The sequence below is a fragment of the Pseudomonas salomonii genome, assembly GCF_900107155.1.
In the GTDB taxonomy this organism is placed as follows: domain Bacteria; phylum Pseudomonadota; class Gammaproteobacteria; order Pseudomonadales; family Pseudomonadaceae; genus Aquipseudomonas; species Aquipseudomonas salomonii.
Map to the genome: position 1 here is coordinate 56894 of NZ_FNOX01000017.1, position 56333 is coordinate 113226.

The window sequence follows — 56333 nt, forward strand, 5'->3', positions numbered from 1 at the left end:
TTGATGAGCTGTATCAGCCGTATTGGATCGAAGGCGCGATGCAGGTCAAGCCGTCGTCCAGTGAGCTGGCCGATGCCGGTTACCAGATGGATGCCGAGAAGATTTACGTCTACGAACTGCAGGAATAACGCCTTCCCAGGAACACCCACAGTTTTGATCAGTGGTGCAAGTGATTGATCGAGCTTTCATTGAGCTGAATCAAAAGATCGAACGGAACGATCTTTACCATTGGACGTACAACTTTTAACGTCCTTTTGGAGCTCCCATGAACAAGTCTCTGCTCGGCGCGTCCCTCTTCGCGCTTGCCCTCGCCGCCCCTGTCGCACACGCTCACGAAGCGGGTGACATTCTGATTCGCGCCGGTGCAATCACCGTGAACCCGAAAGCAGACAGCGGCCATGTGAAGGTTGACCAGGGGCCATTGGCCGGCACCAACCTGGGCGGCAAGGCGACCATGAGCAGCGACACCCAACTGGGCCTCAACTTCGCCTACATGATCACCAACCATATCGGTATCGAACTGCTGGCCGCCACGCCGTTCGAGCATGACGTGAAGATCAAGAACACCGCCCTGGGCGCCGCCAACGGCAAGCTCGGTACGCTCAAGCACCTGCCGCCGACCTTGAGCGTCGTGTACTACCCGCTGGACAACAAGTCCGCGTTCCAACCGTATGTGGGCGCCGGTATCAACTACACCTGGATCTACGACGAGCACGTCGGCAGCCGCGCCGAACAAGCCGGTTTCAGCAACTTCAAGGCCGAGAACTCCTGGGGCTGGGCCGCACAGATCGGCGCCGACTACATGATCAACGACAAGTGGATGATCAACGCCCAGGCGCGTTACATCGACATCAGCACCAAGGCGACTGTGGATAACAATGCGCTGGGCCAAGGCACACGTGCCAAGGTCAATGTGGATGTTGATCCGATGGTTTACATGGTGGGTATTGGTTACAAGTTCTAATCCCGGCTCAAGCACCACTGCATAACCCATGTGGGAGCGGGCTTGCTCGCGAAAGCGGTCATTCAGTCAACATATCAGTCGACTGAACCTCCGCTTTTGCGAGCAAGCCCGCTCCCACATTTTGGTTTTGCAGGGTGTCAGCTATGCCGGTAGAACCGATCCAGCAACGCCGGCAACCCCGCCCGCCACGCCCGTGGCTTGATGCCGAAGGTGTGGAGGATTTTCTTGCAGGCCAGCACCGCGTGCTGCGGTTCGTCCGCCGCATCCGGCCGGGCCGCGTGGGCCTGGGCGGTGGGTGATTCGATCGCCAGCGGATGGAAATTGCGCGCTTCGGTAAGGATCGCCTGGCCCAGCGCCAACGGCGTGGTCGCTTCGTGGCCGGCGTAGTGATAGGTGCCCCACAGCGGCGCCGCGCAATCGAGTTGCTTGAGCACCGAAATGATCACCCGCGCCGCGTCGTCCACCGGCGTCGGGTTGCCGCGCCGGTCATCGGCCATCAGCAATTCATCGGGATTCTCGGCACGGGCCAGGAAGCGCCCGAGGGTGCCATCCACACTGTCATCCAGCAGCCAGCCAAAGCGCAGCAGCACATGTTGCGGGCAGGTGGCGCGCACGCTCTGCTCAATGCGCCACAGCGCCTGGCCGCGCAGGCCCAGGGGCACCGGCTCGTCTTTTTCGCTGTAGGCGGTGGCGCGGGAGCCATCGAACACGCGGTAGCTGGACGGTTGCAGCAAGGTGATGTTGTGGTGCTGGCACAGTTCGGCCAGGCGTTCGATGGCGAACTCCTGCGCAGCCAAACGTGTTTCGCTGACCGCTTCGGCCTGGAACCAGTCGAAATAGTAGGCGAGGTTGATCAGCGCATCGGGACGGGTGTCGTCGAGCAATTGGGTGAGGCTCGCGGCATCCCAGCCGTCTTGGGGCGGTTTAGGTGCGAGGAAACCGATGTCTTCCTCTGCACCGAGGCGAATCAGCGCCTGCCCGAGGGCATTCCCGCCGCCCAGTAACATAAGGCGCATTCGCATAGATTGAGCAGGCCCGGTCTGTTTGGAACGATGGTTATTATCGGCAGGCGTGTGCGCCTTGCCGTAGGTTGTTGCCAGAATCGTTGCATTTTGCGGGTTTGTAGCGCAACCGTCACGGACAAAGTACCTGATTGCAACTTGTTGGAATGGGCAGTATCAATCACTAGATGAACGTTCGCGAATCAACCGACACGGTATTGGACGGCTTCCACCCCGCCGTCAGTACCTGGTTTGGCAATACCTTTCCCTCGGTGACCGGCGCCCAGGCCCAGGCGTGGCCGCTGATCCGCCAACGCCGCTCAACCTTGATCGCCGCGCCCACAGGCTCCGGCAAAACCCTGACCGCGTTCCTGGCGGTGCTCGATGACCTGGTGCGTCAAGGCTTGGCCAATGGCGGGCAACTGCCGGACGAAACGCTGGTGGTGTACGTGTCGCCGCTCAAGGCGCTGTCCAACGATATCCAGATCAACCTGCAAAACCCACTGGCCGGCATCACCGCGCAATTACAGGCGCAGGGCTTGCCGCCGCTGACTATCCGCACCGCCGTACGCACCGGTGACACCCCGCAAAAAGACCGCGCACACATGCGCAAACGGCCGCCGCATATCCTCGTCACCACGCCGGAATCACTCTACGTACTGCTCGGCTCGGACTCCGGTCGGCAAATGCTGTCCAGCACGCGCACGGTGATCGTCGACGAGATCCACGCCCTCGCCGCCGGCAAACGCGGCAGCCACCTGGCCCTGAGCCTGGAGCGCCTGCAAGGTTTATGCAGCGAGCCGTTGACCCGCATCGGCCTGTCGGCCACGCAAAAGCCTATCGAGGCGGTGTCACGCTTTTTGGCCGGCAGCGGGCGTGAGTGCGCCATCGTCGATATCGGCCACGCGCGCCCCCGCGACCTGGATATCGAAGTACCGCCGGTGCCGCTCTCGGCGGTGATGGCCAACGACGTGTGGGAATTGGTCTACGACCGCCTTGCCACACTGGCTCGCGAACACCGCACGACGCTGGTGTTCGTCAACACTCGGCGCCTGGCCGAACGCCTGGCCCGGCACTTGAGCGAGCGTTTGGGCAAGACCGCCGTGGCCGCGCACCACGGCAGCCTGGCCAAAGAGCTGCGCCTGGACGCCGAGCAACGGCTCAAGGCCGGCGGGCTGCAAGTGCTGATCGCCACCGCGTCGCTGGAGTTGGGGATTGATATCGGTGAAGTCGACCTGGTCTGCCAGATCGGTTCACCCGGTTCCATCAACGGTTTTCTGCAAAGGGTCGGGCGCTCCGGCCACCAGGTCGGCGGCACGCCCAAGGGGCGTCTGTTCGCCACCACCCGCGATGACCTGATCGAATGCGCCGCCCTGCTCGACTGCGTGCGGCGCGGCGAACTGGACACCCTGCACATCCCCATCGCCCCGCTGGACGTGCTGGCCCAGCAGATCATCGCCGAAGTCAGCGCCCGCGAATGGCCGGAACAGGCGTTGCTGGACCTCATCCGCCGCGCCTCACCCTACGCCGCACTCGATGAGCGCCACTATCAGGCACTGCTGCACATGCTCGCCGACGGCTACAACGGCCGCCAGGGCATCCGCAGCGCCTACCTGCACCGCGACGCCGTGAGCCACACCCTGCGCGCCCGCCGTGGCGCCAAACTCACCGCCGTGACCAGCGGCGGCACCATCCCCGACAACGCCGACTACAGCGTATTGCTGGAGCCTCAAAACCTGAACATCGGCAGCGTCAACGAAGACTTCGCGGTGGAAAGCATCGCCGGGGATATCTTCCAGCTCGGTAATACGTCCTACAGAATCCTGCGGGTAGAAAGCGGCAAAGTGCGCGTCGAAGATGCCCACGGCCAGCCGCCGACCATCCCCTTCTGGCTGGGTGAAGCGCCGGGGCGCAGCAACGAGTTGTCGGCGGCCGTCGCGCGCTTTCAGGGGCAGTTGGACGCCCTGCTCGCCACCACACCCGGTGACCTGCAACCCGCGCAAGACTGGCTCACCGCCAGCCTTGGCCTGAACAGCGCCAGCGCCGAGCAGATCCTTGATTACCTGGCCCGTGCGCGCCTGGCGCTGAGCGCGTTACCGTCCCAGGACACCTTGATCATGGAGCGGTTTTTCGATGAGTCCGGCGGCACTCAACTGATCATCCACACGCCGTTCGGCAGCCGCATCAACCGCGCGTGGGGCCTGGCACTGCGCAAGCGTTTTTGCCGCACGTTCAACTTTGAATTGCAGGCGGCCGCCAGTGAGAATGCAATCGTGCTGTCGCTGTCCACCAGCCACAGTTTTGAGCTGGATGAGGTGTGGCGCTATGTGAACAGCAGCAGCGCCGAGCACCTGCTGATCCAGGCCGTGCTGGATGCGCCGCTGTTTGGCGTACGCTGGCGCTGGAATGCCGGTGTGGCCCTGGCGTTGCCGCGTTATACCGGCGGGCGCAAGGTGGCGCCGCAGATCCAGCGCATGAAAAGCGAAGACCTGATCGCCAGCGTGTTTCCCGACCAGATTGCCTGCCTGGAAAACCTTGCCGGCGAGCGCGAAGTGCCCGAACACCCGCTGGTGGAGCAAACCCTCGACGACTGCCTGCACGAAGCCATGGACAGCGAAGGTTGGCTGAAGCTGTTGCGGCGCATGGAGCGCGGCGAAGTGCGCCTGATCAGCCGCGACCTGCCTGCGCCCTCACCCATGGCCGCCGAAATTCTCAGCGCGCGGCCCTACACCTTTCTCGACGACGCGCCATTGGAAGAGCGCCGTACCCAGGCCGTGCTCAACCGTCGCTGGAGCGACCCGCAGAGTACCGACGACCTCGGCGCGCTGGACGCCGAAGCCATTGCCGGCGTGCGTGAAGAAGCCTGGCCCGCGCCCAATGGCCTGGATGAAATGCATGAAGCGCTGATGAGCCTGGCCTGTATCGCCAGCAACGAAGTCACGCCGCAATGGGCCGAGTGGTTGCACGCATTGGCCAAGGGCGGGCGCGCCTATCAACTGGACAATGGCCTGTGGGTGGCAGTGGAACGCCTGAGTTGCCTGCAAGCGATCTATCCGAATGACTTGCCGTTGTTGCCGGGCTTCGATGAACCGTGGGTCTTTGATGATGCGCTGGCTGAAGTGTTGCGCGCGCGCCTCGGCGGTTTCGGCCCATTGAGTCTGGTCGAGATCGCCACGCCGTTGGCGCTGCCGGTCGCGGATATCAGCCAGGCACTCGCGCGTCTGGAGCGGGAAGGCTACGTGCTGCGCGGCCATTTCAGCCCCGGCGCCAGCCAGGAACAATGGTGCGAGCGGCATTTGCTCGCGCGTATCCATCGCTACACCGTCAAGCGCCTGCGCCGGGAAATCGAGCCGGTGGCGCTGCAGGACTTCATGCGCTTTCTGTTCGATTGGCAGCACCTGTCCGACGGCACTCGCGGCCAGGGCAGCGCAATGTTGCCGCAGATTGTCGGGCAGTTCGAAGGCTACGCCGCCGCCACCTCGGCCTGGGACAGCGACTTGCTCAGTGCGCGGCTCAAGGACTATTCCCCCACCTGGCTCGACGAGCTGTGCCGCAGCGGCAAACTGGTGTGGACGCGCCTGAGCAACAAGGCCGGCGCCCTGGCACTGCGCAGTACGCCGGTGGTGTTGTTACCGCGCAGCCAGGTGCCGTTGTGGAGCGGGCTGACCGAACCGACCGACAGCGCCACGTTGTCGCCCAAGGCGCAAAAGGTCCACCTGGCGCTGCGTGAACACGGCGCGCTGTTTTTCGACGAACTGGTGCACGAAGCCCATCTGCTGCGCAGCGAACTGGAAACCGCCTTGCAGGAACTGGTGGGCGCAGGGTTGGTGAATGCCGACAGTTTCGCCGGGCTGCGGGCCTTGACCACGCCCGCCAGCAAACGCCAGGCGCGCAGCAGCCGGCGGGGGCGCGGGGCCTTTATCGGCGGCATGGATGACGCCGGGCGCTGGGCCCTGGTACGCCGCGCCCCCACCGCCGCCGGCCCGCATTCGGCCGAGACCCTGGAGCATGTGGCCATGACCCTGCTGCGCCGTTATGGCGTGGTGTTCTGGCGGTTGCTGGAACGGGAAGCCGACTGGCTGCCAAGCTGGCGCGAATTGCTGCGCACCTTCCATCGCCTGGAGGCGCGGGGCGAGATTCGCGGCGGGCGGTTTGTGAGTGGTTTGGCGGGGGAACAGTTTGCGTTGCCGGAGGCGATTCCGTTGCTGCGTGAGGTAAGACGCCGGCCGCATGACGGCAGCTTGATCGCGGTGTGCGGGGCTGACCCGTTGAACCTGGTAGGCACCTTGCTGCCGGGCAGCAAAGTGCCGGCGGTGAGCGGCAATCGAATTGTGTATCGCGATGGCTTGCCGGCGGCGGTGATGGTTGCGGGTAAGCAGCAGGTGTTGCTGGAGGAGGATTTTCAGGCGGTGCAGGAGAAGTTGATCAGGCGCTGAAAGGGATGGTGACTTTAACGGCCTATTCGCGAGCAAGCCCGCTCCCACATGTTGATCTATGAACACAATCAAATGTGGGAGCGGGCTTGCTCGCGAAGGCGTCAGCCCAGACAACATCAATCACTGGGTACGCGGCTGCTCGGTCAACACCACAGGTCCCGGCACTTCTTCACTCGCCTCATCCACATGCGCCGAACGCTTGGGCAGCCAAACCTGCTGTGGATAAGTTTGCGCGAAGTGCACCTCATCACAGTTATCCACAAGCTTTTTCAGGCGCTGGTTAAATGCCCGGCTCACCGCATATTGCCCGCCCGACACGGTTCGGAACTGCGCCGTCAGCACCACGCCGTTGAGGTCCATCTTGTCGACCCCGAACACTTCCAGCGGGCCTTGCAGGTTGTACTTGAGGAATACATCGTCGCGGATCGACTGCCCGGCCTCACGAATCAGTTCCACCGCCTTGTCCACATCGGTGTCGTAAGTGAACTGCACCGAGAAGAACGCATAGGCAAACTGCCGCGACTGGTTAGTGACCGCCTTGATCTGCCCGAATGGCACCGAGTGCACAAAACCCTTGCCGTCACGCAGGCGCAGGGTGCGGATGGTCAAGCCTTCCACGGTGCCGGCATGGCCGGAGTCGAGCACTACCCAATCGCCGATTGACAGCGTGTCTTCAATGATGATGAACAGGCCGGTGATCACGTCCTGCACCAACTGCTGGGAGCCAAAACCGATGGCCAGGCCGACCACACCGGCACCGGCCAGCAGTGGCGCGACATTGATGCCCAGGTTGGCCATGGTGGTGATCGCGCAGATCACCACCAGCACGATTTTCACCGCATTGCGCAGCAACGGCAGGATGGTTTTGACCCGTGTGCTGGGCTGGCGGCTGGAGCGTTTATTCACCGGCGGTTTCAACGCCTCCTGGATTGCCGTGTCGAGCACCACCCAGAACAGCCAGGTCACCAGCAGGATCAGGCCGATGCTGCTGAGGGAATCGCTGATCGCCCGGCCCACCGAGTTACGCTGGGCAAATTCGAACAGCGACACACCCCAGATACGCCCGAGGACTTCGATAAACGCGATGGCCATGGCGATGCGCAATATTGCGTGCAGCAGGCTGAGGAAGCGCTCCTTGTAGGCGCTGCTGCGCTGGATCGCCACCTGGCTGCGGGACTTGAACAGGTGTTGCAACACCGTGCTGAGAAACACCGTGCCGATCAACAGAATCGTGGTGAACAGCGCGCAACGCAGGGCCTTCTGGTTGTCATCGCCAGCGCCGATCAGGTTGATCGCCGAGACCAGCACCATCAACAGAATCGGCCAATACCAGAGCCCGGAGAATACCCGCAGCGATTGCTGCAGCGCCGGGTGTTTGAGGCGCTGGGCCAACGGCCGGTTGCGGATCAAATGCGCGACCGGACGACGCAGGCGCACCACCAGCACGCCGAAAATCACCGCTGCGAACAGGCCGGTAAACACCGCGATGCTGCTGGTGATATTGCCGCCCAACTGGCGCGCGATTTGCGGGCTGGTCAGGGCATCGCTGAGGGCGGCGAGAAAGCCGATCAGGAACAGCGGCTTGGGGCAATAGTTGCGAATAATCTGCACGGCCGGGCGTTTATGACCGACGTTGAACATGACGATGACGCACAACAGCATCGACGTGGAGAAGATGCCGCTGCTGGTGGCATAGGCAAAACACAGCGCCAGCGCACGGCCTACGGAACTGGGTAAAAAGTGGCTGACATACAGCGTCAGCGGCAGGCAGATCAGGGCCGGGATCGTGTAGGGCACCACGTAGCCCAGTACGCCTTGCAGACGCTCTCGCGGTGCAACGAAACGCCGCCGACCGAGGCGCTGCACGCTAAAGCGCCCCAGCAGTGTGAGTGCCGCAAAGGCGCCGACCCACACCCCGGACAGCAACAGGAAGTCCCCGGCCACGCTCCACGGCGAACGTTGCGCGGTTTGATCGACCAGCCGCCCGACTTCATCCGCCGCTCGGTCGGCGCGCAAGCGCCAGGCGTCGATGAGGTTCTGGTTAAGGTCGAGCTTATCTTGCACATCATCAATGCTGGAGCTGATGGCGCCGAGCAAGCCACCTTCGACCAGCAACTCCGGCTTGGCGGGAGCCTCAGCGGCCGCAGGCGCCGCGGCCGCGGCTTGCAGCGCGCCATTGCCACACACCAACAGCGCGACCAGCAGTAATGCAGTCTTTAGATTCAGCAAAACACCGGGCTCCTTCAGCAGGGTCTGTAAGGAACTGACGGGTTTGAGCGCTGATCGTTCCCACGCTCTGCGTGGGAATGCATCTACGGACGCTCTGCGTCCAAGGGGCGCGGAGCGTCCCGGGCTGCGTTACCACGCGGAGCGTGGGAACGATCGGTTAACCGCACCGCCTGTAGGTCACTCGAAACTTTCACCCAACCGCCGCAGTCAGCCAATAACACAGGCCTGACCCTTTACTTATCCACAGGAGCGATCATGGCTGCGATTGCCGACTGGGTGCCCGTTACGCCCAGCACCGCCATCACCCGCTTCACCGTGCTGACGGTGAATATCCATAAGGGTTTCACCGCGTTGAACCGACGTTTCATCCTGCCCGAGTTGCGTGAGGCGGTGCGCAGCGTGGGCGCGGACATGGTGTTCCTGCAGGAAATCCACGGCACCCATGAGCGGCACCCACAGCGCTACAGCGACTGGCCGAAGATGCCGCAGTATGAATTCCTTGCCGACAGCATCTGGCCGCAGTTCGCCTACGGCCGCAACGCGGTCTACCCCCATGGCGACCACGGCAACGCGTTGCTGTCCAAATTCCAGATCATCCGCTACGATAACCTCGACATTTCCCAGAGCGGCCATGAAAGCCGGGGCCTGCTGCATTGCGTGCTGCGCTTGCCTGGCAGCGGCCAAGAGTTGCACGCGATCTGCATGCACCTGGGCCTGCGCGAAGTGCATCGCCAGCAGCAATTGCGGTTACTGGAGCAGCGCATCGCCGAGATTCCGGCTGACGCGGCGCTGATCGTCGCCGGTGATTTCAATGACTGGCGCCAGAAGGCCGACCTGAGCCAAAGCGGGCTCAGGGAGGTGTTTATCGAAGCCCATGGCAAACCGGCGCGCACCTTTCCGGCGCGCCTGCCCTTGCTGCCCTTGGATCGTATCTATGTGCGTAACCTCAAGGTTCATAACCCCAGGGCGCTGACGACGCGGCCGTGGTCTCACCTGTCAGACCACGTGCCGTTGTCGGTGGAGATTGAGCTATGAATGTCGCCGTGGAACACATCGCCACCGACCAGCCGCCGGATGATGCCAAGGCCCGCGACCTGGATTACGGCTGGCAGCCGGGCAACCGCATTGAGCTGCTGGAGAACGGCGAGGCGTACTTTCCCGCCGTCTTCGAGGCCATGCGCCAGGCGCAGCGGGAGATCCTGCTGGAAACCTTTATTCTGTTCGAAGACAAGGTTGGGCATGAACTGCAAGGCATCCTGATCGAGGCGGCGCAGCGCGGCGTGAAGGTGATCGTCAGCCTCGACGGCTTTGGCTGCGGCGAACTGAGCCCAGCCTTTCTCAGTGAGCTGGCCGAGGCCGGGGTGGCGGTGCAAATGTTTGACCCGGCAGCGAAGCTGGTGGGCATTCGCACCAACTGGTTCCGTCGCCTGCACCGCAAGATCGTGGTGGTGGACGCCGCCGTGGCGTTTATCGGCGGAATCAATTTTTCCGCCGACCACCTGAGTGATTTCGGCCCCGAAGCCAAGCAGGATTATGCCGTGCAGGTGAGCGGCCCGGCCGTGGCGGACCTGCATCATTTCGCCCTCGCCCAAAGCGGCCGCCAGGTGCGCACGCGACGCGGCTGGCGACGGCGCCAGCAACGGCCATCGCCATGGCCGACGCACACCGACGACGGCCTGGTGCGCCTGATTTACCGCGATAACCTGCAACACCGCGATGACATCGAAGAGGCCTATATCCATGCCTTGAGCAAGGCACAAAAACGCGCGGTGATTGCCAACGCCTACTTCTTCCCCGGCTACCGCCTGCTGCGTGAAATCCGCAATGCCGCGCGGCGTGGCGTGCAGGTGCAACTGATCATGCAGGGCCAGCCCGATGTGCTGCTGGCCAAGCTTGCGGCGCGCATGCTGTATGACTATCTGCTCAAGGATGGCGTGGTGATTCACGAGTATTGCCAACGCCCGTTGCACGGCAAGGTGGCTTTGGTGGATGACGACTGGAGCACCGTGGGTTCGAGCAACCTGGACCCCTTGAGCCTGTCGCTGAACCTCGAAGCCAATGTGCTGATTCGTGACCGCGCGTTCAATCATCAGCTGTACGAAAGCCTGGAAACACTGGCGCGCAATCATTGCCAGACCATGCCGGAAAAGCGCAAGCCGCGCCTGTGGTTATGGCGATTGACCGTGGGCTTTTTGGTGTTCCACGTCATGCGGCACTTCCCCGCCCTGACGGGTTGGCTGCCGGCACACAAACCGCGCCTCAAGCCATTCGAGAGCCAGGCCCATGACCACTGAAAGCGGCGGATCGCGGTTCAAGCGCTGGAAGAAACCGCTGACGATCGCGTTCTTTGTACTGCTGATTGTGCTGTTCACCCTGCTCGCGCGGCGCATCGACTGGAGCGAAGTGCTGCAGACGCTGGCGGACTTCAAGCTGCGCACGCTGTTGATCGCCGGTGGGCTGACGCTTTGCAGCTTCCTCGTCTACGCCAGCTTCGACCTGATCGGCCGCACCTACATTCGCCAGGATTTGCGCTGGAAGCAGATCCTGCCGGTGGGGATCATCAGCTATGCCTTCAACCTGAACCTGAGCGCATGGGTGGGCGGCATTGCCATGCGCTATCGGCTGTATTCGCGGCTCGGGGTCAGTACCAGCAATATCGCCAAGATTCTTGGGCTGAGCCTGGCTACCAACTGGTTTGGCTATATGGCCGTGGCCGGCGTGGTGTTCAGCAGTGGGTTGATGACCATGCCGCCGGGCTGGAAGGTCAGCAGCGGCGCGTTGCAAGGCATTGGCGTGCTGTTGGTGCTGGCCAGCCTGGGCTACCTGGCGACGTGCCGGTTTGCCAGGAAACGCGCGTGGTCGGTCAAGGGCATCGAGATCAACTTGCCGTCGTTGCGCATGGCCTGTTTGCAGCTGGCGCTGGGTGCGTTGAACTGGTCGTTAATGGCGGCGGTGATCTTTACGTTGCTGCCCGCCAAGCTGGACTACCCGCTGGTATTGGGCGTGCTGCTGATCAGCGCGATTGCCGGGGTGATCACCCATATCCCCGCCGGGCTCGGTGTGCTGGAGGCAGTGTTTATCGCGCTGATGCAGCATGAGGCATCGCGGGGCAGCTTGCTCGCAGGGCTGATTGCCTACCGGGCGATCTACTTTATTTTGCCGCTGCTGGTGGCGTTGGTGATGTACCTGGCGGTGGAGGCCAAGGCCAAGGCGTTGCGGGTGAAGAAGACACCGGCTTGAAGATGGGGTGATTGTTCTGGCGCCTTCGCGAGCAAGCCCGCTCCCACAGGTGGCCCTATTTCAAGGATGTACTCAATCGAATGTGGGAGCGGGCTTGCTCGCGAAAGCGGCCTAAAGTGCACTGCATCAGCGTGATTGAATAATGCTCAACCGCTCCCCCACCACCATCTCGGTTATCCAGTCCACCAGGATCGAGGTGTAGGCCTGCTGCGACACCGGGTCGCTCAGCGAGTGGTCGGCACCATCGATGATCCGATGGGTCAGCGAATGGGTGTGCTGGCACGCCGCGCGGTAGCTCATGATGGTGGCATGGGGCACGTGGTCGTCGGTTTCCGACTCGACGATCAACACATCACCACTGAACTTGGCGCAGGCATGCAGGGCGCGATTGGTCTCGGCGTGCACCAGGGTGCTGCGATAATCCATCAGGTCGGCCTTATCCAGGTCGCGCTTGGGCTTGAGCCACTCCTGGTCGCGGTACAGCGCCGGCACGCGCAGCGCCAACCAGCGTACCGGGCGCAATGAAGTGAGAATCGCCGCCAGATAGCCGCCATAACTGGTGCCCACCACGGCCACGGCCGAGGTGTCGATGGCAGGGTGTGAGAGCAGGCGATCGTAGGCCGCCAGCAAGTCGCGCAGGTTGTCTTCACGGGTGACGCGGGACAAGGGAATGCCGGTGCCGGCGTGGCCGCGCAGGTCGAAGGTCAGGCACACGCAGCCCAAGCCCGCGATGCCTTTGGCGCGCTCAAGGTCGCGTTCCTGGCTGCCGCCCCAGCCGTGCACAAACAACACGCCGGGGACTTTGGATTTTGGACTCAGGAAGGTGCCGCTCATCTGTTCGTCGTCGATATCGATCGCAATGCTTTCGCTTCTAGCCGTCATAAGATTTAACCGTCACATACTTGAGAAGAAAGTCGCTGTTTTCGGCCGGGCCGCGATACACCTCAATGGCGTGCTCAGGCAGCGGTTGGTCCACATAGGTCTCCACCGAGGACACATTAATGGCCCGCAGGCCGGGGTTATTGATGAAGCTTTGCAGCGCCGCGACTTCCGCGCTGCTGGCCCCGCCCATGCGCCAGGATTGTTCGAGTACGCCGCTACGACGTTGGCCGTCACTGTCCAGGCCTTGAGCGATGTCGTAATTGCGCCGCGAGGCATAGAAACCAGGGTAGGCCTCATCGGCGGCGCTGTCGAAAACCTGGGCTTGCTGGATGGCTTCGCGCACATCGTCGGGCACATCGAGCTTAAGCAGGTCGTCATAACCACCGGGCACCACCAGCAAGGTCGAGCCGCCGTAAACCTCTTCGCCGTGCCCATCCTGGGTGAGGAATTGCTCGCCGCAGTAGCTGATCACGTGATCGCCGATAAAGCTCTGGCCCACACTGTGGGTGGTGACGTCGTGCAGATCCTGCTCCAGCACTACGCCATCGTTGAACAGCTGCGCCGCTTCGGGCCGCGCCAGCACAGCCTCGAATGCGTCGAGGCTGTGGATAACTTGCTGGCCGCGTCCGGCACAGGCATGCACCGGTTTCATGCGAATCGGCCCGCTGTAGAGCAGGCGCGTGGCGGCAGGCAATGCGTCTTCAAGGGCAAACACGCTGAGCCCGTCGAGAACCACCATGCGCACACGCTCACAGAACGCTGGCGACCAGCCTTCAGGCGCCTTGGCGTCAGGACTTAGCAGGCCGTGGGTGATCGCTTTGGTACAGATGAAAGCGTGATCGACATAACCGCCCCACAGATCTTCCGGCCCTTTGATATTGAGCGGCCGCGCTTGATCGGGGCCGACCAGGGTTTGGGTGGGCAAGACATATAAGTCGAGGCCGTCGTGTAACTGCGGGTCATAGCTGCCGCCGAATTTTAGCCCAAGGATCTGCGCCAGCCAGCGCGCGAGGGCGCGATTGGTTTCGACTTCATGCGGCGGCGCCCCTTGTCGTGTGGAGTGAGCGACTACGATTTTTTTGCGTTGAATCGGGGTCATGCGTCCCCCTTGGCGATCCTGCCATGTGTGTGTGTGAGAAAGGTTGCATGGATCACGCCAAGGCAAGGCTGGGGAGGATGGCCGTTAAATCAAACAGTTACTGACCCAGCGATGGCACCAGGCCTGTTTTATTCTGCACGACAGGGGTTTAAACGGACGGTGTTCTGCACGACGCCGCCATCAAAGCAGCTGCGTGGATGGCGACGGGCCAGCTAAGATGCAAGGCACTGCCAACCATCATAAGGACGCCCATGGCCAAGCAAGCGCTCATCCTCATCGATATCCAGAACGATTATTTCCCCGCAGGCAAGTGGCCGCTCGATGGCGTGGAAGCCGCGGCGGACAAGGCCGCGCAGGTGCTGCAGGCGTTTCGCCAGGCGGGCGACGCCGTCATCCATGTGCGCCATGAATTCACCAGCGAAGACGCGCCCTTCTTCACGCCAGGCTCCGAGGGCGCGCACCTGCATGCCAAGGTGCTGAACCAGGGCAACGAGCCGGTGGTGCTTAAACACTTTGTGAACGCGTTTCGCGGAACAAACCTGCGCAGCGTGCTGGAACAACGCGCCATCACTGACGTGGTGGTGGTCGGCAACATGAGCCATATGTGCATCGACGCCGTGGTGCGGGCTGCGGCGGACCTTGGCTACAACGTCACGCTGATTCACGACGCCTGCGCGACCCGCGACCAGGCATTCAATGGCCAGGTGATTGCGGCCGCGCAGGTGCATGGCGCTTATATGGCATCGCTGGCTTTTGGGTATGCCAGCGTGGTGTCGACGGATGAATACTTGAAGGCGCAAGCGGCGGCGCAGTGACCTCCGCTTGCTTGCCTTCAGCGCGTAGCGATGATGAACAGGCGTGGAAAAGGCAGCAACACAGTGCCATCAGCCAGGGCTGGGTAAGCCTGGGTGATACGCGCCTGGTATTGCTGCAGGAATGCGGTGTTTTCGCTGTCGGTCAACGGCGCAAGAAACGGCCGCAATGCCGACGCCTTGAACCACTCCACCACCGCCGCGTGATCGGCCAGCGGGTGTTGATAGGTGGTGCGCCATACGTCGACAGTGCTGCAATGTTTGCTCAGCAATTCGTAGTAGTAACTCGCGGTGTGCCGCTCGTTGTGTTTGACCGCACCGATCTTGGCCGCCCACGGGCCATCTGCCGCCACTTCGCGGGCCAGCCGGTGGGCCGGTTCGTCAAGGTTGTCCGGGGTTTGTATGGCGAGGGTGCCGCCAGGTGTCAGCTGGTCGACCAGATGCGGGTAGAGCGTGGCGTGGTTCGGCAGCCATTGCAGGGAGGCGTTGGCGAGGATCACATCGTATTTTTGCGACGGCCTCCAGGCGCCGATGTCTGCCAGCTCGAAATTCAGTTGCGGCAGGCGCTTGCGGGCGTCAACCAGCATGTCGTCAGAGCTGTCCATGCCCGTAATGTGCGCCTGCGGGAAACGCTCGGCCAATACTTCAGTTGAATTGCCGGGGCCGCATCCCAGGTCGACGGCGCTACGGACATCGCCATTCGCAATAGCCGCAACCAAGTCACGGACCGGACGGGTACGTTGCTGTTCAAACATCGTGTATTGCTTGGCAGACCAGGTCATCGCGGCTTTCCTTCTTTGTTAAAGGTGGCCACAGCCTAAATCTTGTGAACCATGAGAACAAATGCCAGGATTGGCAACCTCCCATACCTTGAAAGTATCCTTATGTTGGAGCTTCGCCAGCTGAGAGCCTTCGTGGCCATTGCCGAGGAAGGCTACATCACCCGCGCCGCGGAACGCCTGGGCATGCAGCAACCACCCTTGACGCGCTTGCTGCAAAGTCTTGAAGCGCAATTGGGCGTGGTGCTGATGGAGCGCCTGCCCCGAGGTGTGCGCCCAACCACGGCGGGCCTGGCATTGTTGGATGAGGCCCGAGATATTTTGGCCCGAGCCGAAGGTGTTACCGACGTGGTACGCCGTGCCGCCCGGGGTGAACGAGGCCGACTCGCCATCGGCTTTACCAGCTCGGCGGCGTTGCACCCGTTTGTGCCCAGCGTGCTGCGGCGGTTTCGCGAGGCCTTTGTGGGTGTCTCGGTGATACTGGAGGAAGCAGGAACCGGCGAGCTGCTGGACGCGTTGGTGCAGGAAAAGCTGGATGCCGCGTTTATCCGCTCCCCGCTCAGTGGCACGCAACAGTTACAGGACGAACCTATCCTGGTGGAGCCCATGCTGCTGGCCCTGCCGACCGATCATCCCTTGGCACTCGATGCGGGGCAGCCGTTACCCTTGGCAGCATTGGCTGATGAGGCTTTTGTGCTCTATCGCCGGCGCGTGGGGTTGGGTTTGTATGACGCCATTCTGGTGGCCTGCCGTGAAGCCGGGTTCAGCCCGCAGGTGGTGCAGGAAGCGCCCCGCATGACGGCGACCTTGAGTCTTGTGGCCGCAGGGCTTGGGGTCTCTATCGTGCCAGCCTCCATGCAGCGGCTGCGCGGCGATGGCATTGTTTATCGCGAGCTGACCGAGTGCCAGAGCCTGGTGGCGCCGTTGCATTTGGCCACGCGTATTGGTGACGGCTCGGCGGTCTTGCGCAGGTTCAAGGAGATGGTGGTCACAGCGGCCGCGACGGACGCCTGATTGCAGGCATTAAAAAACCCCCGAGGCTTTCGCCTGCGGGGGTTTTGCTCGTTCCGGGCCTGGGACCTTAGAACGGGATATCGTCATCAAAGCTGTCGAAATCCGGAGCCGGCTGTGGCGCGGCCTGCTGTGGAGGCGGTGCCTGGCGCGACTGTTGCGGGGCCGACTGCTGCGGGCGCGGAGCCTGCTGGCGGGGGGCCGGAGCGGATTGCTGGTAGTTATTGCCCCCGCCTTGTTGATCGCCCTGCTGTGGACGGCCGCCCAGCAGTTGCATGGTGCCTTGCATGTCGACCACGATTTCAGTGGTGTAACGCTTGATGCCGTCTTTTTCCCACTCGCGGGTTTGCAGCTTGCCTTCGATGTAGACCTGCGAACCTTTGCGCAGGTACTCACCGGCGATCTCTGCAACCTTGCCGAACATCGACACGCGGTGCCATTCGGTTTTCTCGACCTTCTGGCCGGTCTGCTTGTCGGTCCACTGTTCGCTGGTTGCCAGACTCAGGTTGGTCACGGCGTTACCGTTAGGCAAGTAGCGAACTTCGGGATCCTGGCCGCATGTACCGACCAATATGACTTTGTTAACCCCACGGGCCATAACGTTCTCCTAAGCTGGGCGCGCTGTCGGCACTGGGTTGACCAGTTGCTCAAGCGTCGCGCGATCCAATAATTCGGTGTCCAATTTGATGTAAATGGCCGCCTCTTCAGCGACCACCACTGCATCTGTTACTCCGACGACGGCCTTCAAGCGCTCTACCAGGCCAGCTTCACGAATTGCTTCGGGCGACAACGGCAGGCGCAGACTTGTGACGTACGGAGGTTCGCGCATGGTAACAGCAAAGGCCAGCCAAAGTGCAGCCAGCCCGGCGCATCCCAGGAACACAACCGACAAACCGCCATGCTGGAACATCCAGCCACCCATGATGCCGCCCAGCGCCGAACCGAGGAACTGGCTGGTGGAATACACCCCCATCGCCGTGCCCTTACCGCCGGCCGGTGAAACTTTGCTGATCAACGAAGGCAATGATGCCTCCAGCAGGTTGAATGCGGTGAAAAACACCACCGTACCAATGACCAGTGCCCGCAGGCTGTCGCCGAACTGCCAGAAGAATAGCTCAGTGAGCATCAGCGTCGCGACGGCGCCGAGCAAAACTCGTTTCATTTTGCGTTTCTTCTCGCCGTAGATGATGAACGGGATCATGGCGAAGAACGAAATCAGCAAGGCGGTGAGGTACACCCACCAGTGCTGCTCCTTGGGCAAACCGGCTTTTTGCACCAGTGCCAGGGGCAACGCGACGAAGCTGCACATCAGCATTGCGTGCAACACGAAGATACCTAAATCCAGGCGCAGCAGGTCCGGGTGCTTGAGCGTCGGCAGTAACGCCTTGCGTGCAACGCCCGACTCACGGTGCGCCAGCGTGCCGGTAGAGCGCGGCACCATGAAGGCCACGATCACGATGCCGAACAACGCCATGCCGCCGGTGGCGAGGAACAGCCCGTGCAAACCGAAGGCGCGGGTCAGCAAGGGGCCGACCACCATCGCAACGGCGAAGGACAGGCCGATGGTCATGCCGATCATGGCCATGGCCTTGGTGCGGTGTTGTTCACGGGTCAGGTCCGAGAGCAGCGCCATCACTGCCGCGGAAATCGCCCCGGCGCCCTGTAGGACGCGCCCGGCAATCACCCCCCAGATCGAATCGGATTGCGCCGCGAGCACACTGCCGAGGGCGAACACGATCAGCCCCAGATAGATGACGGGACGCCGGCCGATACGGTCGGAAATGATCCCGAACGGAATCTGAAAAAGCGCCTGGGTCAGGCCATAGGCGCCAATCGCCAGGCCGATCAGTGCGGGGGTCGCTCCTGCGAGATCCATTCCATAGGTCGCCAGCACCGGCAACACCATAAACATGCCTAGCATACGGAACGCGAACACCAGGGCCAGACCGCTTGCTGCTCGGGTCTCGCCGCTACTCATGCGTTCGCTGTGGGGATCGTGCATGGAAAAACCTCGTGTGAACCGGCGGCGATTCTACCAGTCCCATCGATTGAGAGGGTATATGCGGCGCTTTGCCGCGCAGCTTTCATCTAAGGCTGCACCCGGCACTTTGACAGTGTATATTCATCCAGTCTTTAGCCGTATACTCCGGCATTATTTACGCCCGCCGTGCGAGGCCATCTTGGACAAGATCCTGATTCGTGGGGCTAGAACCCACAACCTGAAGAACATCGACCTGACCCTGCCCCGGGACAAACTGATCGTCATCACCGGCTTGTCCGGCTCGGGCAAATCGTCCCTGGCGTTCGACACGCTGTATGCCGAGGGCCAGCGCCGCTATGTTGAATCGCTGTCGGCCTATGCCCGGCAGTTCCTGTCGATGATGGAAAAACCCGACGTCGACACCATCGAAGGCCTGTCGCCGGCGATTTCCATCGAACAGAAGTCGACCTCCCACAACCCGCGCTCCACCGTGGGCACCATCACCGAGATCTACGACTACCTGCGTCTGCTGTATGCCCGCGTAGGTATTCCCCGTTGCCCGGACCACGATATTCCGCTGGAAGCCCAGACCGTCAGCCAGATGGTCGACCTGGTACTGGCCCAGCCGGAAGGCGCCAAGCTGATGCTGCTGGCGCCGGTGATCCGTGAGCGCAAGGGTGAGCACCTGTCGGTCTTCGAAGAGCTGCGTGCCCAGGGCTTTGTGCGGGCGCGCATCAACGGCAAGCTGTATGAGCTGGATGAAGCGCCGAAACTCGACAAGCAGAAGAAGCATTCGATTGATGTGGTGGTCGACCGCTTTAAAGTACGTGCCGATTTGCAGCAGCGTTTGGCGGAATCGTTCGAGACCGCGCTGAAGCTGGCCGATGGCATTGCCCTGGTCGCACCAATGGATGACGAGCCCGGCGAAGAGATCATCTTCTCCGCACGTTTTGCCTGCCCGATCTGCGGCCATGCGATCAGCGAATTGGAACCCAAGCTGTTTTCCTTCAACAACCCGGCCGGTGCCTGCCCGACGTGCGATGGCCTTGGGGTGAAGCAGTTCTTCGACATCAAGCGCCTGGTCAATGGTGACCTGACGTTGGCGGAGGGCGCAATACGCGGCTGGGACAGGCGCAACGTCTATTACTTCCAGATGCTGGGGTCGTTGGCGTCGCACTACAAATTCAGCCTGGAAGTACCGTTCAACCAACTGCCGGCCGAGCAGCAGAAAGTCATCCTGCACGGCAGTGGTTCGCAGAACGTCGACTTCAAGTACCTGAACGACCGTGGCGATATCGTCAAGCGCTCCCACCCGTTCGAAGGCATTGTGCCGAACCTGGAACGTCGCTACCGCGAGACCGAGTCGGCCAGCGTGCGCGAAGAGCTGGCGAAATTCCTCAGCACCCAACCTTGCCCGGACTGCCGCGGCACGCGCCTGCGTCGCGAGGCGCGGCATGTGTGGGTCGGTGAGAAAACATTGCCGGCGGTCACCAACCTGCCGATCGGCGATGCCTGTGAATACTTCGGTGTGCTCAAGCTGACCGGTCGCCGTGGGGAAATTGCCGACAAGATTCTTAAGGAAATTCGTGAGCGCTTGCAGTTCCTGGTCAACGTCGGCCTGGACTACCTGTCGCTGGATCGCAGCGCGGATACCTTGTCCGGTGGTGAGGCCCAGCGGATTCGCTTGGCCAGCCAGATCGGTGCCGGCCTGGTGGGCGTTCTGTACATCCTCGACGAGCCGTCGATCGGCCTGCACCAACGTGACAATGATCGCCTGCTGGGTACGCTCAAACACCTGCGCGATATCGGCAACACGGTGATCGTGGTTGAGCACGATGAAGACGCGATTCGCCTGGCCGATTACGTGGTCGACATCGGCCCAGGCGCGGGTGTGCATGGCGGGCATATTGTGGCTGAGGGCACGCCTGCCGAAGTGATGGCTCACCCGGACTCGTTGACCGGCAAATACCTGTCCGGTCGCGTGAAAATCGCAGTGCCAGCCAAGCGCACGCCACGTAACAAAAAAATGGCGTTGCACCTCAAGGGCGCGCGCGGCAACAACCTGCGCAATGTCGACCTGGAAATTCCGCTGGGCCTGCTGACCTGCGTGACCGGTGTTTCCGGCTCGGGCAAATCGACGCTGATCAACAACACGCTGTTCCCCCTGAGTGCCACCGCCCTGAACGGCGCGACCACCCTGGAAGCGGCTGCACACGACAGCATCAAGGGCCTGGAGCACCTGGACAAGGTGGTCGATATCGACCAGAGCCCGATTGGCCGCACACCCCGCTCGAACCCCGCGACCTATACCGGGTTGTTCACGCCGATACGCGAACTGTTTGCCGGCGTGCCAGAGTCTCGCTCACGGGGCTATGGGCCTGGCCGGTTCTCGTTCAACGTCAAGGGTGGCCGCTGCGAAGCCTGCCAGGGCGATGGCCTGATCAAAGTGGAGATGCACTTCCTGCCGGACATCTACGTGCCGTGCGATGTGTGCAAGAGCAAGCGCTACAACCGCGAGACCCTGGAGATCAAGTACAAGGGCAAGAACATCCACGAAACCCTGGAGATGACCATCGAGGAAGCGCGGGAGTTCTTCGACGCGGTTCCGGCATTGGCGCGCAAGCTGCAGACGCTGATGGATGTGGGCCTGTCGTACATCAAGCTGGGGCAGTCGGCGACTACGTTGTCGGGCGGTGAGGCGCAGCGGGTGAAGTTGTCCCGTGAATTGTCCAAGCGCGATACGGGCAAGACCCTGTATATCCTTGATGAGCCGACTACGGGCCTGCACTTTGCGGATATTCAGCAATTGCTCGACGTATTGCACCGCTTGCGCGACCACGGCAATACAGTCGTGGTAATCGAGCACAACCTCGACGTGATCAAGACCGCCGACTGGCTGGTAGACCTGGGGCCGGAAGGCGGCTCCAAGGGTGGCCAAATCATTGCGGTGGGCACGCCGGAGCAGGTCTCCGAGATGCCGCAGTCGCATACTGGTTACTACTTGAAGCCACTGTTGGCGCGCGACAAAGCCTGATTTATCGCGCTCATGAGAAAGCCCCTGTCACTTTGCGGTGACAGGGGCTTTTTTGTAGCCGGAAATCAGAACTGCGATTGCAGGTAATTCTCTAACCCGACCAACTTGATCAGCCCCAACTGCTTTTCAAGCCAGTAGGTGTGATCTTCTTCGGTATCATTCAACTGCACGCGCAGAATTTCACGAGTGACATAGTCGTTGTGCTGCTCGCAGAGCTCGATGCCCTTGCAGAGTGCGGCACGCACCTTGTACTCGAGACGAAGGTCGGCAGCGAGCATGTCAGGCACCGTGGTGCCCACGTCCAGGTCGTCGGGACGCATGCGCGGCGTGCCCTCGAGCATCAGGATACGGCGCATCAGCGCATCGGCGTGCTGTGCCTCTTCTTCCATTTCGTGGTTGATACGCTCGTAGAGCTCGGTAAAGCCCCAGTCTTCGTACATACGCGAATGGATGAAATATTGGTCACGAGCTGCCAGTTCGCCCGTCAGCAACGTGTTGAGGTAATCGATTACGTCGGGGTGACCTTGCATCGCCCTACATCTCCCTGCTTGAAAGTCTGTAGTTTGAACCATGCTGACTCGAAGGTCACGGGACAAACGGCAGAAAAGCGAAGATATTCCGAGAAAAGTGGCGGAAATAACGCAAAAACCGCCCAAATGAGGGCGGTTCTGCTTCTCGTTTAGAGTCAGCTAAGCGTTACGCCCACTGCGGTTGAAATGCCCTGGCCATAAGCAGGGTCCGCTTCGAAAAAGTACGGAAGTACGCGCCGAATCACGTCGCTGCTAACACCTGCCATTGAACCGGCAATGTTGTTGATCAGCAGGGCCTTCTGAGCGTCGCTCATCAGACGGAACAACGCACCGGCGTGGCTGGTGTAGTCAGTGTCTTCACGGTGGTCATAACGATCGGCAGCGCCGCTCAGCGCCAATGACGGCTCGGCATATTGCGGCGCTTGTTTGGGTGCATCGGCATAGCTGTTTGGCTCATAGTTTGGAGACGCACCACCAAAACCAACGGACATGGAACCGTCGCGCTGATTGTTATTGACTGGAATTATTGGCGCGTTGACCGGCAATTGCTGGTGGTTGGTGCCAACACGATAGCGATGAGCATCGGCGTAGGCAAACACCCGGCCTTGAAGCATGCGATCTGGCGACAGACCAACACCCGGAACCATATTGCTTGGACCGAAGCATGCCTGCTCGACTTCAGCAAAGTAATTCTCTGGATTACGGTTCAGCTCCAACTCAGCCACCTTGATCAACGGAAACTCCTGCTGCGACCAGGTTTTAGTCACATCGAAAGGGTTTTCGTAGTGAGCAGCGGCCTGAGCCTCTGTCATGATCTGGATGCACACGTCCCATTTAGGGAAGTCACCCCGTTCAATTGCCCCAAACAGGTCGCGCTGAGCGTAATCAGGATCCGTACCGGCAATGCGCGTTGCATCCTCAGGTGTCAGGTTCTTGATACCTTGCTGGGTTTTGTAGTGCCACTTGACCCAATGGCGCTCGCCTTTGGCATTGACCAAGCTGTAGGTATGACTACCGAAGCCATGCATATGGCGGTACCCATCAGGGGTGCCACGGTCCGAAAACAAAATTGTGATCTGGTGCAAGGCCTCTGGGGACCATGACCAAAAGTCCCAGACCATCTGCCCGCTTTTCAAGTTCGTTTGCGGCAAACGCTTTTGGGTATGGATGAAGTCAGGGAACTTCAGTGGGTCACGAATGAAAAATACCGGCGTGTTGTTGCCAACAATGTCCCAGTTACCCTCTTCGGTATAGTGCTTCAGCGCAAAACCACGCGGATCGCGAGCCGTATCCGCCGAACCACGCTCGCCCCCAACGGTGGAGAACCGCAGGAAAGTCGGCGTCTGCTTTCCGACGGCTTCAAACAGTTTCGCGCGTGTGTATTGGGTGATATCGCGGGTGACCGTAAAAGTGCCGTAGGCGCCTGAACCCTTGGCGTGCACACGACGCTCAGGAATGTTCTCACGGTTGAAGTGCGCCAGTTTTTCGATGAGGTGGAAGTCATCGAGCAGCAATGGGCCACGCGGGCCCGCCGTGCGGGAGTTCTGGTTATCAGCGACGGGAGCGCCGCTGGCGGTAGTCAGAATTGTACTCATGCTCAATCTTCCTCAGGTCAGGCTTAGAACTGCCGGCTAATCGGCTTGGAGGGAGTATTGACCATCAAGATGACACCATCAAATGCATTAAATCATGGACTTTGATAGAAAATAACTAACACCCATCAGGGCGAGTAGAGTTTGTTTAAGAAGAGAACCGACAGTGACTTGAGAAATATAGACGGCTTTTCTATCGCCCACAAAAAACCGGGCACTAGGCCCGGTTCTTCGTTACAGCGTGCCGTCTTACTCAGCGCTTACAGCTTCGCCGGCAGTAGCACGATCAACCAACTCGACGTACGCCATTGGCGCGTTGTCGCCAGTGCGGAAGCCGCACTTGAGGATGCGCAGGTAGCCACCCTCACGGGTAGCGTAACGCTTGCCCAGGTCGTTGAAGAGCTTACCAACGATAGCTTTCGAACGAGTACGGTCGAAAACCAAACGGCGGTTAGCCAGGCTGTCTGTCTTGGCCAAAGTGATCAGCGGCTCAGCAACGCGACGCAGTTCTTTAGCTTTCGGCAGTGTAGTTTTGATCAGCTCGTGCTCGAACAGCGACACCGCCATGTTTTGAAACATGGCCTTGCGGTGCGAGCTGGTACGGCTCAGGTGACGACCACTTTTACGATGACGCATGGTTCATTCCTTACCAAACTCACGTTCGGTGATTACGACGATCAGGCAGTCGCCTTGTCGTCCTTCTTAAGACTTGCAGGCGGCCAGTTGTCGAGGCGCATGCCGAGGGACAGACCGCGGGAGGCCAGAACGTCCTTGATTTCAGTCAAGGATTTCTTGCCCAGGTTCGGAGTCTTCAACAGTTCTACTTCGGTACGCTGAATCAGGTCGCCGATGTAGTAAATGTTTTCCGCCTTAAGGCAGTTAGCCGAACGTACAGTCAGTTCCAGATCGTCAACCGGGCGAAGCAGGATCGGATCGATCTCGTCTTCCTGCTCGATTACCACTGGTTCGCTGTCACCTTTGAGGTCGACGAACGCAGCCAACTGCTGTTGCAGAATGGTTGCAGCGCGGCGGATAGCCTCTTCAGGATCCAGAGTACCGTTGGTTTCCAGATCAATAACCAGCTTGTCCAGGTTAGTACGCTGCTCGACACGGGCGTTTTCCACCACGTATGCGATACGGCGAACCGGGCTGAACGAAGAGTCAAGCTGCAAGCGACCAATGCTGCGGCTTTCGTCTTCATCGCTCTGACGCGAGTCGGCCGGTTCATAACCACGACCACGAGCTACGGTGAGCTTCATGTTCAGGGCGCCGTTAGACGCCAGGTTAGCGATTACGTGATCGGGATTAACGATCTCGACATCATGATCCAGCTGAATATCGGCAGCGGTAACCACCCCCGAACCCTTCTTCGACAAGGTCAGCGTAACTTCGTCACGGCCGTGCAGCTTGATAGCCAGACCTTTAAGGTTCAACAGGATTTCAATTACGTCTTCCTGTACACCTTCGATGGCGCTGTACTCGTGGAGCACACCGTCAATCTCGGCCTCGACTACTGCACAGCCGGGCATTGAGGACAACAGGATGCGGCGCAGCGCGTTGCCCAGGGTGTGGCCAAAACCACGCTCGAGAGGCTCGAGAGTGATCTTGGCGCGGGTTGGACTGACAACCTGCACATCAATGTGGCGGGGTGTCAGGAACTCATTTACCGAAATCTGCATGGATGCACCTATTTTCTAGCCCTTACTTGGAGTAGAGCTCGACAATCAGGCTTTCGTTGATGTCGGCGGACAGATCACTGCGAGCAGGAACGTTCTTGAAAACGCCCGACTTCTTCTCAGTGTCTACTTCTACCCATTCTACGCGGCCACGTTGGGCACACAGATCGAGAGCTTGGACAATGCGAAGTTGGTTTTTTGCTTTCTCGCGAATCGCGACCACGTCACCAGCACGAACCTGGTAGGACGGAACGTTAACGGTTTGGCCGTTTACGCTGACGGATTTGTGCGATACCAGCTGACGGGATTCGGCACGAGTCGAACCAAAGCCCATACGGTATACAACGTTGTCCAGACGGCATTCGAGCAGTTGCAGCAGGTTTTCACCGGTTGCACCTTTCTTGCCAGCAGCTTCTTTGTAGTAGCCGCTGAACTGACGCTCGAGAACGCCGTAGATACGACGGACCTTCTGCTTTTCACGCAGTTGGGTGCCGTAATCGGACTGGCGACCGCGGCGTTGGCCGTGGATACCAGGTGCTGCTTCAATGTTGCACTTCGATTCGATCGCGCGCACGCCGCTCTTCAAGAAGAGATCGGTGCCTTCGCGACGAGCGAGTTTGCATTTTGGACCAATGTAACGAGCCATTCTTTACAATCTCCTGGATTACACGCGGCGCTTCTTCGGCGGACGGCACCCGTTGTGCGGGATTGGCGTCACGTCGGTGATGCTGGCGATCTTATAGCCACAGCCGTTCAAAGCACGGACAGCAGACTCACGACCTGGACCTGGACCTTTGACGTTAACGTCGAGGTTTTTCAGGCCGTATTCCAGCGCAGCTTGACCAGCACGTTCAGCAGCTACTTGAGCAGCAAACGGAGTGGACTTGCGGGAACCGCGGAAACCCGAACCACCAGAGGTAGCCCAAGACAGCGCGTTACCTTGACGGTCGGTGATGGTCACGATGGTGTTGTTAAAAGAAGCATGGATGTGGGCGATGCCATCAACCACTGTCTTTTTAACTTTTTTACGAGGACGAGCAGCAGGTTTTGCCATGATAATTTTCCTGTCGATTCGCGTGGGCGATTACTTGCGGATCGGCTTACGCGGACCTTTACGGGTACGCGCGTTAGTCTTGGTACGCTGACCGCGTACTGGAAGACCACGACGATGACGCAGACCACGGTAGCAACCGAGGTCCATCAAACGCTTGATTTTCATGTTGATTTCGCGACGCAGGTCACCTTCAGTGGTGAACTTCGCCACTTCGCCACGCAACAGCTCAATCTGCTCGTCGCTCAGATCCTTGATCTTTGCGGCTGGGTTTACCCCAGTGTCTGCGCAAATTTTCTGCGCAGTAGTGCGACCAACACCATAGATGTAGGTCAGCGAGATAACAGTGTGCTTGTTATCTGGAATGTTAACGCCTGCAATACGGGCCATTCAGTGGGACTCCAATTGACAGCTACCTACGCCCCGGAAGCCAAGAAATAGGGCGCGAGATAATATCGCTGTAATAACAAATAATCAACCCGGCAGCGCACTAGCTGCCGGGCTTCAAGCGGATCACACTCAGCCTTGGCGCTGTTTGTGACGCGGTTCCGCGCTGCAAATTACTCGAACAACACCTTCGCGGCGAATAATCTTGCAGTTACGGCACAGCTTTTTCACCGATGCACGAACTTTCATCACCAACTCCTCGAACCTTATGGGGTACTCAGCGCAACATGCCGCTGCCGTAGCCCTTCAGGTTGGCTTTCTTCATCAGGGATTCGTACTGGTGCGAAACGAGGTGCGATTGTACTTGGGACATGAAGTCCATCACAACCACGACCACGATCAGCAACGAGGTCCCGCCAAGGTAGAACGGAACGTTTGCTGCAACCACCAGGAACTGGGGAAGCAAGCACACGGCCGTCATATATAGAGCACCGAACAGGGTCAAACGAGTCAGAACGCCATCAATGTAGCGTGCCGACTGCTCACCTGGACGGATACCCGGAATAAAGGCACCGGACTTCTTCAGGTTTTCCGCTACGTCTTTCGGATTGAACATCAACGCCGTATAGAAGAAGCAGAAGAAAATAATCCCTGCACTAAACAGCAGAATATTCAACGGCTGACCAGGAGCGATCGACTGAGAGAGGTCCTGCAGCCAGCCCATATTTTCAGACTGACCAAACCAGGTACCCAACGAAGCCGGAAACAGCAAAATGCTGCTCGCGAAAATTGCCGGAATAACACCGGCCATATTCACTTTCAGCGGCAAGTGGCTGGTCTGCGCAGCAAAGACCTTGCGGCCCTGCTGACGCTTGGCGTAGTGAACAGCAATACGACGCTGGCCACGCTCAATGAACACCACAAAACCGATAATCGCTACTGCCAGCAAACCGATGGCAACCAAGGCGAAGATATTGATATCACCCTGACGCGCAGACTCGAAAGACTGCCCAATTGCTCTCGGAAGACCGGCGACGATACCTGCGAAAATCAACATCGAGATACCGTTACCAACACCACGCTCAGTAATCTGCTCACCCAGCCACATCATGAACATCGCACCAGCCACAAACGTGGATACCGCGACGAAATAGAAGCCAAAGTCACCAGTGAACGCAACGCCCTGCCCCGCCAGGCCAACGGACATGCCGATAGCTTGAACCAGGGCGAGAACGACAGTGCCGTAGCGGGTGTACTGGCTAATCTTGCGACGGCCAGCTTCACCTTCCTTCTTCAACTGCTCCAGCTGCGGGCTCACGGCGGTCATCAACTGCATGATGATCGATGCCGAAATGTACGGCATGATCCCCAGTGCAAAGATGCTCATCCGTTCCAGCGCGCCGCCGGAAAACATGTTGAACAAGCTAAGAATGGTCCCCTCATTCTGTCGAAACAGGTCTGCGAGTCGGTCCGGGTTGATACCTGGAACCGGGATGTGTGCGCCTATTCGGTAGACGATAATCGCCAGGAACAGAAAACGCAGACGAGCCCAAAGTTCAGACATACCGCCTTTGCCGAGCGCTGAGAGAGCACCTTGCTTAGCCATTTATTCCTCGAACTTGCCGCCAGCTGCTTCGATAGCCGAACGCGCACCTTTGGTGGCGCCGATTCCCTTGCCGATAGTGACAGCGCGAGTCACTTCACCGGACAGCATGATTTTCACACGCTGTACGTTGACGTTGATCACGTTGGCATCTTTCAGGGTCTGCACAGTAACGATATCGCCTTCCACTTTAGCCAGCTCGGACAGACGCACTTCTGCGCGATCCATGGCTTTCAGGGATACGAAACCGAACTTAGGCAGGCGACGATGCAGCGGCTGTTGACCGCCTTCAAAGCCAGGAGCAATGGTGCCACCGGAGCGGGAGGTTTGACCTTTGTGGCCACGGCCACCAGTCTTACCCAAACCGCTACCGATACCACGGCCCGGACGATGCTTTTCGCGACGGGAACCCGGCGCTGGACTCAGATCATTGAGTTTCATCGATTAACCCTCTACACGCAGCATGTAGTAAGCCTTGTTGATCATCCCGCGATTCTCGGGAGTATCCTGGACTTCTACAGTGTGACCGATGCGACGCAGACCCAAACCTTTAACGCACAGTTTGTGGTTAGGAATGCGGCCGGTCATGCTTTTGATCAGCGTTACTTTAACGGTAGCCATGATCAGAAGATCTCCTTGACAGTCAGACCACGCTTGGCAGCGATGGACTCAGGAGATTGCATAGCTTTCAAACCCTTGAAAGTGGCGTGAACCACGTTTACCGGGTTAGTCGAGCCGTAGCACTTGGCCAGAACGTTCTGGACGCCAGCAACTTCGAGGACAGCACGCATAGCGCCGCCAGCGATGATACCGGTACCTTCAGAAGCAGGCTGCATGTACACCTTCGAAGCGCCGTGAGCGGACTTCATTGCGTACTGCAGCGTGGTGCCGTTCAGATCAACTTGGATCATGTTGCGACGAGCAGCTTCCATTGCCTTCTGGATCGCAGCAGGCACTTCACGTGACTTGCCACGGCCGAAGCCAACACGCCCTTTACCATCACCCACCACGGTCAACGCGGTGAAAGTGAAGATACGGCCGCCTTTAACGGTTTTGGCTACGCGGTTAACTTGAACCAGCTTCTCAATGTAGCCTTCGTCGCGCTTTTGGTCGTTATTTGACATAACTTAGAACTCCAGCCCAGCTTCACGAGCAGCATCAGCCAGCGCTTTCACGCGACCGTGGTACTTGAAGCCAGAGCGGTCGAAAGCCACTTGCGAGACGCCCACGGCCTTAGCACGTGTAGCGACCAGCTGGCCAACCTTTGTGGCCGCGTCGATGTTGCCGGTGGCACCATCACGCAGTTCTTTATCCAAAGTCGAGGCGCTGGCCAGGACTTTGTTGCCGTCGGCCGAGATGACCTGGGCGTAGATGTGCTGCGACGAGCGGTACACGCAGAGACGCACGACTTCGAGTTCGTGCATTTTCAGGCGTGCTTTGCGAGCGCGACGCAGTCGAGTAACTTTTTTGTCGGTCATTTGCTATGCCCTACTTCTTCTTGGCTTCTTTACGACGGACGACTTCGTCCGCGTAGCGCACACCTTTGCCTTTGTACGGCTCTGGTGGACGGAAGTCGCGGATCTCAGCGGCCACCTGACCTACCAGCTGCTTATCAATACCCTTGATCAGGATATCGGTTTGGCTAGGGGTCTCAGCGGTGATGCCTTCCGGCAGTTCGTAATCCACTGGGTGCGAGAAGCCAAGGGCCAGGTTCAAAACCGTGCCTTTTGCTTGCGCTTTGTAACCAACACCGACCAGCTGGAGCTTACGCTCGAAGCCTTGGCTTACGCCTTGGACCATGTTGTTTACCAACGCACGCGTGGTACCGGCCATTGCGCGAGTTTGTTGATCGCCATTGCGAGCAGCGAAACGCAGCTCACCAGCTTCTTCAACGATCTCAACGGACGAATGGATGTTCAGTTCAAGAGTGCCCTTGGCACCCTTCACCGAAAGCTGTTGGCCTGCGAATTTTACTTCGACACCGGCTGGCAGCTTAACGGGGTTCTTAGCGACGCGAGACATGCTTATCCCCCCTTAGAACACAGTGCAAAGAACTTCGCCGCCGACACCGGCAGCGCGCGCAGCACGATCCGTCATCACACCTTTGTTGGTGGAGACGATAGACACGCCCAGACCGCCACGAACTTTCGGCAGATCTTCAGCGGACTTGTACTGACGCAGGCCTGGACGGCTAACGCGCTTCACTTCTTCAATGACCGAACGGCCTTCGAAGTACTTCAGCTCGATGGACAGCAGTGGCTTGGTTTCGCTGCTGATCTGATAACCCGCAATGTAGCCTTCGTCTTTCAGGACTTTGGCAACAGCTACCTTCAACTTGGAAGATGGCATGCTTACGACGGACTTTTCAGCCATCTGGGCATTACGGATACGAGTTAGCATGTCCGCTAACGGGTCCTGCATACTCATGGGCTAGACGCTCCTAATACAAAAAAATTAGCCTTGCGGCTACATATGTCGCCGAGAATCTCCGGCCATAAAAAACACGGGCTCAGGCGAGCCGCGTATTTTAGACACACTCCGGAAATGAAACAAGCCCCAAAAGGGGCTTGATCCAGATTCAAGGTCACCGGCGGTCAGTATCTTGCGATTCTGCCCGCCTGGACGTTGAAAGTACTTACCAGCTGGCCTTAACCAGACCTGGTACGTCACCACGCATTGCCGCTTCACGCAGTTTGTTACGGCCGAGGCCGAACTTGCGGTAAACGCCGTGTGGACGACCGGTCAGGCGGCAGCGGTTACGCATGCGCGAAGCGCTTGCGTCACGTGGCTGCTTCTGCAGAGCAACTGTCGCTTCCCAACGTGCTTCTGGACTTGCGTTCAGATCAACGATGATTGCTTTCAGTGCTGCACGCTTCTTGGCGTACTTGGCAACCGTGAGCTGACGCTTCAGCTCGCGGTTTTTCATGCTCATCTTGGCCATGGTCCTACTCCAATCAGTTGCGGAACGGGAATTTGAAAGCACGCAACAGGGCGCGACCTTCATCATCGTTCTTGGCAGTGGTGGTCAGGGTGATGTCCAGACCGCGGAGAGCATCGATCTTGTCGTAGTCGATTTCCGGGAAGATGATCTGCTCTTTCACGCCCATGCTGTAGTTACCACGACCATCGAAGGACTTGGCATTCAGGCCGCGGAAGTCGCGAACCCGAGGCAGGGAGATCGACAGCAGACGATCCAGGAATTCATACATACGCTCACGGCGCAGAGTCACTTTGACGCCGATCGGCCAACCTTCACGGACTTTAAAGCCAGCGATGGATTTCCGAGCGTAAGTCACAACGACTTTTTGACCGGTGATCTTTTCCAGGTCAGCAACAGCGTGCTCGATGACTTTTTTGTCACCGACCGCTTCGCCCAGACCCATGTTCAGGGTGATTTTGGTAACGCGTGGAACTTCCATCACGTTCGAAAGCTTAAGTTCTTCCTTAAGCTTCGGTGCGATTTCTTTCCAGTAAATCTCTTTTAGTCGTGCCATGGTCTTCTACCTAGCAGTGTTCAAGCATCAACCGCTTTTTGGGTCGACTTGAAGACACGAATTTTCTTGCCGTCTTCTACTTTGAAACCAACGCGGTCAGCCTTGTTGGTTTCGCCGTTGAAAATGGCGACGTTAGAAGCGTCCAGTGGAGCTTCTTTTTCGACGATACCGCCTTGTACGCCCGACATCGGGTTAGGCTTGGTATGACGCTTAACCAGGTTCAGACCGCCGATAACCAGACGGTTATTAGCGAGAACCTTAAGCACCTTACCGCGCTTACCTTTGTCTTTGCCGGCGATCACGATGATCTCGTCGTCACGACGAATCTTTTGCATGTCGGATCTCCTTACAGCACTTCTGGGGCGAGCGAGACGATCTTCATGAACTTCTCAGTACGAAGTTCACGGGTCACTGGCCCAAAGATACGGGTGCCGATCGGCTCTTGCTTGTTGTTCAGAAGAACAGCAGCGTTGCCATCAAAGCGGATAATAGAGCCATCAGCACGGCGTACGCCGTGACGAGTGCGGACTACAACAGCAGTCATCACTTGGCCTTTTTTCACTTTACCGCGAGGAATTGCTTCCTTCACGGTAACTTTGATGATGTCACCGATACCAGCGTAACGACGATGGGAGCCACCCAGCACCTTGATGCACATAACACGGCGAGCGCCGCTGTTATCGGCCACATCGAGCATGGATTGAGTCTGAATCATATAATTTCTCCGACCCCTAGTCCTTAGACTTCCACAGCGCGTTCGAGAACATCAACCAGTGCCCAAGACTTGGTCTTGGCCAGCGGACGAGTTTCACGAATAGTGACTTTGTCGCCGATGTGGCACTGGTTGGTTTCGTCGTGCGCGTGCAGCTTAGTCGAACGCTTAACATATTTACCGTAGATCGGGTGCTTAACGCGACGCTCGATCAGTACGGTGATGGTTTTGTCCATCTTGTCGCTGACAACACGGCCAGTCAGCGTACGGACAGTCTTTTCGGCTTCAGCCATGATCACTTACCTGCCTGCTGGTTGAGCACAGTCTTCACGCGAGCGATGTCACGCTTAACTTGCGAGAGCAGATGAGACTGCCCCAACTGGCCAGTTGCTTTCTGCATACGCAGATTGAACTGGTCGCGCAGCAGGCCGAGCAGTTGCTCGTTCAGCTGCTGTGCGGATTTTTCACGAAGTTCATTCGCTTTCATCACATCACCGTCCGTTTAACAAAGGCGGTGGCGAGCGGCAGCTTTGCAGCAGCCAGGGCAAAAGCCTCACGCGCCAGCTCTTCAGTTACACCCTCGATTTCATACAGGACTTTGCCTGGCTGAATCTGGGCTACCCAGTATTCCACGTTACCCTTACCTTTACCCATCCGAACCTCGAGAGGTTTTTTGGAGATCGGCTTGTCCGGGAATACACGGATCCAGATCTTGCCGCCACGTTTAACGTGACGGGTCAGTGCACGACGCGCTGACTCGATCTGACGAGCGGTGAGACGACCACGAGCTACAGACTTCAGCGCGAACTCGCCGAAGCTGACTTTGCTACCGCGCTGAGCCAGACCACGGTTGTGGCCTGTCATCTGCTTGCGGAACTTCGTACGCTTAGGTTGCAACATTTGGCGTACCCCTTACTTAGCAGCTTTTTTACGAGGCGCTGGTGCTTGTGGTTTCAGTTCTTCTTGGCGACCACCAATTACTTCGCCCTTGAAGATCCAAACCTTTACACCGATCACACCGTAAGTGGTGTGAGCTTCGTAGTTGGCATAGTCGATGTCGGCACGCAGGGTGTGCAGTGGCACACGACCTTCGCGATACCATTCAGTACGTGCGATTTCAGCACCGCCGAGACGACCGCTCACTTGGATTTTGATGCCTTTGGCACCAATGCGCATGGCGTTCTGTACAGCGCGCTTCATAGCGCGACGGAACATTACACGACGCTCCAGCTGCTGAGCTACGCTCTGCGCAACCAGCATACCGTCGAGCTCCGGCTTACGGATCTCTTCGATATTGATGTGCACAGGCACACCCATTTGCTTGGTCAGGTCCTGACGCAGTTTCTCAACATCTTCACCTTTCTTCCCGATAACGATACCTGGACGAGCGGTGTGGATGGTGATACGTGCAGTTTGTGCCGGACGATGGATATCGATACGGCTTACGGACGCGCTTTTTAGTTTGTCTTGGAGATACTCACGCACCTTCAGATCAGCGAACAAATAGTCCGCATAAGTCCGACCGTCTGCGTACCAGACGGAGGTGTGCTCCTTGACGATTCCCAGGCGAATGCCAATGGGATGTACTTTCTGACCCATCTCTTCGACTCCGTTACTTGTCAGCAACCTTGACAGTGATATGGCAAGACCGCTTGACGATGCGATCAGCACGGCCTTTGGCACGTGGCATGATGCGCTTCAGCGAACGCCCTTCGTTGACGAAAACGGTGCTGACCTTCAGGTCATCAACGTCTGCGCCTTCGTTATGCTCGGCGTTGGCTACGGCCGACTCCAGCACTTTCTTCATGATCTCGGCGGCTTTCTTACTGCTGAAAGCCAACAGGTTGAGCGCTTCGCCCACCTTCTTCCCGCGGATCTGGTCGGCGACCAAGCGGGCTTTCTGGGCGGAGATTCGAGCGCCCGACAACTTAGCGGCTACTTCCATTTCCTAACCCCTTAACGCTTGGCTTTCTTGTCTGCCACGTGCCCACGATAAGTGCGGGTACCGGCAAACTCGCCCAGTTTGTGGCCGACCATGTCTTCGTTAACGAGAACTGGGACGTGTTGACGACCGTTGTGTACTGCGATGGTCAGACCGACCATTTGTGGCAGGATCATCGAACGACGCGACCAGGTCTTAACTGGTTTGCGATCGTTCTTTTCCGCCGCCACTTCGATCTTCTTCAGTAGGTGAAGATCAATAAAAGGACCTTTTTTCAGAGAACGTGGCACTGTCGTATCCCTCTATTTACTTGCGACGACGGACGATCATTTTGTCGGTACGCTTATTACCACGAGTCTTCGCGCCCTTAGTCGGGAAGCCCCATGGCGATACCGGATGACGACCACCAGAGGTACGACCTTCACCACCACCGTGTGGGTGGTCAACCGGGTTCATGGCAACACCACGAACGGTTGGGCGAACGCCACGCCAGCGTTTGGCACCAGCTTTACCCAGCGAACGCAGGCTGTGCTCGGAGTTCGAGACTTCACCCAGGGTCGCGCGGCATTCAGCCAGCACTTTACGCATCTCACCAGAACGCAGACGCAGGGTCACGTAGACACCTTCACGAGCGATCAGCTGAGCCGAAGCACCAGCGGAACGAGCGATTTGCGCGCCTTTACCTGGCTTCAATTCGATGCCGTGTACGGTGCTACCAACTGGAATGTTACGCAGTTGCAGAGCGTTGCCCGGCTTGATCGGTGCCAAAGCACCTGCGATCAGCTGGTCACCAGCACTCACGCCTTTAGGGGCGATGATGTAGCGACGCTCGCCATCTGCGTACAGCAGCAGAGCGATGTGAGCAGTACGGTTTGGATCGTATTCGATACGCTCGACAGTGGCAGAGATGCCATCTTTGTCGTTGCGACGGAAATCGACCAGACGATAATGCTGCTTATGGCCACCACCGATGTGACGAGTGGTAATACGACCATTGTTGTTACGACCACCAGTCTTCGATTTTTTCTCGAGCAGCGGTGCGTGAGGAGCGCCTTTATGCAGCTCCTGGTTGACCACCTTGACCACAAAACGGCGGCCAGGGGAAGTCGGTTTGCATTTAACGATTGCCATGATGCACCCCTTCCTTACTCAGCACTGCTGCTGAAATCGAGATCTTGGCCTGGCTGAAGGGAGATAACCGCCTTCTTCCAGTCATTACGCTTGCCCAGACCGCGAGCAGTGCGCTTGCTCTTACCCAGAACATTCAGGGTAGTAACACGCTCTACTTTCACGCTGAACAGGCTTTCGACGGCCTTCTTGATTTCCAGCTTGGTTGCGTCAGTTGCAACCTTGAAAACGAACTGGCCTTTCTTGTCAGCCAGAACCGTAGCCTTTTCGGAAACGTGCGGGCCAAGCAGAACTTTAAATACGCGTTCCTGGTTCATCCCAGCAGCTCCTCGAATTTCTTCACGGCCGACACGGTGATCAACACCTTGTCGTATGCGATCAGACTAACTGGATCGGAACCTTGCACGTCACGAACATCAACGTGTGGCAGGTTGCGAGCAGCCAGGTACAGGTTCTGATCAACAGCTTCCGACACGATCAAAACGTCGGTCAGGCTCATGTTGTTCAGTTTGCCCAGCAGATCTTTGGTTTTTGGACTTTCAACAGCGAAGTCTTGAACCACGACCAGACGATCAGTACGCACGAGTTCAGCAAGGATGGAGCGCAGTGCTGCGCGATACATCTTCTTGTTGAGCTTCTGAGTGTGATCCTGTGGACGAGCTGCGAAAGTGGTACCGCCGCCACGCCAGATTGGGCTACGGATAGTACCGGCACGAGCACGGCCAGTACCTTTCTGACGCCAAGGGCGCTTACCGCCACCACGTACGTCGGAACGGGTCTTTTGCTGCTTGCTACCTTGACGGCCGCCGGCCATGTAGGCCACGACTGCTTGGTGAACCAGCGTCTCGTTGAATTCGCCGCCAAATGTCAGTTCGGAAACTTCGATCGCTTGAGCGTCATTTACATTTAATTGCATGTCAGCTTCCCCTTAACCGCGAGCCTTGGCCGCTGGACGTACAACCAGGTTGCCGCCAGTAGCGCCAGGAACAGCACCCTTGACCAACAACAGATTGCGTTCAGCGTCGACGCGCACTACTTCGAGGGACTGCACGGTCACGCGCTCAGCGCCCATATGACCGGACATTTTTTTGCCCTTGAATACACGACCAGGAGTCTGGCACTGGCCAATAGAGCCCGGGACGCGGTGGGAAACGGAGTTACCGTGAGTGTTGTCTTGGCCACGGAAATTCCAACGCTTGATCGTACCCTGGAAGCCTTTACCCTTGGACTGACCGGTTACATCAACCAGTTGACCAGCGGCGAAGATTTCAGCGTTGATCAGATCGCCAGCCTGGTAGTCGCCGTCTTCGAGACGGAACTCCATAACAGTGCGACCAGCTGCAACGTTTGCTTTAGCGAAGTGACCTGCTTGAGCAGCAGTCACGCGCGAAGCACGACGCTCGCCGACAGTGACTTGCACTGCACGATAGCCATCGGTTTCTTCAGTTTTGAACTGGGTGACGCGATTCGGCTCGATCTCAATGACCGTGACCGGAATGGAGACACCTTCTTCGGTGAAAATACGGGTCATACCGCATTTACGACCGACTACACCAATAGTCATGTTGTAAACCTCATGAGTGTACGGGGCTTTCACCCGCTATGGCCGCCCATTTCAGAGCGTTACACGACTAAGACCCAAGTCTTAGCCGAGGCTGATCTGTACTTCCACACCGGCCGCCAGATCAAGCTTCATAAGTGCATCAACGGTTTTATCCGTTGGCTGGACGATGTCCAGTACGCGCTTATGAGTACGGATCTCGTACTGGTCACGCGCGTCTTTGTTGACGTGCGGGGAGACCAGAACGGTGAACCGCTCTTTACGGGTAGGCAGTGGAATTGGACCACGCACTTGAGCACCAGTACGTTTCGCGGTTTCCACGATTTCCTGGGTGGATTGGTCGATCAGGCGATGGTCAAAAGCCTTCAACCTGATACGGATTTGCTGATTTTGCATTGGATTTCAGACTCCGGCTGCTATTCCCAGCGAGCGCAATACGCCCGTTAAAAGGAGGCGCAATTCTATAGACGGCCCTGATAGGTGTCAACCCAATAAAAAAGGCCCCCGCTGAGCGGGGGCCTTTTCAAAACATCAGAGCTATCTCAGAAGAGATAATTACTCGATGATTTTAGCTACAACGCCAGCACCAACGGTACGGCCGCCTTCACGGATTGCGAAACGCAGACCGTCTTCCATAGCGATGGTTTTGATCAGGGTGACAACCATTTTGATGTTGTCGCCTGGCATTACCATTTCTACGCCTTCCGGCAGTTCGCAGTTACCGGTTACGTCGGTAGTACGGAAGTAGAACTGTGGACGGTAGCCTTTGAAGAACGGAGTGTGACGGCCGCCTTCTTCTTTGCTCAGCACGTACACTTCAGCTTCGAACTTGGTGTGCGGCTTAACCGAACCTGGCTTAACCAGAACCTGGCCACGCTCAACGTCGTCACGCTTGGTACCACGCAGCAGAACGCCGCAGTTCTCGCCAGCACGACCTTCGTCGAGCAGCTTACGGAACATTTCAACACCGGTGCAGGTGGTGACGGTAGTGTCACGCAGACCAACGATTTCCAGTGGATCTTGAACCTTGACGATACCGCGCTCGATACGACCAGTTACAACAGTACCGCGACCGGAGATCGAGAATACGTCTTCGATTGGCATCAGGAACGGCTTGTCGATAACACGAACTGGATCTGGGATGTAGCTGTCCAGAGTCTCAACCAGCTTACGAACGGACGTGGTGCCCATTTCGTTATCGTCCTTGCCTTCCAGAGCCATACGAGCAGAACCGATGATGATCGGAGTGTCGTCGCCTGGGAAGTCGTAAGTGCTCAGCAGATCGCGCACTTCCATCTCAACCAGTTCCAGCAGCTCAGCGTCGTCTACCAGGTCAGCCTTGTTCAGGTAAACCACGATGTACGGAACGCCAACCTGGCGGGACAGCAGGATGTGCTCACGGGTTTGTGGCATCGGACCATCAGCGGCCGAGCAAACCAGGATCGCGCCGTCCATCTGGGCAGCACCGGTGATCATGTTCTTCACATAGTCAGCGTGACCTGGGCAGTCAACGTGAGCGTAGTGACGGATCAGCGAGTTGTATTCAACGTGCGCGGTGTTGATGGTGATACCACGAGCTTTTTCTTCTGGTGCGCTGTCGATCTTATCGAAATCAACGATTGCGGAACCGAATACTTCGGAGCAAACGCGAGTCAGAGCAGCAGTCAGAGTGGTTTTACCGTGGTCAACGTGACCGATGGTGCCAACGTTGACGTGCGGTAGGGAACGATCAAATTTTTCTTTAGCCACGACAATTAACTCCTTGCCTAAAGGACTGAATCAGCCTTGTTTTTTGGATACAGTTTCAGCGATGTGCGCCGGAGCTGTGTTGTATTTTTTGAATTCCATAGAGTAGCTTGCGCGACCCTGGGACATGGAGCGAACGTCGGTCGCATAACCGAACATCTCACCCAACGGAACCTCGGCGCGAATCACTTTGCCGGAAACCGTGTCTTCCATACCCAAGATCATGCCGCGACGACGGTTAAGGTCGCCCATGACATCACCCATATAGTCTTCAGGTGTAACAACTTCTACCGCCATGATTGGCTCAAGCAACTCACCACCGCCCTTCTGGGCCAGTTGCTTGGTTGCCATGGAAGCAGCCACCTTAAACGCCATCTCGTTGGAGTCGACGTCGTGGTAAGAACCGTCAAAAACGGTTGCTTTCAGGCCGATCAGCGGATAGCCGGCAACAACACCGTTCTTCATCTGCTCTTCGATACCCTTCTGGATAGCCGGGATGTATTCCTTAGGAACAACACCACCAACTACTTCGTTCACGAATTGCAGACCTTCCTGACCTTCGTCAGCAGGAGCAAAACGGATCCAGCAGTGACCGAACTGACCACGACCGCCGGACTGACGAACGAACTTGCCTTCGATTTCACAGTTCTTCGTGATGCGCTCACGATAGGAAACCTGAGGCTTACCGATGTTGGCTTCGACGTTGAACTCACGGCGCATCCGGTCAACCAGGATGTCCAGGTGCAGCTCGCCCATGCCGGAGATGATCGTTTGACCAGTCTCTTCATCAGTCTTAACGCGGAAAGATGGATCTTCCTGAGCAAGTTTGCCCAGAGCAATACCCATTTTTTCCTGGTCATCCTTGGTCTTAGGCTCTACGGCAACCGAAATAACCGGCTCCGGGAAGTCCATACGAACCAGGATGATTGGCTTGTCAGCATTGCACAAGGTTTCACCAGTGGTGACGTCCTTCATGCCGATCAAGGCCGCGATGTCACCAGCGCGTACTTCCTTGATCTCTTCGCGGGCGTTTGCGTGCATTTGCACCATACGACCCACGCGCTCTTTCTTGCCTTTAACCGAGTTGATCACGCCGTCGCCGGAGTTCAACACGCCCGAGTAAACGCGGACGAAGGTCAAGGTACCCACGAATGGGTCAGTGGCAATTTTAAATGCCAGAGCGGAGAACGGTTCTGCGTCGTCTGCATGACGCTCCAGCTCGATAGTCTCGTCATCCGGGTCAGTACCCTTGATGGCAGGAATATCCACTGGTGCCGGCAGGTAGTCGATCACAGCATCGAGAACCAGGGGAACGCCCTTGTTCTTGAACGAGGAACCGCAAACAGCCAAGACGATCTCACCAGCGATAGTACGCTGACGCAGAGCAGCCTTGATTTCCACGTTGGTGAGTTCTTCACCTTCGAGGTACTTGTTCATCAGTTCTTCGTTGGCTTCGGCCGCAGCTTCGACCATGTTGTTGCGCCATTCGTCAGCCAGTTCCTGCAGCTCAGCAGGGATAGGCTTGCGAACAGGAACCATACCTTTGTCAGCATCGTTCCAGTAAACAGCTTCCATGGTCAGCAGATCGATCTGGCCCTGGAAGTTGTCTTCGGAACCGATAGCCAACTGGATTGGCACCGGGGTGTGACCCAGGCGCTGCTTGATCTGACCGATCACGCGCAGGAAGTTGGCACCAGCACGGTCCATCTTGTTTACGTAAACAAGACGTGGAACACCGTATTTGTTGGCTTGACGCCATACGGTTTCCGACTGCGGCTCAACACCCGAGGTACCGCAGAACACAACGACAGCGCCGTCGAGTACGCGCAGGGAACGCTCAACTTCAATGGTGAAGTCTACGTGGCCCGGGGTATCGATTACGTTGAAGCGGTGCTCATCCTTGTACTGCTTCTCGGAACCTTTCCAGAAGGCGGTAATAGCAGCAGAAGTAATGGTAATACCACGCTCCTGCTCCTGAACCATCCAGTCTGTGGTCGCGGCGCCGTCATGCACCTCGCCCATCTTGTGACTTTTGCCGGTGTAAAACAGTACGCGCTCGGTGGTGGTGGTTTTACCAGCATCCACGTGAGCAACGATACCGATGTTACGGTAGCGGCTAATCGGAGTAGTACGAGCCATAAAGCCCTCGCAAAATTAGTGAAGCTAAGATTAGAAGCGGTAGTGCGAGAAAGCTTTGTTAGCTTCAGCCATACGGTGCACGTCTTCACGCTTCTTAACAGCAGCACCTTTACCTTCAGCAGCGTCCAACAGCTCGCCGGCCAAACGCAGAGCCATAGACTTCTCGCCGCGCTTACGGGCGAAGTCTACCAACCAGCGCATTGCCAGAGCGTTACGACGGGACGGACGAACTTCGACCGGAACCTGGTAAGTAGCACCGCCTACACGGCGCGACTTCACTTCGACCAGCGGAGCGATGGCGTCGAGAGCTTTCTCGAAGATTTCCAGGGGGTCGCTGTTCTTGCGTTCTTTAACCTTTTCCAGCGCGCCATAAACGATACGCTCGGCAACGGCTTTCTTGCCGCTTTCCATCACGTGGTTCATGAACTTGGCCAGAATTTGGCTTCCGTATTTTGGATCGTCAAGCACTTCGCGCTTGGCTGCTACGCGTCTTCTTGGCATGGATAAGCCCTCAAACGGTCTTCAGGTTCGTTCGGAATCGGTGCCCTTTCGGGACGCCTCCGACCTTACTCTTATCGACTCAGAAAATAAGATGATTCAGTTTTACAAAAAGCCGCTACTACTTAGGCTTCTTGGTACCGTACTTCGAACGACCCTGGTTACGACCTTTAACGCCGGAAGTATCCAAGGAGCCGCGTACGGTGTGGTAACGAACACCTGGCAAGTCTTTTACACGACCGCCGCGGATCAGTACCACGCTGTGCTCTTGCAGGTTGTGGCCTTCACCGCCGATGTACGAGGAAACCTCGAAACCGTTGGTCAGACGCACACGGCATACTTTACGCAGTGCCGAGTTAGGTTTTTTCGGCGTGGTGGTATACACACGAGTGCATACGCCACGACGTTGCGGGCAGTTCTGCAGCGCAGGTACGTCGGATTTCTCGACGATACGCTTACGCGGCTGACGTACCAGCTGGTTGATAGTTGCCATCTACTAGCTCCACTGTTGTCTTGCGACGCTATTGTCTTGCAAGAAAAGCAAAATGGCAGGAACGAATTCCCGCCAAATTTAGGGGTACAAGAGTCTAAAGAGGATCTTGCCCCCAGTCAAGGCAAGGCCCCGACCTCCCCTCTCATCGAACCGGGACAAAAATGCCTCGATCCGACGAATGGGGGCTGCCAGGGCCCAGACTTATTTATCGCAGAACTCAGTTACCGCTTGAGTTCAGCGCTTCGGTCAGTGCAGCTTCCACTTCACTGGCGCTTACGCGCAGCGGCTTGTCAGCATCACGGCGGCGCTTGCGCTCGCTGTGGTAAGCCAAACCGGTACCTGCCGGGATCAGACGACCCACGACTACGTTTTCTTTCAGGCCGCGCAGGTAATCGCGCTTGCCGGTTACCGCTGCTTCGGTCAGTACGCGAGTGGTCTCCTGGAAGGAGGCCGCCGAGATGAACGACTCAGTGGACAGCGACGCCTTGGTGATACCCAGCAACACACGAGTGAACTTGGAGACAAATTTGTCTTCCGCGCCCAGACGTTCGTTTTCTACCAGTACGTGAGTCAGTTCCATCTGGTCGCCCTTGATGAAACTGGAATCGCCGGATTCAGCGATTTCAACTTTACGCAGCATCTGACGCAGGATGGTCTCGATGTGCTTATCGTTGATCTTCACGCCTTGCAGACGGTAAACGTCCTGGATCTCGTTAACGATGTACTTGGCCAGCGCACTCACACCCAGCAGACGCAGGATGTCGTGTGGATCGCTCGGGCCGTCGGAGATAACTTCGCCGCGGTTTACCTGTTCGCCTTCGAAGACGTTCAGGTGACGCCACTTCGGAATCAGCTCTTCGTACGGATCAGTACCATCGTTCGGGGTAATGACCAGACGGCGCTTGCCTTTGGTCTCTTTACCGAACGCGATGGTGCCGCTGACTTCAGCCAGAATCGACGCTTCTTTCGGACGACGAGCTTCGAACAAGTCGGCAACACGCGGCAGACCACCGGTGATGTCGCGGGTCTTCGAAGTTTCTTGCGGGATACGCGCGATAACATCACCGATCGCGATCTTCGCACCATCCGCTACACCGACCAGGGCGTTGGCCGGCAGGAAGTACTGAGCAATTACGTCAGTGCCTGGCAGCAACAAGTCCTTGCCGTTGTCGTCGACCATCTTAACGGCAGGACGGATGTCTTTACCGGCAGCTGGACGATCTTTCGCGTCGAGTACTTCAATGTTGGTCATACCGGTCAATTCGTCAGTCTGACGCTTGATCGTGATGCCTTCTTCCATGCCCACGTAGGTCACGGTACCTTTCATTTCGGTAACGATTGGGTGAGTGTGCGGATCCCACTTGGCCACGATTGCGCCAGCGTCGACCTTGTCACCTTCTTTAACCGAGATCACAGCACCGTACGGCAGCTTGTAACGCTCACGCTCACGACCGTAGTCATCAGCGATTGCCAGCTCACCGGAACGGGACACAGCAACCAGGCAACCATCCACTCGCTCAACGTGTTTCAGGTTGTGCAGACGGACGGTACCGCCGTTCTTCACCTGAACGCTGTCAGCCGCGGAGGTCCGGCTTGCCGCACCACCGATGTGGAACGTACGCATGGTCAGCTGGGTACCCGGCTCACCGATGGACTGGGCAGCAATTACGCCGACCGCTTCACCGATGTTCACCTGGTGACCACGAGCCAAGTCACGGCCGTAGCACTTGGCACAAATGCCGTAGCGGGTTTCGCAGCTGATCGGCGAGCGAACAATCACTTCGTCGATGCTGTTGAGTTCGATGAACTCGACCCACTTTTCATCTACCAGGGTGCCGGCAGGAACGATAACTTCCTCGGTACCTGGCTTGAATACGTCACGGGCGATTACTCGACCCAGTACGCGCTCACCCAACGGCTCTACAACGTCGCCGCCTTCGATGTGCGGAGTCATCAGCAGACCGTGTTCGGTGCCGCAGTCGACTTCTGTCACAACCAAGTCTTGTGCAACGTCTACCAGACGACGAGTCAGGTAACCGGAGTTAGCCGTTTTCAACGCGGTATCCGCAAGACCCTTACGAGCACCGTGAGTGGAGATGAAGTACTGAAGTACGCTCAAACCTTCACGGAAGTTCGCAGTAATCGGCGTTTCGATGATGGAACCGTCCGGCTTGGCCATCAGGCCACGCATACCGGCGAGCTGACGGATCTGCGCAGCAGAACCCCGTGCGCCCGAGTCGGCCATCATGTACATCGAGTTGAACGACTCTTGATCGACTTCTACGCCATGACGGTCGATAACCTTCTCTTTCGAGAGGTTCGCCATCATCGCCTTCGACACTTCGTCGTTGGCCTTGGACCAAAGGTCGATCACTTTGTTGTACTTCTCGCCCTGGGTTACCAGGCCGGAGGCGTACTGGCTTTCGATTTCTTTCACTTCATCAGTTGCAGCATTGATGATCTGGGCTTTTTCATCCGGGATAACGAAGTCGTTAACACCGATGGAAACGCCGGAAATGGTCGAATAAGCAAAGCCGGTGTACATCAACTGGTCAGCGAAGATCACGGTCTCTTTCAAACCAACCACGCGGTAGCACTGGTTGATCAGCTTGGAGATCGCCTTTTTCTTCATCGGCAAGTTGACGACGTCGTACGACAGACCTTTTGGCACAACTTGATACAGCAGCGCACGGCCGACAGTGGTGTCGACAATACGGGTGCCGCTCACGCTGCCACCATCACGGTCGTTGACGGTTTCGTTGATCCGCACTTTGACCTTGGCGTGCAGTGCGGCTTCGCCGGCACGGAACACACGGTCAACTTCTTGCAGGTCAGCGAACACACGACCTTCGCCTTTGGCGTTGATCGCTTCACGAGTCATGTAGTACAGACCCAATACAACGTCCTGCGACGGAACGATGATTGGCTCACCGTTGGCTGGCGACAGAATGTTGTTGGTCGACATCATCAACGCACGCGCTTCCAACTGGGCTTCCAGTGTCAGCGGTACGTGCACGGCCATTTGGTCGCCGTCGAAGTCGGCGTTGTACGCAGCACAGACCAGAGGGTGCAGCTGGATAGCCTTACCTTCGATCAGTACCGGTTCAAACGCCTGGATACCCAGACGGTGAAGGGTCGGTGCACGGTTGAGGAGAACCGGGTGTTCGCGAATCACTTCAGCGAGAACGTCCCAAACCTCTGGCAGTTCGCGCTCGACCATTTTCTTGGCCGCTTTGATGGTGGTCGCGAGACCGCGCATTTCCAGCTTGCCGAAGATGAATGGCTTGAACAGCTCAAGTGCCATCTTCTTGGGCAGACCGCACTGGTGCAGACGCAGGGTCGGGCCTACGGTAATTACCGAACGACCGGAGTAGTCAACACGCTTACCGAGCAAGTTCTGACGGAAACGGCCTTGTTTACCCTTGATCATGTCAGCCAAGGATTTCAGAGGACGCTTGTTGGAACCGGTGATAGCGCGGCCACGACGGCCGTTGTCGAGCAAGGCATCGACAGCTTCTTGCAACATACGCTTTTCGTTGCGCACGATGATGTCCGGAGCGGACAGATCAAGCAGGCGCTTCAAGCGGTTGTTACGGTTGATCACGCGGCGGTACAGGTCGTTGAGGTCGGACGTCGCGAAACGACCACCGTCCAACGGTACCAGCGGACGCAGGTCTGGCGGCAGAACCGGCAGAACGGTCAGCACCATCCACTCTGGCAAGTTACCGGAACCCTGGAAGGCTTCCATCAACTTCAGACGCTTGGACAGCTTCTTGATCTTGGTTTCCGAGTTGGTTTGCGGAATTTCTTCGCGCAGACGGCCAATCTCGTGCTCCAGGTCGATAGCGTGCAGCAGTTCGCGGACAGCTTCGGCACCCATACGGGCATCAAAGTCGTCGCCGAACTCTTCCAGCGCTTCGAAGTACTGCTCGTCGTTCAGCAACTGACCTTTTTCAAGGGTGGTCATGCCTGGATCGATAACGACATAGCTCTCGAAGTAGAGAACACGTTCGATATCACGCAGGGTCATGTCCATCAGCAAGCCGATACGGGACGGCAGCGATTTCAGGAACCAGATATGGGCAACCGGCGAAGCCAGTTCGATGTGCGCCATGCGCTCACGACGAACTTTAGCCAGCGCAACTTCAACGCCGCACTTCTCGCAGATCACACCACGGTGCTTCAAGCGCTTGTACTTACCGCACAGGCACTCGTAATCCTTTACCGGGCCAAAGATCTTGGCGCAGAACAGGCCGTCACGCTCAGGTTTGAACGTACGGTAGTTAATGGTTTCCGGCTTTTTAACTTCACCGAACGACCACGAACGGATCATCTCAGGCGATGCCAACCCAATACGGATGGCGTCGAACTCTTCGACTTGACCCTGGTTTTTCAGCAAATTCAGTAGGTCTTTCAAGGCCTTTCCTCCTGGCGGAGCAGAGAGCGGGCTAAACAGCCCCGCTCTCGATTCGCGTCACGTGTTATTCGGTTTCCAGATCGATATCGATGCCGAGGGAACGAATTTCTTTGATCAACACGTTGAAAGACTCGGGCATGCCCGGCTCCATACGGTGATCGCCGTCCACGATGTTTTTGTACATCTTGGTCCGACCGTTCACATCGTCCGACTTCACTGTGAGCATTTCTTGCAGAGTGTATGCAGCACCGTATGCTTCCAGTGCCCAGACCTCCATCTCCCCGAAACGCTGACCACCGAACTGAGCCTTACCACCCAGCGGCTGCTGGGTAACCAGGCTGTACGAACCGGTAGAACGAGCGTGCATCTTGTCGTCTACCAAGTGGTTCAGCTTCAGCATGTACATGTAGCCAACAGTAACCGGGCGCTCAAACTTGTTGCCGGTACGGCCGTCGAACAGCTGCATCTGGCCGCTTTCCGGCAGGTCTGCCAGTTTCAGCATGGCCTTGATTTCGCTTTCCTTGGCACCGTCGAATACCGGGGTAGCCATTGGAACGCCGCCGCGCAGGTTCTTCGCCAGATCCAGGATTTCCTGGTCGGAGAAGGTGTCCAGCTCTTCGTTGCGACCGCCGATCTCGTTGTAGATCTCATGCAGGAACTTACGCAGGTCAGCAACCTTGCGCTGCTCTTCGATCATACGGTTGATCTTCTCGCCCAGACCTTTGGCCGCGAGGCCCAGGTGGGTTTCGAGGATCTGACCAACGTTCATACGCGAAGGTACGCCCAACGGGTTGAGGACGACGTCGACCGGGGTGCCATTGGCATCGTGCGGCATGTCTTCAACCGGCATGATCACGGAGACCACACCTTTGTTACCGTGACGACCGGCCATCTTGTCGCCCGGCTGGATGCGGCGACGGATTGCCAGGTAAACCTTGACGATTTTCAGCACGCCTGGAGCCAGGTCATCGCCCTGCTGCAGTTTGCGCTTCTTGTCTTCGAACTTGTCGTCCAGCAGACGGCGGCGATCAACGATGTAGGCCTGGGCCTTCTCGAGCTGCTCGTTCAGAGCATCTTCAGCCATGCGCAGTTTGAACCACTGACCATGCTCAAGACCGTCGAGTACTTCGTCGGTGATGTCCTGACCTTTCTTCAGACCTGCGCCGCCTTCAGCCTTACGGCCTACCAGAGCGGAACGCAGACGTTCGAAGGTCGCGCCTTCAACGATACGGAACTCTTCGTTCAGGTCCTTGCGGATCTCGTCGAGTTGAGTCTTCTCGATGGACAGTGCACGAGCATCACGCTCAACGCCGTCACGAGTGAAGACCTGTACGTCGATGACAGTACCCTTGGTACCGGTAGGTACACGCAGGGAGGTGTCTTTAACGTCGCTGGCTTTTTCACCGAAGATGGCACGCAGCAGCTTCTCTTCCGGAGTCAGTTGGGTCTCGCCTTTCGGAGTGACCTTACCTACCAGGATGTCGCCTGCGCCAACTTCAGCACCTACGTAAACGATACCGGCTTCGTCCAGCTTGTTCAGTGCAGCTTCACCCACGTTCGGGATGTCTGCAGTGATTTCCTCTGGCCCAAGCTTGGTATCACGTGCCACACAGGTCAGTTCCTGAATGTGGATCGTGGTGAAACGGTCTTCTTGAACAACACGCTCGGACAGGCAGATGGAGTCTTCGAAGTTGAAGCCGTTCCATGCCATGAACGCGATGCGCATGTTCTGACCCAGTGCCAGTTCACCCATGTCGGTGGACGGGCCGTCGGCCATGATGTCGCTACGCTGAACGCGATCACCCTTGCTCACCAGCGGACGCTGGTTGATGCAGGTGTTCTGGTTCGAGCGGGTGTATTTGGTCAGGTTGTAGATGTCGACACCGGCTTCGCCAGTTTCAACTTCATCATCGGCAACACGAACCACGATACGGCTGGCATCAACGGAGTCGATCACGCCGCCACGACGAGCCACGACGCAAACGCCGGAGTCACGGGCTACGTTACGCTCCATGCCGGTACCTACCAGCGGCTTGTCAGCGCGCAGGGTTGGTACAGCTTGACGCTGCATGTTGGAACCCATCAACGCACGGTTGGCGTCATCGTGTTCCAGGAACGGGATCAGCGACGCTGCAACCGAAACTACCTGCTTGGGCGATACGTCCATCAAGGTGACGTCTTCCGGCGCCTTGACGGTGAACTCGTTCAAGTGACGAACAGCTACCAGCTCGTCGATCAGGACTTTCTTGTCGTTCATCGTGGCCGAAGCCTGAGCGATCACGTGATCAGCTTCTTCGATGGCGGACAGGAATACGATCTCGTCGGTGACCAGAGCGTCTTTCACCACGCGGTACGGGCTCTCGAGGAAGCCGTACTGGTTGGTGCGCGCATAAGCGGCCAGGGAGTTGATCAGACCGATGTTCGGACCTTCCGGCGTTTCGATCGGGCAAACACGACCGTAGTGCGTCGGGTGTACGTCACGAACTTCGAAGCCTGCACGCTCACGGGTCAGACCGCCCGGGCCCAGTGCGGAAACACGGCGCTTGTGGGTGATCTCGGAGAGCGGGTTGTTCTGGTCCATGAACTGGGAAAGCTGGCTGGAACCGAAGAACTCTTTCACCGCCGCAGCCACTGGCTTGGCGTTGATCAGATCTTGCGGCATCAGGCCTTCGCTTTCAGCCATCGACAGACGCTCTTTGACCGCACGCTCAACACGCACAAGGCCAACGCGGAACTGGTTTTCGGCCATTTCGCCTACGCAGCGAACACGACGGTTACCCAGGTGGTCGATGTCATCGACGATGCCTTTACCGTTACGGATGTCGACCAGAGTCTTCAGTACCGCGACGATGTCTTCCTTGCACAGCACGCCCGAACCTTCGATCTCGGTACGACCGATACGACGGTTGAACTTCATCCGGCCGACCGCAGACAGGTCATAACGCTCAGGGCTGAAGAACAGGTTGTTGAACAGGGTCTCGGCAGCGTCTTTGGTTGGCGGCTCACCAGGACGCATCATGCGATAGATCTCGACCAGCGCTTCCAATTGGTTGCTGGTGGAGTCGATCTTCAGTGTGTCGGAGATGAACGGACCGCAGTCGATGTCGTTGGTGTACAGGGTCTCGATGCGAACAACCTGGGCCTTGGCGATTTTTGCCAGGATTTCGGTGTTCAGCTCGGTGTTGCACTCAGCCAGGATTTCGCCTGTAGCCGGGTGAACGATAACCTTGGCGGTGGTGCGACCCAGGACGTAGTCCAGAGGCACTTCCAGCGACTTGATGCCGGCTTTTTCGATCTGGTTGATGTGGCGCGCAGTAATACGACGACCCGCTTCAACGATCACTTTGCCGTTTTCGTCCTGAATATCCAGAACGGCAATTTCACCACGCAGACGCGAAGCAATCAGCTCCAGGCTGAGGGTTTCATCCTTCAGGCTGAATACGTTGGTGGTGTAGAAAGCGTCCAGCACCTGCTCAGTGGTGTAACCGAGCGCGCGCAGCAATACCGAGGCCGGCAGCTTGCGACGACGGTCGATACGCACGAACACGCAGTCTTTCGGGTCGAACTCGAAGTCCAACCACGAACCGCGGTACGGAATGATCCGCGCGGAGTACAGGAGTTTACCGGAGCTGTGCGTCTTGCCGCGGTCGTGGTCGAAGAACACGCCCGGGGAACGGTGCAGCTGGGAAACAATAACACGCTCGGTACCGTTGATTACGAAGGTACCGTTTTCAGTCATCAGTGGGATTTCGCCCATGTAGACTTCTTGCTCTTTGATGTCCTTGATCGCTTTGTTCGACGATTCTTTGTCGAAAATGATCAGGCGGACTTTTACCCGCAAAGGTACGGCGTACGTAACACCGCGCAACACGCATTCTTTGACATCAAATGCCGGTTCGCCCAGGCGATAACCCACGTACTCCAGCGCAGCATTGCCGGAGTAGCTGATGATCGGGAAAACGGATTTGAAGGCCGCATGCAGGCCCACGTCGCGGAACTGATCTTTGGTCGCTCCCGCCTGCAAGAATTCACGATACGAATCCAGCTGGATAGCCAGAAGGTACGGGACATCCATGACGTCCGGCAACTTGCTAAAGTCCTTGCGGATACGTTTTTTCTCAGTATATGAGTAAGCCATCAGCGTTCCCCAGCTTGGTCACCTGCTTGTTTGGCCCCTCCGACGGGAGCAGCCAGAAAATCTTGCAAACCCCATGGTTTGCACCACCGCATCGGGTGGTTACAGCGCGTAATTGGCGGCGACCGAGTCGACAGCCAAGAACGGAAAAAGGCCGGTGGCAAGAGCCACCAGCCATCAGCCTTCAGCTTAACGCTTGGGCTGGAGACGCAAGGTCGATGCTTACTTCAGCTCGACTTTAGCGCCTGCTTCTTCCAGCACTGCTTTAGCTTTGTCAGCGGCGTCTTTCGACACTGCTTCCAGAACCTGGGCAGGAGCGCCGTCAACTACAGCCTTGGCTTCTTTCAGGCCCAGACCGGTCAGTTCACGAACTGCCTTGATCACGTTTACTTTCTTCTCGCCAGCTTCCAGCAGCATGACGTTGAATTCGGTTTGCTCTTCAGCAGCAACAGCAGCAACAGCTGGGCCAGCGGAAGCAGCGGCAGCGGAAACGCCGAATTTTTCTTCGAAAGCTTTGATCAGCTCAACAACCTGCAGAACCGACATTTCAGCTACGGCGTTGAGGATATCTTCTTGGGAGATAGACATTACTGTATTTCCTGAATTGGGGGACGGCCTACGCGGCCATCGAAATAAACAAAAATACGCGAAAGGAGATGCTCAGCCTTAGGCTGCGGCAGCTTCTTTTTGCTCGCGAACTGCGGCCAGAGTACGAGCCAACTTGCTGGTAGCGCCTTGAATCACGCTCATCAGCTGAGAAATAGCTTCGTTACGGGTCGGCAGTGTTGCCAGTACGTCGATTTGGTTAGCTGCGAGGAACTTGCCCTCGAACGCAGCTGCCTTGATCTCGAACTTATCCTGACTCTTGGCGAATTCCTTGAACAAACGGGCAGCAGCACCCGGGTGATCCTTGGAGAACGCGATCAGAGTCGGGCCGGTGAACACGTCGTTGAGGACACTGTATTCAGTGTCAGCAACAGCGCGCTTGAGCAGGGTGTTACGTACAACACGTACGTATACGCCAGCTTCACGAGCCTCTTTACGGAGTCCGGTCATAGCGCTTACTGTCACACCACGGGCATCAGCCACGACAGCGGACAGAGCAGCTTTGGCAGCCTCGTTGACTTCAGCGACGATGGCCTTCTTGTCTTCGAGATTAATTGCCACGGGTTTAACTCCTGCTTGTTACCGTTTCATCTGGCCGAAGCCGGATGTCGTTTTGGTGTCTGATTCGGTAAGGAACCGGGAGCACCATCTGCGTAGGCTTGAGGTTTAAGGCTTGCGCCGCCTACGGTCTTGGATAGCCCCCGCCAGGCAGGGACCCCAATTTTTTCAATTGACGCGATCTCTCGCGCCAATGTGTCTCTTATACGTCCAGCGAGCCTTGGTCGATGACCAGACCTGGGCCCATAGTGGTGCTCAGGGTAACGCGCTTGACGTAGATACCTTTCGAAGAAGCTGGCTTGATACGCTTCAGATCAGCGATCAGGGCTTCAACGTTTTCCTTCAGCTTGACGGCATCGAAGCCGACTTTGCCAACGGAGGTGTGAATGATGCCGTTTTTGTCGGTGCGATAACGAACCTGACCAGCCTTGGCGTTTTTAACCGCGGTAGCTACGTCTGGAGTTACGGTGCCGACTTTAGGGTTAGGCATCAGACCACGTGGACCGAGGATCTGACCCAACTGACCTACAACGCGCATTGCATCCGGGGAAGCAATGACTACGTCGTAGTTCAGGTCGCCGCCTTTCATTTCGGCAGCCAGGTCGTCCATGCCAACGCGATCAGCGCCGGCGGCCAGAGCAGCTTCAGCTGCCGGGCCTTGGGTGAAGACAGCAACACGTACAGTCTTGCCAGTACCGTGTGGCAGCACAGTAGCGCTACGAACGACCTGGTCGGATTTACGTGGGTCAACGCCCAGGTTTACAGCAACGTCAACGGACTCGCTGAACTTGACAGTCGACAGCTCGGTCAGCAGGGCAGCGGCGTCTACAAAGCTGTAGGCCTTGCCTGCTTCGATTTTGCCGGCGATAGCCTTTTGGCGCTTGGTCAGCTTAGCCATTACACACCCTCCACGTTAAGGCCCATGCTACGAGCAGAACCGGCGATGGTACGCACGGCTGCATCCATATCAGCTGCAGTCAGATCCGCGTTTTTGGTTTTCGCGATTTCTTCCAGCTGAGCACGAGTTACGGTGCCAACCTTAACGGTGTTAGGACGAGCGGAACCGCTAGTCAGACCGGCAGCTTTCTTCAGCAGAACCGAAGCCGGGGTCGACTTGGTTTCAAAAGTGAAGCTACGGTCGCTGTATACAGTGATGATCACTGGAGTCGGCAGACCTGGCTCAAGACCCTGAGTACGGGCGTTGAAGGCCTTGCAGAATTCCATGATGTTCACGCCGTGCTGACCCAGAGCCGGGCCGACAGGTGGACTTGGGTTGGCCTGAGCGGCCTTCACTTGCAGCTTGATGTAAGCGGTAATCTTCTTGGCCATGAGGCACTCCAATTACGGGTTCAAACGCCTCGAAAGGCTCCCCGGTTACTTGCGCGTTTATCCCAGTGACGACAAAACCCCACAGCCTAAGGCTGCGGGGTTGGGATGCTTGCTCAGCTAGACCTTCTCGACCTGGCTGAACTCCAGCTCTACCGGAGTAGAGCGACCGAAAATGAGCACTGCCACCTGGATTCGGCTCTTTTCGTAGTTAACTTCTTCGACGGTGCCGTTGAAATCAGCAAACGGACCATCTGTGACACGAACAACCTCACCCGGCTCGAACAACGTCTTCGGCTTAGGCTTGTCGCTACCGTCAGCAACGCGGCGCAGAATTGCTTCCGCCTCTTTGTCAGTGATCGGAGCAGGCTTATCAGCGGTACCGCCGATAAAACCCATGACACGAGGAGTGTCCTTGACCAAGTGCCAAGTACCTTCATTCATGTCCATCTGAACCAGCACGTAGCCAGGGAAGAACTTGCGTTCGCTTTTGCGCTTCTGGCCATTGCGCATTTCAACCACTTCTTCAGTGGGAACCAGAATTTCGCCGAAGCCATCTTCCATGCCTGCGAGCTTTACGCGCTCTAGCAAAGAGCGCATAACATGCTTCTCGTAACCCGAGTAAGCATGCACAACGTACCAACGCTTAGCCACGGGACACCCTTAGCCAACAATCAAGGAAACAAGCCAGCCGAGCAGGGAATCAAGCCCCCACAACAGCAACGCCATAACCAGAACAACAGCCACAACAATCAACGTGGTCTGCGTGGTTTCTTGGCGAGTCGGCCAAACGACTTTACGAATTTCGGTGCGAGCTTCCTTTACCAGGACCGCGAAAGACTTGCCTTTGGCAGTCTGCAGGCCTACAAAGGCAGCTACAGCAGCAAGAGCGAGCAAAGCGAGTACACGGTACAGGATCGGCGAAGCAGAGTAGTACTGATTGCCAACAACGCCTACGACCACCAATGCGACTACTACGAGCCACTTGACCAGATCGAAACGAGAGCTTTGAGCTTCAGCCTTAGGAGTCATCTATGAAGATCCTGTGAAAAGAAAGCCAGACACACCACGTGAATCTGGCAGGTCAGGAGGGAATCGAACCCCCAACCTACGGTTTTGGAGACCGTCGCTCTGCCAATTGAGCTACTGACCTAAAACAAAATCAGGCCGACCATTATGCAGGCCTGAAAAAGACTTTACAACAACCAACCCCACTAGACCTGAAATCACTTGACCATAAAGCCAAATTCGACACCAACAAGCCGAGGCAGCTGTTAAAACAAAGGCAGATATTTTCATATCTGCCTTGTTATATGGAGCTCTTGAGCGGATTTGAACCGCTGACCTCACCCTTACCAAGGGTGTGCTCTACCAACTGAGCTACAAGAGCAAAACACATCGCACAACCTGCAAACTTGGAGCGGGTAGCGGGAATCGAACCCGCATCATCAGCTTGGAAGGCTGAGGTTCTACCACTAAACTATACCCGCGGAGCTTGCAGCTCACGCTAAAAATGGTGGAGGGGGAAGGATTCGAACCTTCGAAGTCGTAGACGTCAGATTTACAGTCTGATCCCTTTGGCCGCTCGGGAACCCCTCCTAAGCGAGCCGGCATTCTACATCACGCCGGCCTTCTGTCAAGCATTTTCTCATTAAAAATATGAGGTTAGCTGCGTTGACCTTCGTTTCACCCTGTAGACCGTAAAGGTCTTCACTGCGAAGCGGGCGCCATTCTATGCAAACTATTCGACAGTTGCAACGCCTTCGCACAACATTATTTTATGTTTTAACTCATTGAATTCCTTAGCAAGGTTTTCAAAAGGCAGATCGTCAGCCAGCCTCCTGCTTTCAGGGGCCACACGCAGCCAATAACCGGAGGCGTCAGGTGTACTGAGGAGAAGCACTTTGACCTTTATATCCAGGCTTATGAGGCGCTGCTCGACCGACTGAGCCTGACGCTGATCAGCAAAGCCACCAATGTATAGGCAGGTATTTTGTGCGTCAGGCGCTTTTACTCGGTCGCGCCGAACCATGGGGCCAGAGGATTCACTCAATAGGCGAATATCCTGCTGAGAACCCTTATAGAGGCTCAGAGGCGTTACATCCTTAGCGCGTAACGGGGCTTCCTGTTGATGCCAGATGTAATAGAAGGCATTGAGAACGAGCAAAAGCAAAAACAGCCAACGCATAAACACCTCAGGACAAAGGGCACGCCATCGCCAGACCAACAAAAACCAGATCAGGAACAAAACGAGCGTGAGGCACGGCATCGGAGACCAGGTCAGCATCCCCGCCAGTCAGAAAAACCGTGAAGTCATCCCCCCAATAGCTTCGAGCCAACTCAAGCTGGGTCAAAACAAACCCCCTGAGCATCAGCGTACAACCCCGCTCAACGGCCTCAACAGTCGTGCGCCCTGGCGAGAGGCGCGCCAGGGCCTGCTCCGCCGCAATATCGTCGTAGCGGATCTTGCGTGTGTGCGTTCGCAACTGGCTGCGCATAAGGGGCATTCCCGGGCAAATGAAACCGCCAAGGTGCTCACCATCGGCAGCAATAAAGTCCGCAGTGGCGGCGGTACCGAAATCAAGCACCAGACAGGCACCTGATGCCAGCTTGAAACCACCGAGCATTGCCAACCAACGATCTAGCCCAAGACGCTCAAACTCTTCGTAACCATTACGTACACCCGCCATCTCTCTCGCCGAAGCAGCACAAGACACAACAACCCCAAATGCCCCCTGCAAAGCCTCAACCAGTTGCCCGGTCTCCTCAGCGGCCCGAACACTTACCAGGCGGCAACGCGTCAATGACAGCCCCGGGATCGCCTTCAGGCCCTCGATCAATTCAAGGTCCGAGCCGACAACACCCTCAGCGGACGCCCTGGCCATAGGCAAATCGAGCACACGCCACTTGATAAAGCTATTCCCACAGTCGAGCTCAAGAATCATCACGCAACCTCAGGCTTAGCTCACCGCCGCTGTATATTTTCTCGACACCCTCGACACTCAGCCGAAGCGCGCCCTGGTGATCAACACCCAGCACCACACCATCAATCTGGTTAACACCCGCGATAAGAGATACTGCCTTACCCTGCCACAAATGATTTCGCTCCCACTCTTCCTGGAGCGCAGCAAAGCCCGAAGCCTTGTGTCGCTCCAGGTGACTTTGCAGTTGCAGCCCAAGCCGTGCGACCAAGTGATTACGGTCGACAGGGGAACCTGTCTCCAACTGCGCCGACGTCCACTGCTGATCGACCTCTGCAGCCTTCTGCATA

At 57.5% G+C, this 56333-nt stretch carries 61 protein-coding genes and 4 tRNA genes (2 of these 65 running past the window's edge); 9 read left to right on the forward strand and 56 right to left on the reverse strand.

Going from position 1 to position 56333, the window contains the following annotated elements:
- Positions 1 to 128, forward strand: the 3' end of a protein-coding gene (locus BLV67_RS29350) for a DUF3299 domain-containing protein (RefSeq protein ID WP_065911315.1). Its footprint begins 394 nt before the window's first position; only the last 128 of its 522 coding nucleotides appear in the window; its start codon lies off the left edge, out of view; it ends in the stop codon at positions 126 to 128.
- A 137-nt stretch (positions 129 to 265) separates the two neighbouring features.
- Entirely contained in the window at positions 266 to 964 is a 699-nt protein-coding gene (locus tag BLV67_RS29355; RefSeq protein ID WP_017135983.1) for an OmpW/AlkL family protein, read from the forward strand.
- Between the two features lie 137 nt (positions 965 to 1101).
- Here BLV67_RS29355 and BLV67_RS29360 read toward each other — a convergent pair whose 3' ends face one another.
- On the reverse strand, positions 1102 to 1986 hold the full coding sequence (locus BLV67_RS29360; RefSeq protein ID WP_069786670.1) for a sugar nucleotide-binding protein: 885 nt from the start codon (positions 1984 to 1986) through the stop codon (positions 1102 to 1104).
- A gap of 167 nt (positions 1987 to 2153) precedes the next feature.
- On the opposite strand from BLV67_RS29360, the gene BLV67_RS29365 reads away from it, so the two are divergent.
- Entirely contained in the window at positions 2154 to 6401 is a 4248-nt protein-coding gene (locus BLV67_RS29365; protein ID WP_069786671.1) for a DEAD/DEAH box helicase, read from the forward strand.
- 120 nt (positions 6402 to 6521) lie between these two features.
- Here BLV67_RS29365 and BLV67_RS29370 read toward each other — a convergent pair whose 3' ends face one another.
- On the reverse strand, positions 6522 to 8630 hold the full coding sequence (locus BLV67_RS29370; protein WP_069786672.1) for a mechanosensitive ion channel family protein: 2109 nt from the start codon (positions 8628 to 8630) through the stop codon (positions 6522 to 6524).
- A gap of 255 nt (positions 8631 to 8885) precedes the next feature.
- Between BLV67_RS29370 and BLV67_RS29375 the strand changes: the two genes are divergently transcribed.
- From BLV67_RS29375 to BLV67_RS29385, 3 genes are read left to right on the forward strand one after another with little or no spacing between them, the layout of a single operon-like run.
- On the forward strand, positions 8886 to 9665 hold the full coding sequence (locus tag BLV67_RS29375; protein ID WP_069786673.1) for an endonuclease/exonuclease/phosphatase family protein: 780 nt from the start codon (positions 8886 to 8888) through the stop codon (positions 9663 to 9665).
- Positions 9662 to 10924 (forward strand): cardiolipin synthase ClsB, encoded by a 1263-nt coding sequence (gene clsB / locus BLV67_RS29380; RefSeq protein WP_069786674.1) that lies wholly within the window; start codon positions 9662 to 9664, stop codon positions 10922 to 10924. The genes BLV67_RS29375 and clsB overlap by 4 nt, the downstream gene beginning before the upstream one ends.
- Positions 10914 to 11870 carry a lysylphosphatidylglycerol synthase domain-containing protein gene (locus tag BLV67_RS29385; protein WP_069786675.1) on the forward strand — a complete coding sequence of 319 codons (957 nt, stop codon included), beginning with the start codon at positions 10914 to 10916 and terminating at the stop codon, positions 11868 to 11870. The genes clsB and BLV67_RS29385 overlap by 11 nt, the downstream gene beginning before the upstream one ends.
- Positions 11871 to 11996: 126 nt before the next feature.
- Here the strand turns inward: BLV67_RS29385 and BLV67_RS29390 are convergent, their stop codons facing one another.
- On the reverse strand, positions 11997 to 12752 hold the full coding sequence (locus BLV67_RS29390; protein WP_065930336.1) for an alpha/beta hydrolase family protein: 756 nt from the start codon (positions 12750 to 12752) through the stop codon (positions 11997 to 11999).
- Entirely contained in the window at positions 12742 to 13851 is a 1110-nt protein-coding gene (locus BLV67_RS29395; protein ID WP_069786676.1) for a DUF3182 family protein, read from the reverse strand. Before BLV67_RS29395 ends, BLV67_RS29390 begins: the two co-directional genes overlap by 11 nt.
- Positions 13852 to 14102: 251 nt before the next feature.
- Between BLV67_RS29395 and BLV67_RS29400 the strand changes: the two genes are divergently transcribed.
- Positions 14103 to 14666, forward strand: a complete 564-nt coding sequence (locus BLV67_RS29400; protein ID WP_069786677.1) for a cysteine hydrolase family protein — start codon at positions 14103 to 14105, stop codon at positions 14664 to 14666.
- Positions 14667 to 14683: 17 nt separating this feature from the next.
- Here BLV67_RS29400 and tam read toward each other — a convergent pair whose 3' ends face one another.
- A complete protein-coding gene (gene tam / locus BLV67_RS29405) occupies positions 14684 to 15445 on the reverse strand; it encodes a trans-aconitate 2-methyltransferase (RefSeq protein WP_069786678.1) in 762 nt (253 codons plus the stop codon).
- A gap of 102 nt (positions 15446 to 15547) precedes the next feature.
- On the opposite strand from tam, the gene BLV67_RS29410 reads away from it, so the two are divergent.
- Positions 15548 to 16456 carry a LysR family transcriptional regulator gene (locus BLV67_RS29410; protein ID WP_069786679.1) on the forward strand — a complete coding sequence of 303 codons (909 nt, stop codon included), beginning with the start codon at positions 15548 to 15550 and terminating at the stop codon, positions 16454 to 16456.
- A 67-nt stretch (positions 16457 to 16523) separates the two neighbouring features.
- Here the strand turns inward: BLV67_RS29410 and BLV67_RS29415 are convergent, their stop codons facing one another.
- A complete protein-coding gene (locus BLV67_RS29415) occupies positions 16524 to 17051 on the reverse strand; it encodes a single-stranded DNA-binding protein (protein WP_010467282.1) in 528 nt (175 codons plus the stop codon).
- Between the two features lie 9 nt (positions 17052 to 17060).
- Positions 17061 to 18455: an MFS transporter gene (locus tag BLV67_RS29420; RefSeq protein ID WP_069786680.1), complete on the reverse strand. Its 1395-nt coding sequence runs from the start codon at positions 18453 to 18455 to the stop codon at positions 17061 to 17063.
- 178 nt (positions 18456 to 18633) lie between these two features.
- Between BLV67_RS29420 and uvrA the strand changes: the two genes are divergently transcribed.
- Positions 18634 to 21468, forward strand: a complete 2835-nt coding sequence (uvrA, locus tag BLV67_RS29425; RefSeq protein ID WP_065930321.1) for an excinuclease ABC subunit UvrA — start codon at positions 18634 to 18636, stop codon at positions 21466 to 21468.
- Positions 21469 to 21533: 65 nt separating this feature from the next.
- On the opposite strand, the gene bfr is transcribed toward uvrA, so the two are convergent.
- The 49 genes from bfr to birA form a co-directional block, all read right to left on the reverse strand.
- Positions 21534 to 21998, reverse strand: a complete 465-nt coding sequence (gene bfr, locus BLV67_RS29430) for a bacterioferritin (RefSeq protein ID WP_015886133.1) — start codon at positions 21996 to 21998, stop codon at positions 21534 to 21536.
- A 155-nt stretch (positions 21999 to 22153) separates the two neighbouring features.
- Entirely contained in the window at positions 22154 to 23593 is a 1440-nt protein-coding gene (locus tag BLV67_RS29435; RefSeq protein ID WP_218108741.1) for a catalase, read from the reverse strand.
- A gap of 246 nt (positions 23594 to 23839) precedes the next feature.
- Positions 23840 to 24226, reverse strand: coding sequence for a 50S ribosomal protein L17 (gene rplQ / locus BLV67_RS29440; protein WP_017135967.1), 387 nt, complete (start codon positions 24224 to 24226; stop codon positions 23840 to 23842).
- A gap of 41 nt (positions 24227 to 24267) precedes the next feature.
- Entirely contained in the window at positions 24268 to 25269 is a 1002-nt protein-coding gene (locus BLV67_RS29445; protein WP_003176403.1) for a DNA-directed RNA polymerase subunit alpha, read from the reverse strand.
- A gap of 22 nt (positions 25270 to 25291) precedes the next feature.
- Positions 25292 to 25912 carry a 30S ribosomal protein S4 gene (rpsD, locus tag BLV67_RS29450; RefSeq protein WP_003210056.1) on the reverse strand — a complete coding sequence of 207 codons (621 nt, stop codon included), beginning with the start codon at positions 25910 to 25912 and terminating at the stop codon, positions 25292 to 25294.
- A gap of 18 nt (positions 25913 to 25930) precedes the next feature.
- Positions 25931 to 26320: a 30S ribosomal protein S11 gene (rpsK, locus tag BLV67_RS29455; protein WP_002555466.1), complete on the reverse strand. Its 390-nt coding sequence runs from the start codon at positions 26318 to 26320 to the stop codon at positions 25931 to 25933.
- A 30-nt stretch (positions 26321 to 26350) separates the two neighbouring features.
- Entirely contained in the window at positions 26351 to 26707 is a 357-nt protein-coding gene (gene rpsM, locus BLV67_RS29460; RefSeq protein ID WP_003210063.1) for a 30S ribosomal protein S13, read from the reverse strand.
- A gap of 129 nt (positions 26708 to 26836) precedes the next feature.
- Positions 26837 to 26953, reverse strand: a complete 117-nt coding sequence (rpmJ, locus tag BLV67_RS29465) for a 50S ribosomal protein L36 (protein ID WP_002555468.1) — start codon at positions 26951 to 26953, stop codon at positions 26837 to 26839.
- A 28-nt stretch (positions 26954 to 26981) separates the two neighbouring features.
- Positions 26982 to 28310 carry a preprotein translocase subunit SecY gene (gene secY / locus BLV67_RS29470; protein WP_016969470.1) on the reverse strand — a complete coding sequence of 443 codons (1329 nt, stop codon included), beginning with the start codon at positions 28308 to 28310 and terminating at the stop codon, positions 26982 to 26984.
- A complete protein-coding gene (gene rplO / locus BLV67_RS29475) occupies positions 28311 to 28748 on the reverse strand; it encodes a 50S ribosomal protein L15 (RefSeq protein ID WP_003176407.1) in 438 nt (145 codons plus the stop codon).
- Between the two features lie 3 nt (positions 28749 to 28751).
- A complete protein-coding gene (gene rpmD, locus BLV67_RS29480) occupies positions 28752 to 28928 on the reverse strand; it encodes a 50S ribosomal protein L30 (protein WP_003176408.1) in 177 nt (58 codons plus the stop codon).
- 2 nt (positions 28929 to 28930) lie between these two features.
- Positions 28931 to 29431 (reverse strand): 30S ribosomal protein S5, encoded by a 501-nt coding sequence (gene rpsE, locus BLV67_RS29485; protein ID WP_003176409.1) that lies wholly within the window; start codon positions 29429 to 29431, stop codon positions 28931 to 28933.
- A 3-nt stretch (positions 29432 to 29434) separates the two neighbouring features.
- Positions 29435 to 29785: a 50S ribosomal protein L18 gene (gene rplR / locus BLV67_RS29490; protein ID WP_017135964.1), complete on the reverse strand. Its 351-nt coding sequence runs from the start codon at positions 29783 to 29785 to the stop codon at positions 29435 to 29437.
- A 10-nt stretch (positions 29786 to 29795) separates the two neighbouring features.
- On the reverse strand, positions 29796 to 30329 hold the full coding sequence (gene rplF / locus BLV67_RS29495) for a 50S ribosomal protein L6 (protein ID WP_003176412.1): 534 nt from the start codon (positions 30327 to 30329) through the stop codon (positions 29796 to 29798).
- Positions 30330 to 30341: 12 nt separating this feature from the next.
- The gene (rpsH, locus tag BLV67_RS29500; RefSeq protein WP_010566853.1) at positions 30342 to 30734 is read right to left on the reverse strand and encodes a 30S ribosomal protein S8; all 393 of its coding nucleotides are present in this window, start codon (positions 30732 to 30734) and stop codon (positions 30342 to 30344) included.
- A 208-nt stretch (positions 30735 to 30942) separates the two neighbouring features.
- A complete protein-coding gene (gene rpsN / locus BLV67_RS29505) occupies positions 30943 to 31248 on the reverse strand; it encodes a 30S ribosomal protein S14 (RefSeq protein WP_003176414.1) in 306 nt (101 codons plus the stop codon).
- 13 nt (positions 31249 to 31261) lie between these two features.
- Positions 31262 to 31801 (reverse strand): 50S ribosomal protein L5, encoded by a 540-nt coding sequence (rplE, locus tag BLV67_RS29510; RefSeq protein ID WP_003176415.1) that lies wholly within the window; start codon positions 31799 to 31801, stop codon positions 31262 to 31264.
- A gap of 20 nt (positions 31802 to 31821) precedes the next feature.
- A complete protein-coding gene (rplX, locus tag BLV67_RS29515; RefSeq protein ID WP_003176416.1) occupies positions 31822 to 32136 on the reverse strand; it encodes a 50S ribosomal protein L24 in 315 nt (104 codons plus the stop codon).
- Positions 32137 to 32147: 11 nt separating this feature from the next.
- On the reverse strand, positions 32148 to 32516 hold the full coding sequence (gene rplN, locus BLV67_RS29520) for a 50S ribosomal protein L14 (protein WP_002555479.1): 369 nt from the start codon (positions 32514 to 32516) through the stop codon (positions 32148 to 32150).
- Between the two features lie 23 nt (positions 32517 to 32539).
- The gene (gene rpsQ, locus BLV67_RS29525; protein WP_003176419.1) at positions 32540 to 32806 is read right to left on the reverse strand and encodes a 30S ribosomal protein S17; all 267 of its coding nucleotides are present in this window, start codon (positions 32804 to 32806) and stop codon (positions 32540 to 32542) included.
- A gap of 2 nt (positions 32807 to 32808) precedes the next feature.
- A complete protein-coding gene (gene rpmC, locus BLV67_RS29530; protein ID WP_002555481.1) occupies positions 32809 to 33000 on the reverse strand; it encodes a 50S ribosomal protein L29 in 192 nt (63 codons plus the stop codon).
- Entirely contained in the window at positions 33000 to 33413 is a 414-nt protein-coding gene (gene rplP / locus BLV67_RS29535) for a 50S ribosomal protein L16 (protein WP_003232424.1), read from the reverse strand. Before rplP ends, rpmC begins: the two co-directional genes overlap by 1 nt.
- Before the next feature lie 12 nt (positions 33414 to 33425).
- Complete coding sequence (gene rpsC / locus BLV67_RS29540) at positions 33426 to 34112, reverse strand: 30S ribosomal protein S3 (RefSeq protein WP_003176422.1); 687 nt, start codon at positions 34110 to 34112, stop codon at positions 33426 to 33428.
- A 13-nt stretch (positions 34113 to 34125) separates the two neighbouring features.
- Positions 34126 to 34458, reverse strand: coding sequence for a 50S ribosomal protein L22 (rplV, locus tag BLV67_RS29545; RefSeq protein WP_003103908.1), 333 nt, complete (start codon positions 34456 to 34458; stop codon positions 34126 to 34128).
- Between the two features lie 11 nt (positions 34459 to 34469).
- Positions 34470 to 34745, reverse strand: a complete 276-nt coding sequence (gene rpsS / locus BLV67_RS29550; RefSeq protein WP_002555486.1) for a 30S ribosomal protein S19 — start codon at positions 34743 to 34745, stop codon at positions 34470 to 34472.
- A gap of 16 nt (positions 34746 to 34761) precedes the next feature.
- A complete protein-coding gene (gene rplB / locus BLV67_RS29555; RefSeq protein ID WP_003176423.1) occupies positions 34762 to 35586 on the reverse strand; it encodes a 50S ribosomal protein L2 in 825 nt (274 codons plus the stop codon).
- 14 nt (positions 35587 to 35600) lie between these two features.
- Positions 35601 to 35900, reverse strand: coding sequence for a 50S ribosomal protein L23 (rplW, locus tag BLV67_RS29560; protein ID WP_002555488.1), 300 nt, complete (start codon positions 35898 to 35900; stop codon positions 35601 to 35603).
- On the reverse strand, positions 35897 to 36499 hold the full coding sequence (rplD, locus tag BLV67_RS29565) for a 50S ribosomal protein L4 (RefSeq protein ID WP_017135963.1): 603 nt from the start codon (positions 36497 to 36499) through the stop codon (positions 35897 to 35899). Before rplD ends, rplW begins: the two co-directional genes overlap by 4 nt.
- A gap of 12 nt (positions 36500 to 36511) precedes the next feature.
- Positions 36512 to 37147, reverse strand: a complete 636-nt coding sequence (rplC, locus tag BLV67_RS29570; RefSeq protein ID WP_003194649.1) for a 50S ribosomal protein L3 — start codon at positions 37145 to 37147, stop codon at positions 36512 to 36514.
- A gap of 81 nt (positions 37148 to 37228) precedes the next feature.
- A complete protein-coding gene (gene rpsJ, locus BLV67_RS29575) occupies positions 37229 to 37540 on the reverse strand; it encodes a 30S ribosomal protein S10 (RefSeq protein ID WP_003186070.1) in 312 nt (103 codons plus the stop codon).
- A gap of 159 nt (positions 37541 to 37699) precedes the next feature.
- Entirely contained in the window at positions 37700 to 38893 is a 1194-nt protein-coding gene (gene tuf / locus BLV67_RS29580; protein ID WP_003176426.1) for an elongation factor Tu, read from the reverse strand.
- Positions 38894 to 38923: 30 nt separating this feature from the next.
- The gene (gene fusA, locus BLV67_RS29585) at positions 38924 to 41029 is read right to left on the reverse strand and encodes an elongation factor G (protein ID WP_015886136.1); all 2106 of its coding nucleotides are present in this window, start codon (positions 41027 to 41029) and stop codon (positions 38924 to 38926) included.
- Between the two features lie 30 nt (positions 41030 to 41059).
- On the reverse strand, positions 41060 to 41530 hold the full coding sequence (rpsG, locus tag BLV67_RS29590; protein WP_002555493.1) for a 30S ribosomal protein S7: 471 nt from the start codon (positions 41528 to 41530) through the stop codon (positions 41060 to 41062).
- Between the two features lie 118 nt (positions 41531 to 41648).
- Complete coding sequence (rpsL, locus tag BLV67_RS29595) at positions 41649 to 42020, reverse strand: 30S ribosomal protein S12 (RefSeq protein WP_002555494.1); 372 nt, start codon at positions 42018 to 42020, stop codon at positions 41649 to 41651.
- A 217-nt stretch (positions 42021 to 42237) separates the two neighbouring features.
- Entirely contained in the window at positions 42238 to 46437 is a 4200-nt protein-coding gene (gene rpoC / locus BLV67_RS29600; RefSeq protein WP_017135962.1) for a DNA-directed RNA polymerase subunit beta', read from the reverse strand.
- A 64-nt stretch (positions 46438 to 46501) separates the two neighbouring features.
- Positions 46502 to 50575 carry a DNA-directed RNA polymerase subunit beta gene (rpoB, locus tag BLV67_RS29605; RefSeq protein ID WP_065930318.1) on the reverse strand — a complete coding sequence of 1358 codons (4074 nt, stop codon included), beginning with the start codon at positions 50573 to 50575 and terminating at the stop codon, positions 46502 to 46504.
- Between the two features lie 219 nt (positions 50576 to 50794).
- Positions 50795 to 51160, reverse strand: coding sequence for a 50S ribosomal protein L7/L12 (gene rplL / locus BLV67_RS29610; RefSeq protein ID WP_010566858.1), 366 nt, complete (start codon positions 51158 to 51160; stop codon positions 50795 to 50797).
- A 78-nt stretch (positions 51161 to 51238) separates the two neighbouring features.
- Positions 51239 to 51739, reverse strand: a complete 501-nt coding sequence (gene rplJ, locus BLV67_RS29615; protein WP_056861893.1) for a 50S ribosomal protein L10 — start codon at positions 51737 to 51739, stop codon at positions 51239 to 51241.
- A gap of 199 nt (positions 51740 to 51938) precedes the next feature.
- On the reverse strand, positions 51939 to 52634 hold the full coding sequence (gene rplA / locus BLV67_RS29620) for a 50S ribosomal protein L1 (protein ID WP_032884532.1): 696 nt from the start codon (positions 52632 to 52634) through the stop codon (positions 51939 to 51941).
- Positions 52634 to 53065 (reverse strand): 50S ribosomal protein L11, encoded by a 432-nt coding sequence (rplK, locus tag BLV67_RS29625; protein ID WP_003176435.1) that lies wholly within the window; start codon positions 53063 to 53065, stop codon positions 52634 to 52636. Before rplK ends, rplA begins: the two co-directional genes overlap by 1 nt.
- A gap of 117 nt (positions 53066 to 53182) precedes the next feature.
- Positions 53183 to 53716: a transcription termination/antitermination protein NusG gene (gene nusG, locus BLV67_RS29630; RefSeq protein WP_003176436.1), complete on the reverse strand. Its 534-nt coding sequence runs from the start codon at positions 53714 to 53716 to the stop codon at positions 53183 to 53185.
- A 9-nt stretch (positions 53717 to 53725) separates the two neighbouring features.
- A complete protein-coding gene (secE, locus tag BLV67_RS29635) occupies positions 53726 to 54094 on the reverse strand; it encodes a preprotein translocase subunit SecE (RefSeq protein WP_003232399.1) in 369 nt (122 codons plus the stop codon).
- 45 nt (positions 54095 to 54139) lie between these two features.
- Positions 54140 to 54215: transfer RNA gene (locus BLV67_RS29640), tRNA-Trp, on the reverse strand.
- Positions 54216 to 54376: 161 nt separating this feature from the next.
- Positions 54377 to 54452: transfer RNA gene (locus BLV67_RS29645), tRNA-Thr, on the reverse strand.
- A gap of 26 nt (positions 54453 to 54478) precedes the next feature.
- Positions 54479 to 54552 (reverse strand) — tRNA-Gly (locus BLV67_RS29650).
- Positions 54553 to 54576: 24 nt separating this feature from the next.
- Positions 54577 to 54661, reverse strand: a tRNA-Tyr gene (locus BLV67_RS29655).
- Between the two features lie 142 nt (positions 54662 to 54803).
- Positions 54804 to 55250 (reverse strand): hypothetical protein, encoded by a 447-nt coding sequence (locus BLV67_RS29660; RefSeq protein ID WP_069786682.1) that lies wholly within the window; start codon positions 55248 to 55250, stop codon positions 54804 to 54806.
- A 7-nt stretch (positions 55251 to 55257) separates the two neighbouring features.
- Positions 55258 to 56007 (reverse strand): pantothenate kinase, encoded by a 750-nt coding sequence (locus BLV67_RS29665; protein WP_065930316.1) that lies wholly within the window; start codon positions 56005 to 56007, stop codon positions 55258 to 55260.
- On the reverse strand, positions 55997 to 56333 hold the 3' portion of the coding sequence (gene birA / locus BLV67_RS29670) for a bifunctional biotin--[acetyl-CoA-carboxylase] ligase/biotin operon repressor BirA (protein ID WP_069786683.1). The gene runs 623 nt beyond the window's last position; 337 of the gene's 960 nt are visible here — the last part of the coding sequence; its start codon lies beyond the right edge, outside the window; its stop codon occupies positions 55997 to 55999. Before birA ends, BLV67_RS29665 begins: the two co-directional genes overlap by 11 nt.

Bases quoted from the DNA above. Each gene is read 5' to 3' on its own strand.
- BLV67_RS29355 (WP_017135983.1), top strand. From the start codon at position 266: ATGAACAAGTCTCTGCTCGGCGCGTCCCTCTTCGCGCTTGCCCTCGCC.
- BLV67_RS29360 (WP_069786670.1), bottom strand. From the start codon at position 1,986: ATGCGAATGCGCCTTATGTTACTGGGCGGCGGGAATGCCCTCGGGCAG.
- BLV67_RS29365 (WP_069786671.1), top strand. From the start codon at position 2,154: ATGAACGTTCGCGAATCAACCGACACGGTATTGGACGGCTTCCACCCC.
- BLV67_RS29375 (WP_069786673.1), top strand. From the start codon at position 8,886: ATGGCTGCGATTGCCGACTGGGTGCCCGTTACGCCCAGCACCGCCATC.
- clsB (WP_069786674.1), top strand. From the start codon at position 9,662: ATGAATGTCGCCGTGGAACACATCGCCACCGACCAGCCGCCGGATGAT.
- BLV67_RS29385 (WP_069786675.1), top strand. From the start codon at position 10,914: ATGACCACTGAAAGCGGCGGATCGCGGTTCAAGCGCTGGAAGAAACCG.
- BLV67_RS29390 (WP_065930336.1), bottom strand. From the start codon at position 12,752: ATGACGGCTAGAAGCGAAAGCATTGCGATCGATATCGACGACGAACAG.
- BLV67_RS29395 (WP_069786676.1), bottom strand. From the start codon at position 13,851: ATGACCCCGATTCAACGCAAAAAAATCGTAGTCGCTCACTCCACACGA.
- BLV67_RS29400 (WP_069786677.1), top strand. From the start codon at position 14,103: ATGGCCAAGCAAGCGCTCATCCTCATCGATATCCAGAACGATTATTTC.
- tam (WP_069786678.1), bottom strand. From the start codon at position 15,445: ATGACCTGGTCTGCCAAGCAATACACGATGTTTGAACAGCAACGTACC.
- BLV67_RS29410 (WP_069786679.1), top strand. From the start codon at position 15,548: ATGTTGGAGCTTCGCCAGCTGAGAGCCTTCGTGGCCATTGCCGAGGAA.
- BLV67_RS29415 (WP_010467282.1), bottom strand. From the start codon at position 17,051: ATGGCCCGTGGGGTTAACAAAGTCATATTGGTCGGTACATGCGGCCAG.
- BLV67_RS29420 (WP_069786680.1), bottom strand. From the start codon at position 18,455: ATGCACGATCCCCACAGCGAACGCATGAGTAGCGGCGAGACCCGAGCA.
- bfr (WP_015886133.1), bottom strand. From the start codon at position 21,998: ATGCAAGGTCACCCCGACGTAATCGATTACCTCAACACGTTGCTGACG.
- BLV67_RS29435 (WP_218108741.1), bottom strand. From the start codon at position 23,593: ATGAGTACAATTCTGACTACCGCCAGCGGCGCTCCCGTCGCTGATAAC.
- rplQ (WP_017135967.1), bottom strand. From the start codon at position 24,226: ATGCGTCATCGTAAAAGTGGTCGTCACCTGAGCCGTACCAGCTCGCAC.
- BLV67_RS29445 (WP_003176403.1), bottom strand. From the start codon at position 25,269: ATGCAGATTTCGGTAAATGAGTTCCTGACACCCCGCCACATTGATGTG.
- rpsD (WP_003210056.1), bottom strand. From the start codon at position 25,912: ATGGCTCGTTACATTGGTCCAAAATGCAAACTCGCTCGTCGCGAAGGC.
- rpsK (WP_002555466.1), bottom strand. From the start codon at position 26,320: ATGGCAAAACCTGCTGCTCGTCCTCGTAAAAAAGTTAAAAAGACAGTG.
- rpsM (WP_003210063.1), bottom strand. From the start codon at position 26,707: ATGGCCCGTATTGCAGGCGTTAACATTCCAGATAACAAGCACACTGTT.
- rpmJ (WP_002555468.1), bottom strand. From the start codon at position 26,953: ATGAAAGTTCGTGCATCGGTGAAAAAGCTGTGCCGTAACTGCAAGATT.
- secY (WP_016969470.1), bottom strand. From the start codon at position 28,310: ATGGCTAAGCAAGGTGCTCTCTCAGCGCTCGGCAAAGGCGGTATGTCT.
- rplO (WP_003176407.1), bottom strand. From the start codon at position 28,748: ATGAAACTCAATGATCTGAGTCCAGCGCCGGGTTCCCGTCGCGAAAAG.
- rpmD (WP_003176408.1), bottom strand. From the start codon at position 28,928: ATGGCTACCGTTAAAGTAACGCTGATCAAAAGCATGACCGGCCGCATT.
- rpsE (WP_003176409.1), bottom strand. From the start codon at position 29,431: ATGTCAAATAACGACCAAAAGCGCGACGAAGGCTACATTGAGAAGCTG.
- rplR (WP_017135964.1), bottom strand. From the start codon at position 29,785: ATGACCGACAAAAAAGTTACTCGACTGCGTCGCGCTCGCAAAGCACGC.
- rplF (WP_003176412.1), bottom strand. From the start codon at position 30,329: ATGTCTCGCGTCGCTAAGAACCCCGTTAAGCTGCCAGCCGGTGTCGAA.
- rpsH (WP_010566853.1), bottom strand. From the start codon at position 30,734: ATGAGTATGCAGGACCCGTTAGCGGACATGCTAACTCGTATCCGTAAT.
- rpsN (WP_003176414.1), bottom strand. From the start codon at position 31,248: ATGGCCAAGATGAGCATGAAAAACCGCGAGCTGAAGCGTCAGCTCACG.
- rplE (WP_003176415.1), bottom strand. From the start codon at position 31,801: ATGGCACGACTAAAAGAGATTTACTGGAAAGAAATCGCACCGAAGCTT.
- rplX (WP_003176416.1), bottom strand. From the start codon at position 32,136: ATGCAAAAGATTCGTCGTGACGACGAGATCATCGTGATCGCCGGCAAA.
- rplN (WP_002555479.1), bottom strand. From the start codon at position 32,516: ATGATTCAGACTCAATCCATGCTCGATGTGGCCGATAACAGCGGCGCT.
- rpsQ (WP_003176419.1), bottom strand. From the start codon at position 32,806: ATGGCTGAAGCCGAAAAGACTGTCCGTACGCTGACTGGCCGTGTTGTC.
- rpmC (WP_002555481.1), bottom strand. From the start codon at position 33,000: ATGAAAGCGAATGAACTTCGTGAAAAATCCGCACAGCAGCTGAACGAG.
- rplP (WP_003232424.1), bottom strand. From the start codon at position 33,413: ATGTTGCAACCTAAGCGTACGAAGTTCCGCAAGCAGATGACAGGCCAC.
- rpsC (WP_003176422.1), bottom strand. From the start codon at position 34,112: ATGGGTCAGAAAGTACATCCCATTGGCATTCGCCTGGGAATCGTCAAG.
- rplV (WP_003103908.1), bottom strand. From the start codon at position 34,458: ATGGAAGTAGCCGCTAAGTTGTCGGGCGCTCGAATCTCCGCCCAGAAA.
- rplB (WP_003176423.1), bottom strand. From the start codon at position 35,586: ATGGCAATCGTTAAATGCAAACCGACTTCCCCTGGCCGCCGTTTTGTG.
- rplW (WP_002555488.1), bottom strand. From the start codon at position 35,900: ATGAACCAGGAACGCGTATTTAAAGTTCTGCTTGGCCCGCACGTTTCC.
- rplD (WP_017135963.1), bottom strand. From the start codon at position 36,499: ATGCAATTAAATGTAAATGACGCTCAAGCGATCGAAGTTTCCGAACTG.
- rplC (WP_003194649.1), bottom strand. From the start codon at position 37,147: ATGACTATTGGTGTAGTCGGTCGTAAATGCGGTATGACCCGTATTTTC.
- rpsJ (WP_003186070.1), bottom strand. From the start codon at position 37,540: ATGCAAAATCAGCAAATCCGTATCAGGTTGAAGGCTTTTGACCATCGC.
- fusA (WP_015886136.1), bottom strand. From the start codon at position 41,029: ATGGCTCGTACTACTCCGATTAGCCGCTACCGTAACATCGGTATCGTT.
- rpsG (WP_002555493.1), bottom strand. From the start codon at position 41,530: ATGCCAAGAAGACGCGTAGCAGCCAAGCGCGAAGTGCTTGACGATCCA.
- rpsL (WP_002555494.1), bottom strand. From the start codon at position 42,020: ATGGCAACTATCAACCAGCTGGTACGTCAGCCGCGTAAGCGTATCGTC.
- rpoB (WP_065930318.1), bottom strand. From the start codon at position 50,575: ATGGCTTACTCATATACTGAGAAAAAACGTATCCGCAAGGACTTTAGC.
- rplL (WP_010566858.1), bottom strand. From the start codon at position 51,160: ATGTCTATCTCCCAAGAAGATATCCTCAACGCCGTAGCTGAAATGTCG.
- rplA (WP_032884532.1), bottom strand. From the start codon at position 52,634: ATGGCTAAGCTGACCAAGCGCCAAAAGGCTATCGCCGGCAAAATCGAA.
- rplK (WP_003176435.1), bottom strand. From the start codon at position 53,065: ATGGCCAAGAAGATTACCGCTTACATCAAGCTGCAAGTGAAGGCCGCT.
- secE (WP_003232399.1), bottom strand. From the start codon at position 54,094: ATGACTCCTAAGGCTGAAGCTCAAAGCTCTCGTTTCGATCTGGTCAAG.
- BLV67_RS29660 (WP_069786682.1), bottom strand. From the start codon at position 55,250: ATGCGTTGGCTGTTTTTGCTTTTGCTCGTTCTCAATGCCTTCTATTAC.
- BLV67_RS29665 (WP_065930316.1), bottom strand. From the start codon at position 56,007: ATGATTCTTGAGCTCGACTGTGGGAATAGCTTTATCAAGTGGCGTGTG.